A 57,671-nucleotide genomic window follows, 5' to 3' on the forward strand; every position below is an offset into this window, starting at 1 on the left:
GCGAGTATAACGGCTGGCTTTTTCGCTGATGGTATACGCTTCTGAAATCGCTGCAGCAAATTGATTTTGTAGGGCAGTTTCTAAGGCTTCATTGACGGCAGGAGCAACGAATTGGGTTTTTTGTACGCCAACTTCTTTGGCAAATTCATTGATGGCATCAATCACGACTTGTTGCTGGGCGTGACCGTATAGTACCGCGCCAAGCATTTGGTCTTCTGATAGTTCTTTGGCTTCAGATTCGACCATCAATACCGCAGATGACGTACCCGCGACCACCAAATCGAGCGAGCTTTGTTTTAGCGCTTCATGGTTTGGGTTTAGCACATATTCATCATTGATAAAACCGACACGTGCCGCACCAATCGGACCATTAAATGGCGCTGATGAAATTGCCAATGCCGCTGAAGTACCAATCATCGCTGCGATATCAGCATCTTGTTTTTTGTCTGACGAAATCACCGTGGCGGTCACTTGGATTTCGTTAAAGTAGCCTTCTGGGAACAATGGACGAATCGGGCGATCAATGAGGCGTGAAGTCAAGGTTTCCATCTCAGATGGGCGACCTTCGCGTTTGCCATAGCCACCTGGGATTTTACCAGCAGCGTACATTTTTTCTTGGTAGTTGACGGTCAATGGGAAAAAGTTTTGACCCGCTTGCGCCTCGTCTTTTACCACAACAGCCACTAGCACAGAGACGCCGCCCATGTGGACGACCACTGAATTAGCTTGGCGTGCGATACGACCTGTTTCTAACGTAACTTGTTGATTACCATATTGGAATTCTTTAGTAATGATATTAAACATAATGCGGTTTTATCCTTTGTGTGATGAATAGGGCGATTTAAGTTTTAGTAATAGCCCCTAACGTTTGTGTTCTTTTCAAAAAATACAAACGTTAGAAGCAATCTACCAATTCGCCTGATAGCAGCCTTAAATCAGCCTAAATTAAAAAATACTTTAAAAAAAGTAAGTGTAAACTGCGATTGTGCAGGCACAATGCGTTGTCTATTTTACCTAGTTTTGCGGTGAATCACCACCTTTTAACTGCGCTTTAACCACTAATAGCAAACGATAGGCAAGACTACGCTAACAGCGGAAGTAAAAGTGAAAACAAAATTGGCTAAAAATATTGAACCCATAAAAAAGCGGCTACCCAAAAGCAGCCGCTGATTGAATAAAGCTCATAACGTGCTGATAAATTAGCGACGTAAGCCTAATTCATTGATCAATGCAGTATAACGGTCTGCATCTTTACGTTTTAAGTAATCAAGTAAGGTACGGCGTGAGTTAACCATACGAATCAAACCACGACGGCTGTGATGGTCAGCTTTGTGTGCTTTAAAGTGTGGTTGTAAGTCATTGATACGCGCTGTTAATAATGCCACTTGAACTTCTGGAGAACCTGTGTCATTTTCAGCGCGTTGAAATTTTGCGATTACGTCTGCGCGGTCTTGGTTAGTCAACATAATATTTTCCTAGCTTTTTTAGCATAAAATGAGAAGCCTAATCGTCTATCAGTCGAGTCGATTAGTGTAAAAAAATCAGGATAACCACGCTTCTCAGTAGTTAACCTTCAAAAAGGAGCATTATTTTACCAAATATTGACCAATAAAAAAACCCTAATTTGCATTAGGGTGTTGAATTTATTAAGGCTTTTAATAGATTTAAGCTTTCAACTTACTGATTGCCCGTAGGCTGTTTGGGTGTTTCGCTATGCAGACGGTCAAGCTGCTCTTGTGGCGCGGTGGTGAGCTTATCAGAAGTCACTTCGTCCGCATCATTAGGCGTTGTGTCAGCAACAAACGTCGCTTCGGGCGCTTTCTTTTCCATTTTTTCAAAATCTGTCATGGTGGTTGGTTGCATGGCAATCTCCTTTTTTTCTTACGTTATTGTTATATCAAAATCAAAGCTTATTTAGTCAATGCTTGGTCAATCGCTTCAGCAAAATCTGGAATATCTTCAGGTTGACGACTGGTAATCAAATTACCATCTATCACCACCGATTTGTCTTCAAATTGCGCACCGGCATTTTTTAGGTCAGTGGCAATGGTTTTATAAGCAGTTAATTTTTTACCACGGGCAATTTCGGTATCTGCAAAAATCCACGGTGCATGACAAATCGCTGCGACAGGTTTACCCGCACTCATAAATGCTTTTACCATCGCTTGGGCATCGGTATTCGCCCGCAACACATCGGCATTGGCACCACCCCCTGGTAATACAATGGCATCATAATCGGCTGCGTTGGCTTCACTAATTAATAAATCAGCGGTAAAGGTGTCAGCAGGGTCAGTATGATTAAGCCCGCGTACTTGTTTTTGTGGTTGTGTGGTGATTAAAGTGGTTTGGTGACCTTTAGCTTTAAGGAGGTCATTGGTTTGGGTATATTCAACTTGTTCAAAGTCGGTATCAAGTAAAATAGCAATCTTAGCCATGGTAATTATCCTATTATTTCATTATTTGAGTTAAAGAAAAAAATTGTTGTTCTTATTGATTCATCTGTAAGGTTAGCGCTTTATTTTGAGATTATTATTCGATTTTTCTATTTGATTTTTATTTTATTAATAACATTTCAATTAATTGTATAAAGTTATCTCAATAAACCGCTGTTTGCTCTTTATTAGCAAAGCTTGCTAAGAAATAAGCAAGTGAATCAACACCACTAAGAATAAATCACTGGACGGGTGAAAACTGCTAGCAAAGCGTCACGTTTTGTATCAATGCATAAAAAACGTACTCGCTTTGTGACATCACACCGCTCTGTGAGCAAATTATGTGAAGATAGTAAAAATTTAGCAAGGTAATTAGATTGATTGAATTACTGTGGCTAGTTTAAATTGACCAGCTTCAGCGGTTGTAAACGACCATTGGGTTCAAGTAGTCCCGTGCCCAAAAATTGCTGCTGGTCGTCAAACAAGCGAAACGTTTGACTGGCAGTTAAGATGAGATGCTGAGTTAACATGGTCGCCTTGACGTTTAAGCGTTGACCTTGCCGGATGCGCTTTGATTGGCTATCGTCTAATACTAAGCTTGGTAGTGAGTGAACGCAGGCATCCACCGCTAATAGCTTATCAAACCGCGCTGCAACATCGAGCGCTGCAAAATCGGCTAATGGGATGGCATCGGCAATTTCAAAATCACCCGTGCGTATCCGTCTAAGTGCTGTTAGATGGCCTAGCGTGCCCAGCGCTTTGGCAATATCTTCAGCCAGCACGCGCACATAAGTGCCTTTGGAGCAAGTAACGGTTAATTGCAATTGTTGATCGGATAGGGGAGTGAGTGACAGCTCATAAATGATGAGAGGACGTGCTGCTCGCTCCACCTCAATACCTTCACGCGCCAGTTCATACAGTTTTTTGCCGTCTTTTTTGAGCGCGGAGTACATGGGCGGAACCTGCATTATCTCACCCAAAAATTGCTCAGTGACGCTTTGTAGCATCGCTTGTGTCACATTTGGCACAGGAATAGTGGCAATTATCTCACCCTCAGCATCCCCGGTATCGGTTTGCTCGCCAAGTTTGATAATGGCGTGGTAAGATTTGATGGCATCGAGTTGATAATGGCTAAATTTGGTCGCTTCTCCCAGACAAATCGGCAGCAACCCGGTTGCCATTGGGTCAAGGGTACCGGTATGACCCGCTTTTTTACTGTCGTGCACATCAGATTTGAGCAAGTATTTGACTTTTGATACCACTTGCTGGGAAGTCATCCCTTGCGGTTTATCAATCAGTAAGACACCAGAGACGATGGATTTGGCTGTTTTTGGTTGGGTCATCATGTTGTGGATTTATCAATTCATTAAAAGTCGGTTCGAATCAGCTGCGAGTAATCTGCTGCGCTAATAGGGTGGTTGACAGAATACGGCTTTGACTTAGGGTTAATATGTGCCCGTTGTTGCCACTGTTGCAAGCTATAGCGGTTATCAATCAATTGCTGGTCATACAGATAACTGGGAATATAGCCTGATAACAAGATACGATAATCAAATGGCAAAGGTTGGATATCATCAATCAGCTCATAAATTGCCGTGGTACAGTTATTTACCAATGAATTATACCATGCCGGCTGCGTTTTTAAGGACTTGGCTTTCACTAGATACGCAAGCAGTAGCGCTCGAATATGGTCTTTTGGCATGTTGATGGGATAAATATAAACATCTTCATGACGGATATTACTACGGGTATAAATAATATCTTTTTCATCTGCAGCGATAATCACCAATTCAAACTTGCGAAAAAATCCACCCAGCGTACTAAATTGTTCATTGACTTCTTTGCGAATCTCGATAGATAACGCAAGCTGCTTTCCATCACTAAACCCAAAACTCACTAGCGTATGGGCAATGGCATCGCCCATCCAATAAGAGGCAATAAAATCAACCGTTTGCAGTTTTGCCAAGTCGTATTGCCTAGTTTCCCAGCGCGGCTGAAAATGGGTTTTATCTTGCCAATCAAAATTTCTAACATTGCTAATGGTGAGTGTGTTGCCATCACTGTCAAGCCGATAGTCTAACATTTGGGCAACTTCGGGGTTCCAATCACGCTCATTGCTAGCTGACATCGAAAAAAAACTGACAATGGCAATCCCCACCACCGCAAAAAAAATCAGTAATAAAGACTGATGAGAAAGTAGGGATGAAAATAGGGTCGGTTTGATGATACTGACCAAAACAGCGAGGGTAAAAAACACCCATACGCTAATCAGTGCCAGACTGACATATCTGCCTAAGGGCTGATGCGTCCATACAAATACCCCGACCCACAGGCTTGAGAGAATAATGACGATAAACTTAATGATACCCCAAAGTAACTGCATTCAACATCCCTGTTAATGACTCAAAGTGACAAATAAGCTTATTATAGCCTGCAACGCATCAGTCGTCTGATGGCTGACCTTCGCTACTTTGTACCGCTTTAGAAATGAGGTTCATCATATAGTTAGCGTTAGCTGTCACTTCATCATAGTGAAAGCGCAGACGTGGGGTAGTGCGGGTTTTTAGCAAATGACTGAGCTCAGTACGCAAAAAACCTGATGCTTTGTTGAGCACTTCTAAGCTCTCGGTATGATAATCTTTTGCCATGGCATCATCCATCGACTTTTCCATGATGGTGACATAAATATCAGCATAACCCAAGTCCGGGCTGATTTTGACACTAGAAATGGTCACAAACCCAGTCAAGCGTGGGTCGTTAATCTCGTCACGAATCAAAACCGCTAGGTCGCGCTGAATTTGATCGGCAAGACGTTGTAAACGTTGATTCATTGGTAATCCTTTTTATAGTAAAAAAAGGTCTAATTAACCTAGATTAATTAGACCCCTGGAAAGGTTGCTAATAGCAAGCTGGCAGTATTAGGTTGTCAGCTTAACTTATAAGGTACGTTTGACTTCATGAATTTCGAAGACTTCAATCTTATCGCCTTCTTTTACTTCATAACCTTTCACCGCTAGACCACACTCCATACCAGCACGCACCTCATTAACATCCTCTTTAAAGCGACGTAATGATTGTAATTGACCGGTGAAAATAACTTGGTCATCACGCAATACCCGAATTGGCTTGTTACGGATGATATTACCTTCTGTCACCATACAACCGGCTGCATAACCAAAGCGACTAGAGTGGAAGACTTCACGTACTTCAGCGATACCCAAGATTTGCTCACGATGTTCTGGCGCAAGTAAACCGCTCATCGCCGCTTTCACATCATCAATCAACCCATAGATAACACTATAGTAGCGAATATCTAAGCCTGCTTCATCCGCTTTGCGTTTGGCAGCGGTATCGGCACGAACGTTGAAGCCTAATAACACCGCTTCACTTGATTCAGCGAGTACCACATCCGATTCGGTGATTGGACCGACACCCGATGAGATGACTTTGACTTTAACTTCATCCGTAGATAATTCATCAAGCGCGGTTAACAAGGCTTCTAGTGAACCTCGAACGTCAGTTTTAAGAATCAAATTAACGGAAGGCAGTTTGGCATCGCTCATTTGGTCAAACAAGTTTTCTAAGCGTGATTTGGCTTGACGTTCAAGCACTTTTTCACGCTCACGATCTGCGCGATATTCTGCAACCTCGCGCGCACGTTTCTCATCTGAGACCACCATAAACTCGCTACCAGCTGCTGGCGTATCAGGCAAACCTAGGATTTCAACAGGGATAGAAGGACCCGCTGAGGTAATTTTTTGACCGTTTTCATTGGTCATAGCACGGACACGACCATAATATTCACCAGCAAGTACCAAATCACCTTGGTTTAAAGTACCTTGTTTGACCAGCAAACTGACCACGGCACCGCGACCTTTTTCAAGACGTGATTCAATCACCACACCTTGCGCTGCACCGTCAGTAGCGACTTCAAGTTCCATCACTTCTGCTTGTAGGTTAATCACTTCAAGCAATTCATCGATACCTTGACCTGTTAACGCAGAGACTTTGACCACCGGTGTGTCACCGCCCCATTCTTCAGGAACGACTTCTTTAGTGGTCAGTTCGTTGAGCACGCGGTCTGGATCGGCGCTGTCTTTATCTATCTTGTTGATAGCGACGATAATCGGGGTACCTGCGGCACGCGCATGGTCAATCGCCTCAGCGGTCTGTGGCATCATACCATCATCGGCTGCGACCACTAACACCACGATATCCGTCGCTTTGGCACCACGAGAACGCATCGCGGTAAATGCGGCGTGACCTGGGGTGTCTAAGAAAGTAATAACACCTTGGTCAGTCTGCACATGATAAGCACCGATATGCTGAGTAATACCACCTGCTTCGCCTGATGCCACTTTACTTGAACGGATCTTATCGAGCAGGGACGTTTTACCGTGGTCAACGTGACCCATGATAGTAACCACAGGCGGACGCGCTTGGACGTTGCTGCTTTTCTCGCCAACCGCCTCACGTAATGAATCTTCAACTTGCGTTGAACTCACAAGCACTGGGTTATGACCCATTTCTTCAACAAGTAGGGCAGCGGTTTCTTGGTCGATAGATTCGTTTTCACGGACCAACTCGCCCATTTTCATCAACATTTTGACGACTTCGCGTACTTTGATTGCCATTTTTTGGGCAAGTTCAGATACCACGATGGTCTCACCGATTTCAACGTTATGCACGATTTTTTCAACCGGTTTCTCAAATTTGTGTCTATTGGCTTGCGATGATTTTAAGCCGCGACCACGGTTCTTAATCTCTTGCTCACCTTCATCGTCACGGCGACGACGACGGTTTTTGTTCGCAGTGCTTGCGGTTCCGCGTTTGATTTCACGGCGTTCTTGTTCAAATGAATCTTCAAGCGCTGCGCCCACCAAACCTTCTGCCAATGGTTCATCTTTTTTGACAACCATCGCAGTTTCAGTATCGGTTTCGCTGTATTTACTCGCCATTTGACGCATTTGCTCAAGGGTACGTTGCTGAGCTTCTTCAGCGGCTTTACGGCGGTTTTCTGATTCGATTTGACGTAAGCGTTCTTCTTCTGCTTCACGCGCTTTACGTTCACTATCCGATTCTTTTTTCGGTGCAGGTTTTTTGTCAGCTTTTTTGACTTCGATTGCAGCAGTTTTGTTGCCTTTTTTCACTACCACACTGGTGGTTGTGTGCTCTTTGGCAGCTTGACTACCACCACCTAAGTTAGCACGCATTGCTGCAAGGGTAGCTTGTTGACGCGCTTCAGCTGCTTGTTTGGCTTTGTCTTTTTCAGCTTGTTCTTGGGCGGCTTTTTCTTTTGCCAAACGCGCTTTTTCTTCAGCCTCTTTAGTCGCTGCTTCACGAGAGGCTAGTTCTTCAGCAATTTTATTGGGATTTGGTTTATCAAATACCATTTTTTTGCGCACTTCAACATTGACACTTTTGGCTTTACCAGAAGTGCCTGTCACCCGCGCAGTGGAAGTAGTTTTGCTTTTTAAGCTAATGCGAGGTTTGTCATTTTGACCATGACTTTGTTGTAAAAAGCTGACCAGTTTTTGTTGTTCGCTATCGGTGACGATGTCATTGTCACCGCGCGCAGACAGCCCTGCCTTGACCAGTTGATTATTAATTGCTTCAACGGTCTTTGTGGTCATTGCTGCAAGTTCTTTTACGGTTTTATCTGCCATTCATACACCTTTTTTAATTAAACCATGATTCACGGGCTTTCATAATAAGCTCACCTGCGGTCTTTTCATCAAGACCTTCGATATCTTGGATATCAAAGATGGCTTGTTCAGCAAGGTCGTCGACGGTGATGACATCACGTTCGGCAAGCTTGTAGGCCCATGCTTGAGTCATGCCTTCAAGGTTTAGAAGCTCTTGGCTTGGCTCTTTAATATTTTGTTGTTTGACCAATTCATCGGCAATCACCGCTTCTTTGGCACGTTCTTGGATTGCGTCGATGGCGTCATCATCTAGCCCATCGATGTCATAAAAAGTCTCAGCAGGGACATACGCCACTTCTTCAAGTGAGGTAAATCCAATATCCACCAAGGCTTGTGCCAAATCTTCATCGACTTCAAGGCGTGTGTAGAATAGGTCGCGATACACTTTGGTTTCTGATTCTTGTTGAGCATTGTACTCGTCTTCGAGCATCATGTTAAGACGATAACCTGTTAATTCTGATGCAAGGCGCACATTTTGACCTTGTGAGCCAATCGCACGGGCCAACTGATCGTTAGTGGCAAAGATGATATCTGCAGTTTTGGTATCTTCATCAAGAATAATACGATCAACATCCGCAGGTTCCAAAGCACTAATAATGTATTGCACTGGATCATCCGACCATACCACTACGTCGATACGCTCGCCTTCAAGCTCTTGTTGCACGGCTTGGATACGGGTGCCACGCATACCAATACAAGCACCCACAGGGTCGATACGATGGTCATTGGTTTTGACTGAAATCTTAGCACGTAAGCCAGGCTGACGCGCAACATCACGAATTTCAATGATTTGCTCAGCAATCTCTGGTACTTCTTTTTGCATGAGTGCCGTTAGCATTTGTGGTGAGGTACGAGATAATACGAGCTGAGCACCACGGTTATCACGATTGACTTGTTCTAAAATCGCATTGATACGACCTTTGATACGTAGCTGCTCACGCGGCAACATTTTATCGCGTGGTAGATAACCTTCGACATTATCGCCCAAATCAATGATATAACCATCACGCGCCGGTTTTTTGACTTCACCGGTAATCATCTCGCCGATACGATGTTCAAACGCATCTGCCACCAGTGAGCGCTCCGCTTCACGGATTTTTTGAATGATGACTTGTTTGGCTTGGGTAGCGGCAATACGACCAAATTCAATGGATTCGATTTGTTCTTCTTTGACGTCGCCGATTTTCCACTCGTTTTCATCCAAATCGCTAATCGCTAGCTGACAGGCAGGCATTTCATGATCTTCATCTGCCACTACTGTCCAATAACGGTAAGTGTCATAGTCACCTGTTTTGCGATTGATATGCACGCGCACGGCAACTTCAGGTTGCTCACTATAAACTTTCTTTTTGGTCGATACCACCAAGGCTTGCTCAATCGCTTCAAAAATATCTTCAGGATTTAAGCCTTTTTCATTACTGACGGTTTCAACGACCGTTAAAATTTCTCGATTCATGTAATCACCTATAATTTAAGTCATTCTAGACTTTATTCTTTAAAATCTTGCTTTTAGCTAGAAAAAAGTTAGCTAGAAGACATAGCGTAAAAAAGGCGTTAACCCCAAATTTAAAAGCTAAAATTGGTAGACCAAATTGGCTTTATCAATATTATCAAGCTCGATGGCTAAAAGTTGGTCATTGACTTGATCGTTTTCGGTTTTGACCGTCAACTGGCGCTCGTCAATATTGACCAATTCGCCTGTGACTTTACGGCGCTTATCACTACCTTGTCCAATTGCATGAATCAATCGTAAGCTGATGGTTTGCCCTACATAGTCATGCAGCTGCTCAGCAGAAAAAAACGCGCGGTCTAAACCGGGTGAGGACACCTCAAGTAGATACTCGCCTGCAATCGGGTCGTGCAAGTCCAACACACCACCGACTTGGTGGGTGACCGCAGCACAGTCTTCAATGGTGACTTGTTTGCCTTCGGCACGGTCTTCAGGTAGGGCTTCAATATAAATACGAAGAAGAGAGCGTCGACCTTGTGGTACAAATTCAATACCCCACAAGCTCACATCACAGGCAGTTACTGCTGGCTCAATGATTTGGGTCAGTTCAGCAACTTTCGTTGATAGTTTCATGATATCCTTTAGAGTTGATTATTAACATCTTTGTTGATTTTAAAAATTGGCAAGTTACTAAAACGCAACCGCTAATTTAGCAAAACTTAAGTTTTTTCGAAACCAATAGATACAAAAAAACCCACAAACTAATTGGTGGGCTTTTAAATCAATAAAAGTGTGTCTAAATTGATTTTTCTAGTAATGATACCAAAGCAATGCTACTAGAAAAGTGGTAGCGGGGGCTGGATTTGAACCAACGACCTTCGGGTTATGAGCCCGACGAGCTACCAGACTGCTCCACCCCGCAACAATTTAGAGAGCGTATTATAGAGTGAGATATTAACCTTGTCAACAGTTATTTAAAATTAATTTAGTTGGTGCGAATGGAGGGACTCGAACCCTCACACCTTGCGGCACTACCACCTCAAGGTAGCGTGTCTACCAATTCCACCACAATCGCAAAAAACCAAACTACTTTAACCAAGCTGTTTTTAAATAACAACACTCTAAAATAGACGCTGTATTCTAGGTCAAAACTACCAATAACGCAACATTTTTTTAAGGGTTTATTTGGCAGGTGCTTATTTGGCAGGTGTAGGCGTCGTTGGTGTAGGGCTTGCAGGCGCAGTATTAGTCGCTAGGCTGGTATCAAGGGTACGGCTAGATAGCGATTGCTGTTTAGCAAATACTGCCAGTGTCATACTGGTGATAAAGAAGATTGCCGTTAAAACCGCCGTCAAGCGCGTTAAAAAGTTGGCAGAGCCAGACGCACCAAATACGGTTGCCGAACCGCCTGCACCAAATGAAGCGCCCGCATCGGCACCTTTACCATGTTGAACCAAAATCAGACCAATCATTGAAATCGCGACAATGATATGAACCACTAAAATTGCATTATACATACTTATCTCTACAAAACTTGATAGCACTGATGCCCAATAAGAACGCTGTCAGTGGCAAAAGTAAAAAATTTTAAATGAGTGATATTTTACCTTAAATTTGGGCAAATGCTTGAATAATTTGTGTAAAACTCGTCGGGTCAAGTGATGCCCCGCCTACCAACACTCCATTTACATTTGGGCATTGGGCGATTTCTGCGGCATTATCTGCTTTCACGCTGCCGCCATACAATACCGGTGTGCTCGCTAAAGAGGCATCGATGTCCGTTAAGGTGGTGTTGATAAAGGCATGAATGTTTTGTACTTCTTGTATGGTTGGGATTTTACCTGTACCAATTGCCCAAACGGGTTCATAAGCAATAATCAATCGCGATGCTAAGCTACCCAAGTGGGCGTTATCCACTTGGTCGCCTTCAAATTTGGCATTAGCAAATTCAGCGGCTAGTTGTTTAACTACCATTAATTGTGCTGATAGCACATCTTGGGTCTGATTTTGCTCGTACTGGACTTGTGTTTCACCGATACAAAAAACAACGGTTAAATTATGGGCAAAGGCATTGCGAATTTTTTGGATTAAACAAGTGTCATCTTCATTAAAATATTGACGGCGTTCTGAATGTCCGACTAAAACATAATTTACCTGAGCGTCCTTGAGCTGAGCCCCCGAAACCTCCCCAGTAAATGCACCTTTATCGGCGTGTTGTGCGCATAAGTTTTGCGCAGCTAGCCCGATGTTCAATGACCCATGTTGGATGGCTTGTTGCGTGGTCGCTAAATGAATAAAACTCGGGGCGACAACCACGTTACAGCTTTGCAGTGCATCTGCAGGTATCTGCTGCTGTAAATCGGTCATGAGGGCTGTGACAGTCAGCTGTGTGCTAGGATTCATTTTCCAATTAGCAATCACCCAAGAATTCTGCCAATTTGCTACATAATCAGATGCTTTCATAATGTCCCTGTCAATTGAGGTAAGTGGTTATCTATGAATTTGCAAAGTATAAATGTCAAGATAACATTAAAATATAAGTAACGCTATTTAACATATCATGATGTAAAACATCACCATTTGAAAATATCAAGATATGAAAATAGGAGTATTTAAAATACTAGGCATAAAATGGTAGGTATTATATAAGCAATCGCAGCGATTTGCTGAATAAATTATTGGATTACACAAGTGAGGTGTTTAAAGAAAGGATAAAGTATAAAACAGTTTTATGAAGGTTGATGGATAGAGATAAAATGCGATAAAAAATTATTTATCGTTGAATTCACGGATTTGTCGAGAATGATTTGTTAATATATAAATGAATAGTTTACACTAACAAACATTAGCCCATTTGAATCAATATTGAGGGAACGAGAAAAACAATGGCAGCATCACTTCCTGGTTTTGGTGGCATTGCCTCGCGATTAGTGCATGAAGGACTAATTAGCGAAGCGGCAATGCAAAAAGTATTGGCAGAATCGCAGCAGCAAAAAATAAATTTAATCGCCTATGTGGTTGATAATAAGCTTGCGCAAGCTGACGCGGTAGCGTGGGTAATTTCGCGAGAATTTGGCGATCCACTCATTGATTTGGATGCCATCAATGTCAACTATATTCCAAAAGAAGCGGTTGATGAGAAAATTATTCGCGAATTTAATATTCTGCCGATTTTTCAACGAGGTAGCCGCTTATTTGTTGCTATGAGTGACCCAACAAGGGTAGATGCTTTAGATGCACTGCGGTTTGGTACAAGGTTTACCGTAGAAACAGTGGTTGCCGAACACCACAAAATCAAATCACTCATCGAAAAAATCTTTACTACCACTAATTTAGCTGATTTTGATGATATGGAAGCGGTGGAGTTTGATGAAACCCGTGCCGATGAAGACAATAGTGCCACCAGTCATTTAGATGTCAATGATGAAGCGCCTGTCGTTAAGTTCATTAATGGGATGCTCATCAAAGCCATTACCATGGGCGCCTCGGACTTACATTTTGAACCCTATGAAAAATCTTATCGCGTGCGTTTTCGTATTGATGGCGTGTTACAAAAAATGGCAAATCCACCGACGCAGCTAGCGGGTAAAATTGCTGCCCGCCTGAAAGTCATGTCACAAATGGACATCTCTGAACGCCGCGTGCCGCAAGATGGTCGTATCAAATTAAAAATTTCCAAGGATAAGGCAATTGATTTTCGTGTCAACTCACTGCCAACCTTATTTGGTGAAAAAATCGTATTGCGTATTTTAGACCCATCATCAGCGATGCTAGGCATTGATGCACTCGGCTATGAGCCGGACCAAAAGCAGCTATAGTTAAAGAAATATAGAAGTGCTACAATAACAAAATGGCATACTCAACCGACTACCGACAAATGATACTGGACAAGCACAAAGCAGGAAGAAGCATTCGTAGCCTTGCCCAAGAATTTAATATCAGCACACGCACTTTACAAAACTGGAAAAAACAACCAGAACGTAAAGTGGTTAAAACTCGTAAAGGCAAAATCGACATGGCTTTACTCAAGCAAGATGTCGAAAAATACCCTGATAGCTACCAACGAGAGCGAGCCGTACGTTTCAACTGCACTCAAAGAGCAATTGGGATAGCCTTAAAGCGGCTTAAAATCACTCAAAAAAAAGATACTTAAACACCCACAGGCAGATGAAATAAAACGTCAAGTGTTTATCGAGCAACTGGCAGACTATCAAAGCAGCAACCGACCTATTATCTACCTTGATGAATGTGGCTTTAAAACTAGTAGCTATCGCCCTTATGCTTATGCACCAAGGGGACAAAAATGCTTTGATAGCTACAACTGGCAGCTAAAAAGTACCACCAATGCGATTGGGGCTATTCATGGTAATCAGCTGTTTGCTGTAGGGCTATACGATTTTAATATTAACGCTGATGTCTTTTATCATTGGACAAAAAATCTGTTATTACCTGCATTGTCACCACATAGCTTGATTGTAATGGATAATGCTAGATTTCACATTCGAGAAGATATTAAAAATCTTATCGAGCAAGCAGGTCATACAATTCTTTGGTTGCCGCCTTACAGTCCTGACCTCAATCCCATTGAACATATTTGGGCTTGGGTTAAAAGGTTAAGACAAGATTGGCGACTTGATGATATCGATAAGCTATTCTTCTACTTTATGTGGATTTGTGGTAGTTTTTAATTTCTTTTACTATATTTATGGATGCGCTGGCAAAACCGCAAGGGATGTTATTGATTACCGGCCCTACTGGTTCGGGTAAAACCGTCTCCTTGTACACGGGTCTTAATATCTTAAACACAGTTGAGACCAATATATCCACCGCAGAAGATCCCGTTGAAATTAACCTTGAAGGCATCAATCAGGTCAACGTGAATAATAAAGTTGGCTTGACCTTTGCCAGTGCGCTCAAATCATTCTTGCGTCAAGACCCTGATATTGTGATGGTCGGTGAGATTCGTGACTTGGAAACGGCTGAAATTGCTGTCAAAGCTGCCCAAACAGGGCATATGGTACTGTCAACCTTGCATACCAACTCAGCGCCAGAAACCTTAACGCGTCTGCGTAATATGGGTGTGGCGTCCTTTAACATTGCCACCTCAGTCAATTTGGTAATTGCACAGCGCTTAGCCCGTCGCCTGTGTAAATCTTGCAAAAAACCGACAGATGTACCAAAACATAGCTTGCTTGAAATGGGCTTTACGGAAGAAGACTTGGCAAACCCCAGCAATGTCATTTATGAGCCTGTTGGCTGCTCTGAATGCCGCGATGGCTATAAAGGACGTGTTGGTATTTATGAAGTGATGAAAGTAACACCAGAGATTGCCCGAATTATTATGGAAGACGGCAACGCTATTGAGATTAAAGACGCTGCGTTAAAGCAAGGGTTTAGGGATTTAAGGCGCTCTGGCATTCTAAAGGTTCTAAAAGGCACGACAAGTATCCAAGAGATGTATCGTGTTACTAGCGAATAGTGCGTTTTTCATCCGTCTTTATTGAAGATTAGTTGAGATAGTAAGGGGTTAAGGGTATGGCAAAAGTCCAAACAGAAATGTTATTAGACTTTGTCTATGATGGGGTCAATCGCCGTGGCGAAAAAGTCAAAGGCGAAACCACCAGCCGCAATATTGAGCTGGCAAAAGCGCAGCTACGTAAGCAGGGCATCAAAGTCAAGACAATTAAGAAAAAACCTAAGCCTATTTTTCAAATGAAAAAAAGCATCAAGGCAATTGATATTGCTATCTTTGTGCGGCAGTTGGCTACGATGATGAAAGCAGGTGTACCGCTTACACAGTCGTTTGAAATTGTTGCAGATGCGCTCGATAACCCCTCAATGAAAGAGTTGGTGCTTAGTGTCAAGTCAGAAGTGGAATCAGGGAGCACCTTTGCTGCAGCGCTGCGCAAACATCCTAGATATTTTGATGACTTGTTTTGTTCATTAGTAGAGGCAGGTGAGCAATCAGGTGCGCTTGAAACTATGCTTGAGCGTGTCGCGACGTACAAAGAAAAAAGCGAGCTACTAAAAGCAAAAATTAAAAAAGCCTTGAAATACCCGATTGCGGTTATCGTGGTTGCGATTATCGTTACCATTATTTTGCTAGTTAAAGTAGTTCCGGTGTTTGCTGACTTATTCCATTCATTTGGCGCAGAGTTACCTGCGTTTACCCAAATGGTGGTCAATATGTCGGAGTGGATGCAAAAATGGTGGTGGTTATTGCTATTTAGCATTGCAGGCGCTGTTGTTGGCTTTTCTGAAGCTAAAAAACGTAGCAAACCCTTTAATGATTTTTTAGACCGACTTACCTTAAAATTACCAATCTTTGGCAATATTGCTTATCAAGCGGTGGTTGCCCGTTTTTCTCGTACTTTATCTACCACTTTTGCAGCAGGTGTGCCGCTGATTGATGCGTTGGATTCAACCGCTGGGGCAACCAATAATGTGGTATTTTATAATGCCACGCAAAAAATTAAAGGCGATGTTGCGACAGGGCAACAACTGCAGTTTTCGATGCGTTCTACCAATCTTTTTCCCAGTATGGCTATCCAAATGGTCGGTATTGGTGAAGAGTCAGGTAGTCTAGAGGAGATGCTTGATAAAGTGGCGACTTATTATGAAAACGAAGTGGATAACGCCGTAGATGGGTTAACAAGTCTGATGGAACCGATGATTATGGCTGTTTTGGGGGTGCTGGTAGGGGGTCTGGTGATTGCCATGTATCTACCAATTTTCCAAATGGGCTCGGTGGTGGGCTAGATACGATGGGGATTTTTTCAGATTTTATGTTGTTATTACAACAGTCGCAATGGCTGACGTTGATTATCGTAGCTTTATTGGGATTATGCGTGGGTAGTTTTTTAAATGTGGTGATTTATCGCACGCCTTTGATGATGGAACAGCAGTGGAAGAGCGAATGCCAGTTATTGCTCCATCCAGAAACCGTTATTGACAATCATGAATCCATTACCTTAAGCCGTCCCGCCTCTCGTTGCCCGCATTGTGGGTATTCGATACGTTGGTTTGAAAATATGCCTGTTATTAGTTGGCTGCTGCTAAAAGGGAAATGTAGTCAGTGTCATCACGCCATTGGTTATCGTTATCCGCTTGTAGAAATCATCACTGCTATTTTGTCTGTGCTGGTTGTTATGAAATTTGGCGTTACTTGGCAAACGCTGGCAGGATTGGCGCTCACATGGACATTAGTGGCTTTAACAGGTATTGATTTTGATACCCAATTGTTGCCTGACCGATTGACATTGCCGTTAGCGGGATTAGGATTATTCGTCAATGCCTTTGGCTTGTTTGTCAGTCCCACAGCGGCTATTTTTGGCTATGTGTTTGGGTTTTTATGCCTGTGGATTGTCTACCAATTGTTTTTGCTTATTACGGGCAAGCACGGGATGGGGCATGGCGATTTTAAATTATTAGCGGCTTTGGGGGCTTGGCTAGGGCCTTTGATGCTACCGTTAATTGTGCTTTTATCTGCGTTTGTCGGCTCGGTTGTGGGTGTGATGCTGATGAAGCGCTCAGGTGAAAGCAAACCTTTTGCTTTTGGACCTTATATCGCGATTGCTGGCATGATAGCACTTTTGTATGGGCAACCAATAATGTCGTGGTATCTAGGTAAAATGTCATAAAGTCATTTATGGGTCAATTATCCATGAATCAAGGAGGGGTTGCGATGTTGGTAGTGGGGCTTACAGGTGGCATCGGTAGTGGTAAATCACAAGTGAGCCGTTGGTTCGATGAGCATGGAATTGTCATTATTGATGCAGATGTATTGGCACGTGAAGTCGTCGCCAAAGATTCGCCAACGCTAAAAAAAATTGTCGCCAAATTTGGTGATTGGGTGATTGATGAGGCAGGCGAGCTTAATCGCCGTGTCATGCGAGAGCATGTATTTGGCAGTGCGCAAGCGTTAATGGATTTGGAACAAATTACCCATCCTGCCATTCGCAGCCGTGCCAAAGAATTACTAGCAACTGCCCAGTCGCCCTATGTAATTTTGGTAGCACCCTTACTGCTAGAAGCCTCTGAAGCAGGGCTGGCCAATCTGTGTGAGCGAGTATTGGTGGTCGATAGTCATGAAGCCTTGCAGATTGAGCGCGCCAGTCAACGTGATGGTCAAACGCCTGAACGTATTCAAAATATTATGGCAAATCAACTGTCGCGTCATGACAGGCTCAGACAAGCCGATGACATTGTCGACAACAACGGTAGCTTAGACGATTTGTATTTAAAACTTGAACAGTTGCACCAAAAATATTTGGCAATGGCAGGGGTTAATTAGCGCTAAAAGTAACAAGCCGTCTGATTAAGACGGCTGTTAAGATTGCGACGAGTTAAATTATGATTTTACGGATGAGCGTTGACGAATTGCGGTTAGCGTATCATCAACTAATAAATCACCGTTCAAAAATACATCCTGCAACAAATTATTTTGCTCAGCAAGCTCATCTTCACGCAGCGTCATATAACTACCCTGATGTTTGACCAAGGCTAAACGCCCGCGTTTGCTGCGTTTACTCACACTGGTAATTGGGTCTTTATACACGTCTCGCCAAAAACCGTCCACCCGTGCGCTGCTGGTCTTCATAGCAAAATTCAAGGTATCGCGGTTGACTTGTTGCAGTAGCCCGCCACCCATCCCAAAGGTAATATTGTCACTACTAAAGCCTGCTTTAATCACCGCATCAATTATTTTACCCATGCTAGTGGAATTAATACCATCCCCTTGGATGAGTCGCACATAGCTTGGCAGTAGCTTATAGCCTTTTGAGTTGGTGGTGGTGCCAAATTTTGCTGCAAGGCGCTGCAGGGCTTCACGCACCACTTTAATCGGATCGCCACTATCAGGGCGAATGACTAACGTGCCCCCTGTTTGCGCCACTTTTTCTTTTAGCTCACCACCCCAGATATTATCTATGGCATTCCATAAATCGTAGCTATCACTCACCACCGCAAAGGTTTTACCTTCACCGCCAAATTTGGCAATCATATTGGCATAGGCATCCGCTTCATGCTCACGTCCCCAAGTGGTCATGGTGCTATGCTCTGCTGCGGGAATGGAAAAAGCCGTCATGTCATTTTGCATACCATACCAACGATTGGCAGCCACAATCGCGCTTAAGGTATCCGTACCGGAAAAATTTACCAAGTGGGCAAGAGCGCCGAGTGCAGCCGATTCAAGACTAGACACCCCACGGGCGCCAAAATCATGCAATTTAAACGGTAGATTATTTAAGTTATCAGCCGATTTTTCCAAGCCTGCTTTGATGATTTGTTTACAATAATAAGAAAGGCTTGCCACAGTGCTAGGATACCAAATAGCACGCAATAGCGTGGTTTCGATATAGCTCGTCAACCAGTAAAACTCAGGGTCGGTATTCACCACCTGACACAATACTTGACCCGTTGGCACCACCATACCTTCTGGTATCGCTTGAATGCGGAGTGGTAATAGACCGCCATGTTTGGCGACTAATTGTCGCCAGCCTGCCTCATTAAACGGTACGCCATGAGCAGCAAGTAGCACTTTGGCTTCGTCTATATCAGCGTGAGTAATGGGTTTGGTAAGATACTGTTTTAAAAAAGCTTGTAGACCAAAAAATAGCACATTTTCAAAGTTGCTATTACCGCCACGCGCTTCAATATAGCTAGATACGTACTCGGTATTTGGTGGGTACTGCAGCCAATGCGACGTCTTATAGCTATCGGTATTTAAAATAAAATTGTCAAAATTTTGACTAAACATCACAGAACTCCTCTGGTGATTGCTTGCGCAGGTTAAAACCAAACCGTCTATCAGTTTGGCGGGAAAAAATCAGAGACCGACCATTTTACAAATAATGGCATAATGGTCTTCAAACAGTTTATCGGCTTTTAATTCAGCCAAGGGTAGCCAAAACGCTTTTTTGGCATCATCGCCACCTTTCACCGACGGTAAGCCTTTGGGGTCATTTTTGAGCATAAAGTAAAACGCTTGGGTGATGGTGCGACCACGAGCTGAGCGATACGGGTCATCAAAGGTGTGTTGACTATGGCGGGAGCCGCGCAGAACCGCTTCAGGTACTTTTAACCGAGTCTCTTCACGTAGCTCACGAATACAGGCATCAAATAGCGTCTCTTTAGGGTCAATAAAGCCACCAGGCAATGCCCATAGTCCTTGACCTGGCATACCACGACGCTCGACCAATAAGATGTGTCCTGATTGAATGACCACGGCATCAACGGTCATAAAGGTGGGCGGGTAGGGGCTTGATTCCCATTGTTTTTTGTATTTATCAATGAAGCCAGCCTCTTCGTGTAGGCGTTTATATGCTTCGGTCTTTTTAAATGCCTTCATGACATCGGTTGTCGATTGCGGTACCGTATCGGTTAACGGATCGGCACCAAGCAAAAAGCCTTCACGGATTGGCGTGGCAGACAACTCATGAAAATTAGGCACAGCCACTGACTGCCAATTTGGGAAAAGTGACAAGTAATACGATGAGCTGTCTTTTGAATGTCCAATCAGACCAATATTGGCGTTTAAATCGCCAGTAACCGACTTGACGCACTGCTGCACGTATTGAAGCCACTTGGTGTCATTGTATAAGGCATCATCCAAACCGACACAATGTATGCGTTTGGCCTCTTTTTTGTCAAAGGCGCCCAAAATCATTTGGCTACGCGCTTCGACACTAAAGCTATTGCGAATACTACTTGGCAAATTGGCAGAGCCAATTAGCATAATCACATTTTCAGCAAGCTTTAATGCTTCATCGACAACCGATTTATGACCTAAGTGAAACGGCTGAAAACGCCCGATAAACACCAAATAATCATATTGATAACCTTTTTTATTTTTGGGTGTGCTAAAACGCCCTTTATCTTCGGTGACGTCGTTTTTAGTAACCGTGATAGTGTCTGTCGTTTTATTTGGCATGACGCAAACTCCTTGCGAATGATAACGCCCTCGGTCTATCCAATAGCGTTTTGGTGATAAAGTTCGGTGATAAAGCATGTTTTTTTAACTATCTTGCCTAAACTTTCAACCAATGCCAAGTTATTTTTGGTTAAAGATTTTTGGTTAAAGATAGTGGCTAGATTGAAGTTTTGACTTAGCTAAAAAATATTGTGACGACCCTTGATAAGCCAAAAAATCACCCCCAATAAAATCCGAGTAAATTACTCAAGTTTATGCTAAAATATGGGTAAAAATTGATGACAAGCTAGGGTGACATATGAGCGATACAGAAAAAACCACAAATATCAAAATTACCGATTCAGCGCAAGGTTATCTGACTGAGTTGTTGGCAAAACAAAATACTGACGGCATTGGCGTACGTATTTTTGTTGAACATCCAGGCACGCCGCGAGCAGAATGCTGTATGTCATATAGCCAGCCAAATGAACACAATCCGGATGATTTAAAATTGGATTATGAGACATTTACCGCTTATATAGACACCCCATCTATTCCTTATCTTGAAGATGCGGTGATTGATTACAATAAAGATCGTTTTGGCGGTCAATTGACATTCCGTGCGCCTAACTCAAAAGTGCCAAAACTGGGTGAAAATGCGAGCCTAGAGGAACGTATCAATTACGTGTTGTCTTCAGAAATCAATCCAAATCTAGCGTCGCATGGGGGTAACGTGCAATTGGTGGATTTGGTACATGAAGAAGGGGTTGGTATCACCGCAGTGCTCAAATTTGGTGGTGGCTGTCAAGGCTGCTCTGCAGTTGATATGACGCTAAAACAAGGAGTTGAAGTCTCGCTGAAACAGCAAATACCAGAATTAACCCAAGTGATTGATGAGACTGACCATACCTATACCGCCAATGCGTTTTATAAGTAAGGTGAAGTGATTAGCAAGTTATAGTTAAATGAAAAGGGCGTTGCAAAACGTCCTTTTTTATTGATTAACATCTAATAATAAAAAACCCAGTGTAACACTGGGTTTTGGTTCGAAACATTTTTGAAGCATTGGCTTAGTCGCGGTCTTCAACAGCCACAAAATCACGTTGTGTGTAGCCAGTATATAACTGACGTGGACGACCGATTTTGTAAGGTGCAGAGTGCATTTCTAACCAGTGGCTGATCCAACCAGAAGTACGTGCTAAAGCAAAGATTACGGTAAACATAGAGGTTGGAATACCGATGGCTTTTAGGATGATACCTGAGTAGAAGTCAACATTTGGATATAGGTTACGCTCTTTAAAGTACGGGTCATTCAAGGCGATTTGTTCAAGTTTCATCGCAAGCTCCAGTTGTGGATCTTTGATGCCAAGCTCGCCCAATACTTCGTCACAAGTTTCCTTCATCACTTTAGCGCGTGGGTCAAAGTTTTTATAAACACGGTGACCAAAGCCCATTAATTTCACTTCTTTACGTTTGACTTTTTCCATGAATTCGTCAACGTTGTCTACGCTGCCGATTTCATCAAGCATTTTAAGTACAGCTTCGTTGGCGCCACCGTGTGCAGGTCCCCAAAGAGCCGCAATACCTGCCGCAATACAAGCGTATGGGTTAGCGCCCGTAGAGCCTGCTAGACGTACAGTTGAGGTAGAGGCATTTTGTTCGTGGTCAGCATGTAACGTAAAGATTTTATCCATCGCTTTTGCCAGGATTGGATTGACTTGATAGTTAACATCCGCTGGGGTTGCAAACATCATGTGTAAGAAGTTTTCAGCGTAGTTTAAATCATTACGGGGATACATGAATGGTTGACCATTGCTGTATTTGTAGCACATGGCGGCGATAGTAGGGACTTTAGCAATCAAGCGAATCGCAGTGATTTCACGATGGTCTTGTTTGCTCACATCAAGATTGTTGTGGTAGAACGCAGATAATGCACCCATCACACCGACCATAATCGCCATCGGATGAGCGTCACGGCGGAAACCTTCAAAGAAACGACGTAATTGGTCATTTACCATTGAATGTTTACGAACTTTTTCATAGAAGTCAGCTTTTTGCTCAGCATTCGGTAATTCACCGTGAATGAGTGCATACGCAACTTCTAAGTATTCGGCTTTATCAGCTAATTGGTCAATTGGGTAACCACGGTGTAATAAGATACCTTTATCACCATCAATGAAGGTGATTTTTGATTCAGTGGAAGCGGTTGACATGAAACCTGGATCGTATGTCCAAAAACCAGCTTGGGGTACGGCCTTAATATCGAGTACAGGATCGCCTAATGTTCCTTCAATGATAGGAAGCTCATAGTCCTGGCCATTGACGTGCAAGGTTGCAATATTGTCTTTCTCTGACATAAAATCCTCTCAGACGTGTAAAAAAAAGAAGACCTATACTTGCTCAAATGCATTGGCGCAATGACAAGGATAGGTGACTGCCCCGCCACACAGAGACGTGCAGGGCGACTTTATTAATAGCGAAAAATAGCGAAAACCCAAATCTAAAACATATCTATATTAACAGCATTTTTGCCAAAAATGAAAGTAAATTTACGCCTTACGCGTACAAACAGTTAGTTATAATTAACAGCAGTTAACTAAAACTATGCTCTCTGCTACTGACATTCTATTAACCCTTGATGTGGTTAAATATCTAGATAGGTGAGTCTCAAAACGCGCAATCTTATTAAATTATTTCTGAATTTTAATAGTGCGCTACAGGGGTTTGATAAAAGATGGTTTTTTTTCTGTTTTTGTTTGTATTTGTAATCAAAGACTCTTATAATTATAAAAATTTTACTGGTGGCTAGCTTTGTATTATTAATATTTGCTAAACATAATTTACTTTTTAGCTTTGTGATTTAACAAAATTAAAAAGTAAATTGTAGGTGGCTTTTTGTCGATTATTAGTTTGTAATTTATTAGTTTTTAATTGTGAGATGCGATTAGGTTTGCGGCTAATAACTATCTATTATGTGAATAATCCAAAGTACGCTAGCTATTCCTTATCTTCGATTTACCTGTTTTTTGACAGGCTATGTGATTCATCAAATCCTGCAAGTGATTTGAAGTTCGTGCTTGATATTTTGGATATTGGCATAGCGATAACACAGGTAAGTTATAACTGCGAATAAAGGATGCCCGCTGTGAAAAGCAACCGACCGATTGACCTTCCTTTAAGCCAAGTAATTAATGTTAATTCAAAAAACCCAATTGCTTTGGCTTCAATTACCCACCGTGTTTCTGGTGTGGTGCTATTTCTCCTAATTCCTGTGATGTTATGGATTTTTCAAACGTCGCTTGCCAGTGCTGAAGGCTTTGCAGATATTTTCACCAACCCATTGGTGAAGTTTTTGGCTTGGATCTTTGTGGCTGCATTAGGCTACCATTTTGTGATGGGTTTCAAACATTTATTTGCCGACATGGGCATGAATGAAGAATTAAACAGTGGTCGCACTGCGACATTCATTGGCTTTGTACTTGCAGCGCTTTGGGTTGTGGGTTCATTTGTATGGGTGATGTTCTAATGAAAAGTGCAACAGGTTTAACAGGCTCAGGCTCTCGCGATTGGGTGGTACAACGTATTAGTGCGGTTGTATTGGCAGTTTATTCATTGGTGATGTTGGGCTGGTTCTTAACCCACCAAGCAACGTTTGAATTATGGCAAGGCTTTATGCTAAGCCTACCGATGCGCTTATTTACGCTATTGATGATACTAGCATTAGTGGGTCATGCGTGGGTAGGGATGTGGACTGTATTAACAGACTACGTTAAGTCAAATGGTTTACGTTTTGTGCTGCAATCTGCCATGATTCTTGCAGTCCTGGTTTATTTATTTTGGGGCGTGATGATTTTCTTCTAAACATCCTGTTAGATAAATTTTGTTAACGTATTTATCGATTTCTACCTCAGGGCTTTTAAGCATTTATGGGGATAAAATCGAACCATCATTTAGGAAATTAAAGCAATGGCAACAAAACAAGACAACACCATTAGCAATATTCAAACCTTAACCTTCGATGCGGTTATCGTTGGCGGCGGTGGCTCTGGTATGCGTGCGTCACTACAATTGGCGCGTGGCGGTATGAATGTTGCGGTATTAACCAAAGTGTTCCCAACGCGTTCTCACACGGTTGCTGCGCAAGGTGGTATTGGCGCAAGTTTGGGTAACATGAGTGATGATAACTGGCACTTTCACTTTTATGACACCATCAAAGGTTCTGACTGGTTAGGTGACCAAGACGCCATCGAATACATGTGCCGTGAAGCACCAAAAGTAGTCTATGAACTTGAGCATATGGGTATGCCATTTGACCGTAACGCGGATGGTACGATTTATCAGCGTCCCTTTGGTGGTCATACTGCCAACTATGGTGAAAAAGCGGTACAACGTGCGTGTGCGGCAGCTGACCGTACAGGTCATGCGTTATTGCATACGCTATATCAAAAAAATCTTGAGCAAGGCACAGAGTTTTTTATCGAGTGGATTGCGCTAGATTTGGTCAAAGATAGCAAAGGCGACATTAACGGCGTTATCGCGCTGGAGCAAGAAACAGGTCGTGTCGCGGTATTTCAAGCAAAAACAACTGTCCTAGCAACGGGGGGTGCAGGTCGTATTTTCGCTGCATCTACTAATGCCTTTATTAACACCGGTGACGGTCTAGGTATGGCAGTGCGTGCCGGTATTCCACTACAAGATATGGAATTTTGGCAATTTCACCCAACAGGCGTCGCAGGTGCGGGCGTATTATTGACCGAAGGTTGTCGTGGTGAAGGTGCGTTACTTCGTAATAAAGATGGCGAAGCCTTTATGGAGCGTTATGCACCAACCCTAAAAGACTTAGCACCTCGTGACTTTGTATCACGCTCAATGGACCAAGAGATCAAAGAAGGTCGTGGTTGTGGTCCACAGGGTGATTATGTGGTACTTGATATGACGCACTTAGGTGTGGATACCATCATGAAGCGTTTACCATCGGTTTATGAAATTGGTAAAAACTTCGCGAACGTTGACATCACTAAAGAGCCAATCCCAGTTGTACCGACTATCCATTACCAAATGGGCGGCATCCCGACCAATATTCATGGTCAAGTTGTCATGCCAGATCTTGAGGCAGGTACGGATGCAGAAGGTTTATACGCCGAGCAAAAAATCGTGAAAGGCTTATATGCGATTGGTGAATGTTCATGTGTATCCGTTCACGGCGCCAACCGTCTAGGTACAAACTCACTACTCGACTTGGTAGTATTTGGTCGTGCAGCGGGTCAGCATATCATTGATGAGTTCCACGCCGCTGACCGTCATGACTATGAGCCTTTATCACCGCGTGTCCTTGACAAAACTTTGGCGCGTTTGAATGTGTTACAGCAATCTACTCAAGGGCTAAATGCGCAAGATGTGGCTGACGAAATCCGCCGTACCATGCAACAACATGCGGGTGTATTCCGTACCCAAGCGTCAATGAATGAAGGTGTACAAAAAATCTTGGCACTTGAAAGTAAGGTCAATAGTCTTCACCTAGCTGATAAATCACAAGTGTTTAATACCGCCCGTATTGAAGCGCTTGAAGTGGCTAACCTCTATGAAGTTGCCAAAGCGACAATGATTTCAGCTTCCCTGCGTCAAGAATGTCGTGGCGCGCACACCGTCGTTGACTACGAACGTGCGGCAGATGATGCGTATGCCCCGCTTGGTCGTAATGACCACGAATGGATGAAGCATACCCTTTGGTTCTCTGAAGGTAACCGTGTTATCTACAAACCTGTTCGTAAGAGCCCACTGACTGTAGACTATGTTGAGCCAAAAGTGCGTACATTCTAATTAATATTTTTTTGGTCTTTGCAAACTATTGTGAAGACCCTATAAACCAATACCATAAACGTGTGGAGTTTAGCATTATGAGCAGAGGTACTCGCACCATCGAGATTTTCCGCTACGATCCAGATAAAGACGCAGCACCCCGTATGCAGACATACCAAATTGAGCTTTTAGACTCTGACCGTATGTTATTAGACGTACTTGTCCGTTTGAAAAAAATGGACGAAACCATCAGTTTCCGCCGTTCGTGCCGTGAAGGTATTTGTGGCTCTGACGGTATGAACATCAATGGTAAAAACGGTCTATCATGTCTTATCAACATGAACACGCTGCCACAGAAAATTACTTTACGCCCGCTACCTGGTTTACCTGTCGTGCGTGACTTAGTGGTAGATATGAACCAATTCTATGAGCAATATGAAAAAGTTCATCCGTACTTGATTAATGACCAGCCAGCGCCACCGACTGAACGTCTACAATCACCTGAAGACCGCGAAAAGTTAAACGGTCTATATGAATGTATTTTATGTGCCTGTTGTTCAACCAGCTGTCCATCATTCTGGTGGAACCCAGATAAGTTCTTAGGTCCATCTGCGTTGTTGAATGGTTACCGCTTTGTGGCAGATAGTCGTGATACTAGCACACAGGAGCGTTTAGCGCGTTTAGACGACCCATTTAGCTTGTTCCGTTGCCGTGGCATCATGAACTGTGTATCAGTTTGTCCAAAAGGCTTGAATCCTACCAAAGCGATTGGTCACTTACGTAACATGCTTTTAGATCAAGCAGGTTAGTACCAAAATTTGGTGACAAAAAAGCTCTGTATCGACAGGGCTTTTTTTATTGGGATGTGATAAATTCATAGTAATTGGCTATCTATTAATGAAAGTAATAAATGATATCCAAATATCATAATATTTTTTATACCTTTTCAGCCTAATGAATGAGATAAATTATCATTAATTTTGTATAATATACGATAGGTATCTATAGGGAATATTCATTTAGGTTTTCTAAGGAAGGAGAAAACTAACTTTCACATTACTCTTCTTTTACTGCCATTTGATAGCCATTTATATACACGCCAAGCGGCGTGAGTCGCTATATTTAGTAAATGAATGGTAACTATTACCTTAACAAAATTTTTTGTTAATTATAAAAATGCTAGGCTATTCCCTAAAATTTTTATTTCCACCTTTAAATACTACAGTAGAAAGAATCATGGCTAACCAAAACCAAACTTCTGTCTCATCTGCTCAGTTTACCGAACTGTCAGCAGATAACGCAGTCTATCTTGAATCACTCTATGAACAGTATCTTCAAGATCCACAAAGCGTTGATGAAAAATACATTCCTTACTTTGCGCAGTTTGCCAAAGATGATGATAAAAACGCCCTTCACCATACTATCCAAGACCAATTTTTGCTATTAGCTCGCAATACCACTGCCCACAAAGTTACTGGTCAATCAGCTGCAGGCGCTGTCAGCCCTTCTGAAATTCGCGAATTTGCGGACAACCAAATGGGCGTGCAAAAACTGATTACCAGTTACCGCCGTCGTGGTCATCGTATTGCTAATCTAGATCCATTAGGACTGATGCCACGTCCAGAAGTTGAAGAATTGACTTTAGCGTACTATGGTCTTTCTGAAGCGGATTTAGACACTGTTTACCCTGTCAGTGACCTAAACATTGGTAAAGACAAAGCCACACTGCGTGAAATCATCCAAGTGTTGGAGCGAGTTTATTGTAGCAGCATTGGTGCAGAATATTTCCATGTGACCACTGCCAAAGAAAAACGCTGGATTGAAAAATACCTAGAGCAAAATCTTGGCTATGTCAAATTTGACAATGAAAAACGTAAATCTATCCTTGAGCGTTTGACAGCAGCGGAAGGATTAGAAAAATACTTAGCGCGTAAATATACCGGTGTGAAACGTTTTGGTCTTGAGGGTGGCGAGAGCTTTATCCCAATGGTCAATGAGATAATTCAGCGTGCGGGTGAAAACGGTACCAAAGAAATGGTTATCGGTATGGCACACCGTGGGCGTTTAAACTTATTAGTGAATATCTTAGGTAAAAACCCTAAAGATTTGTTTGATGAGTTTGATGGTAAAAAACAACCGACCGTGGGTTCAGGTGACGTAAAATACCACAATGGTTATTCATCTAACGTAATGACACCGGGCGGCGAAGCACACTTAGCCTTGGCATTTAACCCCTCGCATCTTGAGATTGTATCGCCTGTATTGATTGGATCAGTGCGTGCCCGCCAAGTACGCCGTCAAGATAAAACCGGTGATGCCGTTTTGCCAATCGTGGTACACGGTGACGCTGCGTTCGCCGGTCAAGGTGTCAACCAAGAAACTTTCCAAATGTCACAAACCCGTGCGTACTCAACAGGTGGTACGCTGCATATTATTATCAATAACCAAGTCGGTTTTACCACCAGCCGCTTAGAAGATGCGCGTTCAACTGAATACTGTACCGACATTGCTAAAATGGTACACGCACCGATTTTTCATGTAAACGGTGACGATCCAGAAGCGGTAGTATTTATGGCGCAGCTTGCCCACGACTATCGCCAAACTTTCCATAAAGATATCGTGATTGATATGTACTGTTACCGTCGTAACGGTCACAATGAAGCGGATGAGCCTTCCGCCACTCAGCCACTTATGTATTCGGTCATCAAAAAACTGCCAAGTACTCGTGAGCTATTTGCCAATAAATTGGTCGCTGAAGGCGTTATTAGCAAAGCAGAAGCTGTGGCTTTTGAAGATGACTACCGTGAGTCGCTCGATAAAGGCGAATATGTTGCTAGCGCCTTGGTGCGTGAGCCAAATAAAACGCTGTATGTAGATTGGACACCTTATATTGGTCATAAGCTTGAAGACAATTGGGATACGGGCGTTGATATCAATAAATTAAAAGCTTATGGTGAGAAAATGGCGCAAATGCCGGAAGGCTATGAGCTACAACGCCAAGTGCAAAAGGTGGTTGAACAGCGCAAAGCCATGCAAACCGGTCAAGAGCCCTTGAACTGGGGCGCGGCAGAAACCTTGGCTTATGCGTCACTGGTAGAAGAAGGCTACCCTGTCCGTATTACGGGTGAAGACGTGGGTCGTGGTACTTTCTCGCACCGCCATTCAGAACTGTTCAACATGAAAGACGGCAGTATGTATGTACCGCTTGCCAACATGAGCCCTAACCAAGCACGATTTGATACCTTTAACTCATTGTTGTCAGAAGAAGCAGTATTAGCGTTTGAATATGGTTACGCAACGACAGTACCCAATGCGCTAGTGATTTGGGAAGCGCAGTTTGGTGACTTTGCCAATGGCGCACAAGTAGTTATTGACCAATTTATTTCTTCAGGTGAAACCAAATGGCAACGTCTATGTGGTCTAACCATGCTGTTACCACACGGCTATGAGGGTCAAGGTCCTGAGCACTCATCAGCGCGTCTAGAGCGTTACTTACAGTTATGTGCTGAAGATAATATGCAAGTGGTAACCCCAACTACACCTGCACAGATTTTCCATGCCTTGCGTCGACAAGTGGTTCGCCCAGCGCGTAAACCGCTGATTGTGATGTCACCAAAATCACTGCTACGTCATAAATTGGCGGTGTCAAATCTTGATGAGCTTGCGCAAGGTCAGTTCCAAACCGTGATTTCAGAGATTGACCAACTTGATAACAACCAAGTGACGCGTTTAGTGTTGTGTGGCGGTAAGGTATATTATGACTTGCTTGAAAAACGTCGTGAATTGGGTCTCAACCATGTGGCGATTGTGCGTATCGAGCAGCTTTACCCATTACCTGAAGCACGTATTTTGGAAGAAGTGGCAAAATATCCAAACCTTGAAGGTATTGTCTGGACACAAGAAGAGCCACGTAACCAAGGCGCTTGGTACTATCTAGCACCGCACTTATTCCGTTTGATTGCACCGCCAAAACCAGCGACTCGTCCGACCAAAGCCTACTTGCTTGAGCCAGTGGCTCGCCCACCATCAGCAGCACCTGCCGCAGGTTCGATGCAAATGCACGTTGCCCAGCAACAAAAGGTTATCAACGAAGCATTGGGTTTGCCAAAAAATGAAGATTCGACCGAAGATAAGCTAGAAGCTAAAGCGGAAATCGCAGAAAAACAAGCGACTGACTAAGCGTTTTAAAGGATTAGTACCCAATAGCTGCGTACTAATCCTTCTTGGTTTTTGGTATAGGCAATTGCGCCGAGTGCTAAGACAACAATGAATTTAACCCATTAAAAATGAAAGAATGTGAAATTAACTAGGAGTTTTCCATGAGTGAGATTAAAGTCCCCGTATTCCCAGAATCCGTTGCTGACGGTACAATTGTTGCTTGGAATTTTAATGAAGGCGACCAAGTAAGCCGTGACGCTGTATTGTGTGAAATCGAAACCGATAAAGTTGTGATGGAAGTGGTGGCACAAGCTGACGGTGTGCTTAGCAAAATTCTCAAACAAGTTGATGACACAGTGCTTTCTGCTGAAGTCATCGGTGAGCTGACTGAAGGCGCAACCGCGGCTGCACCAGCAAGCCAACCTGCTGAAACCCAAGCACCGGCTGCCCAAGCTGAAGCCGCGCCTGCAGCTGCACAACAAGCGCCTACCGCTCAAGCGACTTCTGAAGCAGATTATAAAGACCAAAGCCCAGCGGTTCGTAAAGCCGCGAATACCACAGGCGTCAATCCTGCAGACGTTGAAGGTTCAGGCCGTGGCGGTCGTGTGACCAAAGAAGACATGGCAAACCCAACCTTAAAAGCCAACAATGCAATTAAAGCAGACAACGGTCAAGTGGTTGCCAATGCCGTCGGTCAACGGGCAGACAAACGTGTGCCAATGACACGTTTACGCGCCCGTGTTGCTGAGCGTCTGTTAGCCGCTACCCAAGAAACTGCAATGTTGACCACGTTTAACGAAGTGAACATGAAACCTATCATGGACTTACGTAGTGAGTTCAAAGAGCGTTTTGAAAAACGTCACGGTGTAAAACTAGGTTTTATGTCATTGTTTGTAAAAGCTGCTACTGAAGCGTTAAAACGTTTTCCAGCGGTAAATGCCTCTATTGATGGCAGCGATATCGTTTATCATGGTTATTATGATGTGGGTGTTGCGGTATCTAGCGACCGTGGTCTTGTGGTGCCGGTATTACGTGACACTGATCAAATGGGTATGGCAGATATCGAACGTGCGATTGGTAACTATGCATCAAAAGCGCGTGAAGGTAAATTAGGCATTGAAGACATGACGGGTGGTACATTCACCATTACCAATGGTGGGGTATTTGGCTCATTGATGTCAACCCCAATCATCAATCCACCACAAACAGCGATTTTGGGTATGCATGCGACAAAAGAACGCCCAATGGCTGTTAATGGTGAAGTAGTAATTCTACCTATGATGTACTTGGCATTGTCGTATGACCATCGTTTAATTGATGGTAAAGAAGCCGTACAATTCTTGGTCACTATCAAAGAATTGGTTGAAAACCCAGCGATGCTACTTCTCGATTTATAATAAAGAAAGCCTGTATTGGCAAAGGTTGATACAGGCTTTTTTGTTTAACAACTTTAACAATAACAATTCAAATTTTTGGTGAAGATTATGAAAGAAAGCTATGATTTGGTAATTATCGGTGGTGGCCCTGGTGGCTATGAAGCAGCTATCCGCGCAGGCCAATTGGGTATGAGTGTGGCTTGTATCGAAAAACGTATTAATAAAGGTGAGCCAGCGTTAGGCGGTACCTGTTTGAACGTCGGTTGTATTCCTTCAAAAGCATTGCTAGACAGCTCACATCGCTACGAAGCAACAAAACATGATTTAGCCGACCACGGTATCACCACAGGTGAAGTGGCGATTGACATCAGCAAAATGTTAAGTCGTAAAGACGCTATCGTTAAACAATTAACCGGTGGTGTGGCTGCATTGTTAAAGGGTAACGGTGCTGATTGGCTACAAGGTACAGGTAAATTACTTGATGGTAAAGGTGCGGATAAACAAGTTGAATTTACTCCATTAGATGGTTCTGCGCCTACCACTATTACCGCTAAAAATGTGATTTTGGCCTCTGGTTCTGTGCCTATTGATATCCCTGTTGCCCCGATTGATAACGAATATATCGTTGATTCAACCGGTGCGTTAGACTTTACCGAAGTGCCTGCGCGTCTAGGCGTCATTGGTGGTGGTGTGATTGGTCTTGAACTAGGTTCGGTATGGCGTCGTTTGGGTAGTGAAGTTGTGGTATTTGAAGCCATGCCAGAATTTTTAGCAGCGGCGGACAAAGCCGTGAGCAAAGAAGCGGCAAAACTACTAAAAGCCCAAGGTATGGATATCCGTATTGATACCAAAGTCACTCAGGCTCAAGTAGAAAACGGTCAGGTACTTGTATCGTTTGACGCTAAAGGTCAAGCAGGACAAGAAACCTTCGATAAACTCATCGTTTGTGTGGGTCGTCGTGCTTATAAAGAAAACCTACTTGGCGAAAATTCAGGGGTAGAGCTCACTGAACGTGGTCTGGTAGCGGTGAATGACTTCTGTCAAACCAACCTTGATGGCGTATATGCAATCGGTGACTTGGTGCGTGGTCCAATGCTGGCACACAAAGCGATGGAAGAAGGCATGATGGCAGTTGAACGTATTCATGGTGAAAAAGTTCAAGTCAATTATGACACCATTATTAGCGTGATTTACACACACCCAGAAATTGCATGGGTTGGCTTGACTGAAGAACAAGCCAAAGAGCAAGGTCATGAAGTCAAAACAGGTCAATTCAGCCTAGCCGCCAATGGCCGTGCGTTAGCTGCTGGTGAAGGCCAAGGCTTTATCAAAGTGGTTGCCGATGCCAAAACTGACCGTTTACTGGGTATGCATGTCGTGTCAGCGGGCGCAGGCGATATCGTTCATCAAGGCATGATTGCGATGGAATTCGTATCAAGTATTGAAGACTTGCAATTGATGACGTTTGCTCACCCAACCATTTCTGAAGCAGTACACGAGGCGGTGCTGTCAGCGGATGGTCGCGCGATTCATGCGATTCAACGTAAGCGCAAATAACCTAGTTCACAAGCAACTGGGCTAATTAGCTTATGCATTAATAGTTTGAATAAAGCAGGTGAGCTAACCTCATTATCAACGAGGTTAGCTCACTGTTGACCACAATATTCAAAAATAATTTTAAAACAATGTAAACCAAAACCGAGAGGATAAATTCATGAATTTACATGAGTATCAAGCCAAAGAATTATTAAAAAGCTATGGATTGCCAGTACAAGAAGGTATCATCGCTAAAAATGGCGACGAAGCCGCAGCAGCGTTTGACAAAATGGCAGGCAACGCAGGTGCTGTGGTTGTCAAAGCCCAAGTACATGCCGGTGGGCGTGGTAAAGCGGGCGGCGTAAAAATCGCTAAAACGCGTGAAGAAGCCAAACAAATTGCTGAAGAATTAATTGGTAAAAACTTGGTAACTTACCAAACTGACGCCAACGGTCAACCTGTTAACAGCGTACTTATCGCCGAAGACATGTACCCAATCGCAACTGAATTGTACTTAGGTGCAGTCGTAGACCGTTCAGCACGCCGCGTGGTATTTATGGCGTCAACTGAAGGCGGTGTTGAAATTGAAAAAGTTGCCGAAGAAACCCCAGAAAAAATCTTGAAAGTAGAAGTTGACCCACTGGTAGGCTTACAACCTAGCCAAGCTCGTGAAGTCGCTTTCAAACTGGGTCTAAAAGACAAACAAATCAACGAATTTGCCAAATTGATGACAGGGGCTTATAAAGCCTTTACGGAAAATGACTTCGCGTTGTTTGAAATCAATCCATTAGCGGTTCGTAAATCTGGTGAATTAGCCTGTGTTGACGCCAAAATCGGCATCGACTCAAATGCCCTTTATCGCCTACCAAAAGTCGCTGAACAACGCGATAAATCACAAGAAAATGAGCGTGAATTAAAAGCCTCAGAATTTGACCTAAACTATGTTGCGCTTGAAGGTAACATCGGTTGTATGGTGAATGGCGCCGGTCTTGCGATGGCAACCATGGACATCATCAAACTATACGGCGGTCAACCTGCTAACTTCCTAGACGTAGGCGGCGGTGCGACCAAAGAACGTGTGGTTGAAGCGTTTAAATTGATTCTTGAAGACAAATCAGTACAAGGCGTACTCATCAATATTTTCGGTGGTATCGTACGTTGTGACATGATTGCTGAAGCGATTATCGAAGCGGTAAAAGAAGTCAATGTCACCGTACCTGTGGTTGTGCGTCTTGAAGGTAATAACGCTGAAAAAGGTGCGCAAATCCTACGTGATTCAGGTCTTAAATTAATTCCTGCTGAAGGTCTTTCTGAAGCCGGTCAAAAAATTGTTGATGCGGTTAATAATGCCTAATTAAGAAATTATAGGTATGAGCGAGTAGGGCTATGTGCCCTACTGGTTAATCGTTTAAATCAAACATAAAAAGTAAAAGGAAAAACAATGAGCGTATTAGTTGGAAAAGACACTAAAGTATTAGTGCAAGGTTTCACAGGTAAAAACGGTACTCTACACTCAGAGCAATCAATTGCTTATGGTACCAACATCGTTGGTGGTGTTACCCCAGGTAAAGGCGGTACAACCCACCTTGATCGTCCAGTATTCGATACCATGGATGAAGCAGTAACAGCAACGGGTGCCAATGCCTCTGTTATCTTTGTACCAGCACCATTTGTATTGGACTCAATCGTTGAAGCGATTAACTCTGGCGTAAAATTGATTGTGGTCATCACCGAAGGTGTACCTACCCTAGATATGCTAAAAGCCAAACGTTACTTAGAAAACGTCAACGCTGACCTACAAGCCAAGGGCGAAGAAATCATCCGTATGGTAGGTCCAAACTGTCCAGGCGTGATCAGCCCAGGTAAATGCAAAATCGGTATCATGCCAGGTCACATTCACCAAGAAGGTAAAGTCGGTATCATCTCACGTTCTGGTACATTGACTTATGAAGCGGTGGCTCAAACCACTAAACTTGGCTTTGGTCAATCAACCTGTATCGGTATCGGTGGTGACCCAATCCCAGGTATGAACCAAATCGACGCATTGAAATTGCTTCAAGACGACCCACAAACCGAAGCGATTGTATTGATCGGTGAAATCGGTGGTACGGCTGAAGAAGAAGCGGCTGCATACGTTAAAGACCACGTGACTAAACCTGTTATTGGTTATATCGCAGGTGTCACCGCACCAAAAGGTAAACGTATGGGCCATGCCGGTGCGATTATCTCTGGTGGTAAAGGTACAGCGGAAGAAAAATTCAAAGCCTTTGAAGAGGCTGGTATTGCTTATACCCGTGACCCTTCAAAAATCGGTGAAAAAGTAAAAGAAGTTACTGGTTGGTAATCATCAGCTATTTTGACTAATCAAAAGCAGATAATCATTGGGTTATCTGCTTTTTTATTATCCGCTAGTGTTAGCAAACGCTGGTGTTAGCAAAATACCTTCAATCAATTTTAATAATGTATTTAAAATACTTGGGCAGATAAAATATTTGCCATAAAAATATGTTAAGCTTGATATAAACTATTTGAACAACTTGTCTTATTAAGAGTCACTATGTCGAAAAAAATCACTCACGCTGTTATTCCTGTGGCAGGGTTTGGCACGCGTATGTTACCACTATCAAAAGCCGTGCCAAAAGAATTACTACCACTTGGCAATAAACCAGCCATTCAATATGTCGTTGAAGAAGCGATTGCCGCAGGTTTAACCAATATTGTCTTGGTCAATCATGCGCAAAAAACCGCCATTGAAAACTATTTTGACATCAATAGCGAGCTTGATACCCAGTTACGGGGTAAAGGTAAAGTGGCGCTAGCAGATAGTTTAAACTGGCTACCTGCAGGGGTCACGGTTACCAGTGTGCGCCAAGGCAAACCGTTAGGATTAGGGCATGCGGTCTTGCAAGCCCGTGCCATTGTAGGTGATGAGCCATTTGCTGTACTATTACCCGATGTGATTTTGAACCCCTATAACACTGACTATACTCAGCAGAATTTAGCCTACATGCTACAGCAGTTTGCCAAGCAGCAGCATTCACAGATATTGGTTGATCCAGTGAAAGAAAGTGATATTCATAAATATGGCATTGCCAAGCTAGCCAGCACACAAATGGTAGCGAAGTCTGAACAAAACCAATCGTTTGCTGTGACGGGGTTTGTGGAAAAACCCAAAGCTGAGGACGCGCCCTCTAACTTGGCTGTCGTTGGGCGCTATGTGTTTAATAATGCTATTTTTGATTATCTAGCCAACACGCAGCCAAGTGTGGGTGGGGAAATTCAGCTGACCGATGCCATTGATGCGCTTATTAGCACGCAAGGGGTGGACGTGGTTAGCATGGTGGGTAACAGCTTTGATGCAGGTGACATGAATAGCTATTTACAAGCCGTGGGTTATTTTGCCACCCAATTGGGTATTGAAGCGTTTCAACATACAGCAAATTAATATAGGGTCATAGGCGAATGTCAACCGATACAAGTACGAATGGTACATGGCAAACACTGTCTACTCAAGCAGATAGTATGGCCACGCTTAATCAACTGTTTAGCCAGCAATCCAATCGCGGCTTACAGTACCGCGTTGCTGCGTGCGACATGATCATGGATTTTAGTAAACAAAAAATTGATGCGGCTGTGCTTAGTAATTTAATCACACTGGCAAATGAGCGTGAGTTAGCGCAAGAAATCCATCGGCTGATGACAGGTGAAATCGTGAATGATACTGAGCATCGCCCTGCACTGCATACTGCGCTAAGACAGCCGCAAGGCGAGCAAGTTTGGGTCGAAGGTGTCAATGTCATTGAGCAGGTGCATACCAGCTTGCAAAAAGCGGAAAAGTTGGTGGAGCGGATTCGTAATGGGGTCTGGCGTGGGTATTCTGGTCAGGCAATCACCGATGTCGTGAATATCGGGGTGGGCGGCTCAGATCTAGGGCCAGTGATGGCAACAACGGCACTAAAAGAATGGACAGATACCCCTATCAGTGTGCATTTTGTCTCCAATATGGATGGCACCCAGCTCGATAGTTTGCTCAAGGTATTAAATCCGCAAACCACGCTGTTTATTATCTCGTCGAAATCATTTTCTACCATTGATACGCTGTCCAATGCTAAGACAGCGATGTCGTGGTTGTTAGCCAGTCATGATAACAAAGCCACTATTTTGCGTCGTCATTTTATTGGGATTTCTACCAAAGCGGATAAGATGACAGAATGGGGTATCCATGTCGATAACCAACTAATGCTCTGGGATTGGGTTGGGGGTCGATTTTCCATGTGGTCGGTGATTGGACTGGCGATTGCCATAAAAATTGGCATGCACAATTTTTATGAGCTGCTAGCAGGAGCCTACGAGATGGATCGGCATTTTGCCACCGCCGATTTTGCTCAAAACATGCCGGTGTTGTTAGGGCTACTCGGTGTTTGGAACAGTACTTTTTTACACATTAACGCCCATACGGTGTTACCTTATGATGGTCGGTTATCTTTTTTTCCTAACTACTTAACCCAGCTTGAGATGGAGAGTAACGGTAAATCCGTCAATCGCCAAGGTGAGGCAGTGACTTACAGTACTTGTCCGATTTTGTGGGGTGATATTGGCTCCAATGCCCAGCATGCGTTTTATCAGTTGCTGCATCAAGGCACACAGGCAGTCAGTTGTGATTTTATTGCCCCAATCAAACGCTACGCAGATGCCCAAACAATCAATAAAAACTTGCTTGAGCAGCATGGACTTTCGCTTGCCAACTGCTTAGCGCAAAGCCAAGTGCTGGCGTTTGGCAATGCCGCCATCAAAGACAGCAATAGTGGTATGGATAAATTCAAACATTATCGCGGCAATCAGCCGTCAACGACCATTCTACTTAAACAGCTGACCCCAAGAACGTTAGGGTCATTGATTGCGCTGTATGAGCACAAAGTATTTGTTATGTCAGTCATTTGGCAGATTAACCCATTTGACCAGTGGGGGGTCGAAGTGGGTAAAGTGATGGCTAATGCCGTCTTTGATGCCTTGGTATCAACGCAAGAATTATCGCCGCAACAAGCGCAGCCATTTGATAGCTCAACCAATCAGTTGCTAAATACCATTAAAACAACCTTTGCAAGCTGATGATAGATAGGGATAAAAGAAGAAAACAATGACAAAAACTGTATATGTAATTGGCAGTACCAATGAATCAATCAATGCTTGTATTTTGCTTGCCACCCTTGAATACCAAGTGAGGCTATTGACCGATGACGATAGCCTTCAGCAGGTCATGAATGATTACCAGTTTGATCGGCAGATGGTGCTACTGTGGCAATTGTACCAATCTCAAGGCAACATCATTACCCAGCCTTTGCCAACCCATGATTTTTCAGCTTATGTCAGCGCAGATGATATTTGGTTGTTTGTCGATGGTGTGTCAGCGCAGGCGCTTGACCAATTTGGCTCATTTCATTTTAACCCAACCACCCAGATTATCATCAGCGGTGTCAAAGCCATGGGTGAGATTGAACAATTCGCCCGCAAATTGACGACTACTTGGGTGTATTATCTTCCGTTTATTTTTATGAAAGATGGGGCGAATTTTAGTTCTTTTTTCCAAGCCGATTTGGCACTGATTGGTGAAAAAACGCAAGGCAGTAGCGCGCACAACAACATTTTGCTGTTTTTCATTGAAAAAAGTGACAAGCACTTTATTACTGATATCAAAACGGCAGAATTTGCGCGCAGTAGTATCATGGGAATGTTGGCAACACGCTTATCTTTCATGAATGAAATGGCGCGTCTTGCCGCCAGTGAACAGGTCAATATCAAACAAGTTGAGCAAATCCTTGGGCTTGATAAACGCATTGGTAAAGATTATCTCAAAGCAGGTTGGGGATTTGGTGGCAAGTCATTACCGCTAGAATTGGATTTTTTGATTGATGGTTTTAAGCGCAATCAAGTGGAGACGTCATTGCTAGAGGCGGTAAAATCGATTAATGAAGACCAAAAAGAGCTGATTTTCCGTGAATTTTGGCAATATTTTGATGGTTTTATCGAAAATAAAACGGTGATGATTTGGGGCTCAGGCTATCGTAATGGTACAGGACGCACCATCCATTCAGCGTTTCACCCACTCATTAAATTATTGTGGTCATACAATATCAAGACGATTGTGTATGCCAACAATACCAAAGAAGAATTGTTAGAGTTGTACGGTAATCATCCGCTGTTTTCATTGACTGACGATGCCTATGCGCTGCTTACGCAAGTGCAAGCGTTGTTTATTGTCAATTGGTCGCTACCAATCAAGCCGGATATCAATCGTTTAAATAACATTGCATTACCCATTTTTGATGCAAAAAATACGTTAACCGAACCACAAATTCAGCAGCTCGTTGGTTTTTATGCGGGTATAGGCTGTAAAAAATAGGCAAAACAATGACCAATCAAAGCAAAAAAATCTTAGTCACTGGCGGGGCAGGCTATATCGGCTCACATACGTTAATTGAGCTAATTGCCGCAGGCTTCACCCCTGTGGTGTATGATAATTTATCCAATAGTAGCCAGACTTCGCTGGCTCGTGTAGAGCAAATTGTGGGGCAGTCTATTGAATTTATCGAAGGCGATATTTTGGACACACCGCTGCTTGCCAAAACCTTTGCCGCGCATGACTTCACTGCGGTGATTCATTTTGCAGGACTAAAGGCGGTCGGTGAATCGGTTGCCAAGCCACTTTGGTATTATCAAAACAATGTCGCAGGCACGCTCAATCTACTCGATGCGATGGCCAAAGCCCAAGTAAAAAACTTGATTTTCTCGTCATCCGCAACCGTGTATGGTGACCCAGAAGCCTTGCCGATTGTCGAATCCTCACCGCGTTCTGCGACCAATCCGTATGGGCAAAGCAAGCTGATGATTGAATATATGCTTGAAGACTTGGCAAAATCAGATAACCACTGGCAATTAATTTCACTGCGCTATTTTAATCCCATTGGTGCCCACCATACCGGAACCATAGGGGAAAATCCCAATGGTATTCCAAACAATTTGATGCCGTATGTCAGCCAAGTGGCAGTGGGCAAGCTGCCGCAGTTAAGCGTGTTTGGCAATGATTACGATACCGTGGATGGGACAGGCGTGCGAGATTACATCCATGTGGTTGATTTGGCAAAAGGGCATGTCGCCGCTTTACAGTATTTGGAAAACCAAACCCAGCTCGGATTTGAGCCGATTAACTTGGGGACAGGTAAAGGGACATCTGTATTACAATTGGTCAATGCCTTTATCAAAACCACTGGTCAATCCGTGCCTTATAGCATAGCGCCAAGACGACCTGGCGACATTGCCAGTTGTTATGCCAGTAGTGATAAAGCCAAGCATCTGTTGGGCTGGCAAGCTGAGTTTGATATCGAGCGTATGTGTACCGACACTTGGCGTTGGCAAAGCCAAAACCCTAAAGGTTATGACGATTAAGCACCCCTTTAGTATTATTGAATATTAACGACGGTTTTATGACCGTCTTTTTTATGGCTAGGTTTTATCAAAGATGAGCATTTTTATCATAAAACTTAGCCAAGGTTATGATTTTACTTGACCCTAGGCTTGCTTCAGCGATAATAGGGGAATAGATAAATTATGATTTTTATTTGTTTTACCCTAGCGATTGTTTAGCGAATTTCTTTTTTCTTATTGTCCCATTGAGCCTGTTATGACTGTTAGCGCACCTGAATTTATCCATGAAACTGTTTTGCTAAAAGAAACGGTGGCAAGTGTGCTCAATGTAACTGTAGCGGCGCTAGAAACAGGAACCATCAAAAAAACGGGCACCTTTGTCGATGCCACATTTGGGCGCGGTGGGCACAGCCGATTGCTGTTAACTTATTTGGATAAAGACAGTCGTCTGCTCGTGTTTGATAAAGACCCCCAAGCCATACAAACGGCGCAAGCATTGGCAGCCAGTGATGCGCGCGTGATAGTGATTCATGATAGTTTTGCCAAACTGCAAGACAATCTGCAGCGATTAGGGATTGAACAGGTCGATGGGATTATGGCAGATTTGGGCGTGTCCTCGCCGCAGCTGGATGACGGTAGCCGCGGCTTTAGCTTTATGCGCGATGGGGCAGTTGATATGCGCATGGATACCACTCGTGGCGAATCGGTCGCCCAATGGTTAAAACGCGTGGATGAAACCGTGCTTGCCGATGTGCTGTATAACTACGGCGAAGAACGACACAGCCGCCGTATTGCAAGGGCAATCAAACAAATGGAGCACTATGATTCTACCCTAGCGCTGGCAGAAACCATCAAGCAGGCGCATCCCAATTGGCAAAAAGGCAAGCACCCTGCCACCCAAAGTTTTCAAGCCATGCGTATTTTTATCAATAATGAACTCGGCGATATCGATAGCTTTTTGGCTCAATCGCTCATCGCGCTTAAGGTCGGGGGACGCTTGGCGGTGATTAGTTTTCATTCGCTAGAAGACCGCATCATCAAGCAGTTTTTGCAAAAACACAGTAAAGGTCAATATCCTGAAGATGCCAATTTGCCGATGCCACCCAAACGCCCCAAACTCCTATCTAAGCCTGAGCGTGTCGCCCCGTTGGCTACTGAAATAAAAACCAACCCGCGTGCCAGAAGTGCTTTGCTTCGGTCAGCCACCCGATTGTAAAAGCAGCCGTTTTTGTAACATGATATTTATAACAAACAATAAAAAGCGATTGCATTAACCAAACTTAGATGGGTTGCGTTATAATGACTTGTTTTATCTTGATACCCTGCTATTTGATATAAAAAGCTCTTTGATATAAAAATGCCAAAATCTCAGCCCCTGCCTCCCATGACGAGTAAACCCATGTCAAATGGCCGCGATAACCAAAATTCGCTCAAAAAAACGCGTCTTTTCTCCGCCAAAAATAACGACGCAACGGTAAAAAATAACACGACGATGAAAAAAAGCAGTGAAGGCTTGGGTGCCAGTATTAGCGAGATGCTCGATACCGAGTATCGCGGCGTTAGTCTATATACGGTTGCGATGATGCTATTAGTGATTGCGATTTTGTGGACAGGGGTGAGCGTCGTCGAGCAAATCCAAACTTATCACCAACAATATGGCGAGCTGCAAAAACTCAAAAAACAATTTCGCCATCTGCAAATGGAACACCAACGTATGCTGATTGAGCAGCAAACTTTTAGCGCTACCCCGCAAGTGACCAACCGCGCGGTGACCGAACTCAATATGTTTTACCCTAACTTGTCCGATCGTATGATTATTCACGACAACAAAGTCACGGTATTTACTAGTGACGCCAGCAGCAACGAGTCTAACACTCCAGCTATCAATCCAGAAACGCAGCATTGATGAGGCAACCGCGTGACTATTCGTAATAAAAAATCGATACCCACCAAAGTTGCCAATGCCATGTCAGGGCGACCCACCAAAGTGCCTGTGCTCAAAGTCACTGCCCCTAAAATTAATGCGTCAAAGCGTCGTAGTGGTGCATCACGCCAAGGCAGCATTGAAGAAGATGCCATTCGCTTTAAGTCCATTTGGATAGCGATGGGGCTGGTATTTGTAGCGATTTTTGGGCGATTGGCATACATCCAAGTCATTAATAAGTCCTACTATCAAGGTAAAGGTAATTCGCTCATTACCACCGTCAAAAAAGAGCCGTCTTACCGGGGTATGATCACCGACCGCAATAACATGCCGCTTGCGATTTCAGCGCCATTAACCTCTGCGTATTTTAGTCCGCATGATTATGCGGTGGAATACTATGAGCTCAAAGCGCGCCAACAAGAATTGCAAAAGTCTAAACCGAGTAAATCGGTCAGCCGTGAGCTTGAGCGCGTTGCAAAACGCTTGCAGAACATGGATTTAGCAAAACTTTCGGCATTGACAGGCATTAGCGTCAGCGAATTTAAAAATGCGGTACGTATCAATGACAACATCAATCTTGCCGATAAAGAGGCAATCAAAGCCGTATTGCCCACGGGCGCAGGGTCGCATTATTTTCCATTGATGAAAAATGTGCAACCTGAAGCAGCACAGCCGCTCATTGATGCCAATTTTGCTGGGGTCAGTACCGACACGTTTTATCAGCGCTACTACCCACAGCCACAGCCGAATGCCCAATTATTGGGCTTTATGGCGCGTACCAACATGACAGATGGCACGCATTACCAAGGGCAAGCTGGGGTAGAGCGCGTATTTAATGACATGCTATCGGGCAAAGATGGCGAAGTCATGGTCATGCGTGATGCCAAAAACAACAGCATTAAAGAAATCGAACAAGTCAAACCTGAGGTCGCTGGCAAGGACTTACAACTAACCGTTGATTCACGGCTACAATATATCTTGTACCAAGAACTTGAAAAAGTCGGACGTGTGCAGCAAGCGCGCTGGGCAGCGGGTATGATTGTTGATGTTAACTCCGGTGAAGTGATGGCGATGTCCAACTGGCCGTCGTTTAACGCCAATGACTTAAATAGCTTATCCAATGAAAACCAGCGTAACCATGCCTTGATGGATGTATTTGAACCCGGTTCGGTGATGAAACCCATCACCGTTGCCACGGGCTTAAAGTCAGGACAGTACAATGCCAACTCACTGGTTAATACCAGTCCAGGGAGCATGGTGGTGCAAGGGCATACTATTCGTGACCATGGCAATTTAGGTACCATTAGCCTGCGTACCCTACTGCAAAAATCGAGTAATATCGGCTCAGCAAAAATTGCCCTTTCTTTGCCTGCCACTGCGATGAGTGATACGCAAAAAGCCTTTGGGTTCGGCGCAAAAACCAACCTAAAATTACCCGGTGAATCTGCAGGTCTAGTGCCAACGCCTGAGCAAAATGAAATCGCACGCCGCGCAACTGTGTCGTACGGTTACGGTCTACAAGTTACGCTCGCCCAGCTTGCGCAGGCTTACAGTGTGCTAGGTGCAGGGGGCGTAATGCATCCATTGACGCTCCTTAAAAGTACCCGTGATAACGCGCTCAATAGCAGTAGTACCAATAATGTCTCCGTTCCTTTTGCCAAACCTGCCGCCAAGCAAGTCATCAAAACCAGCGATGCCCTTACCATTGTCGATATGATGACGTCAGTCACTGAGCCTGGTGGTACGGCAACCTTAGCCGCCATCGATGGCTATCGTGTGGCGGGTAAAACCGGTACGGCAAGACGCACCAATCCCAAAGGCGGTTATTATAACGACCAATACCGCACCGCGTTTGTCGGTATTGCCCCTGCTTCCAACCCACGTTTTGTGGTGGCTATCATGGTTGAAGACCCGCGTGTTTACAAATTTGGTGGTTTGGTTGCAGCACCCGTGTTCCGCAGTGTGATGAAAGAAGCCTTGCGTTTGTACAATGTGCCGTTTGACAAGCCGCTATCGGGTAAAGAAACCACTGCCGCCAGCATCGAAAGTGTCAATGACTTATAACAACCCTATGGAAAAAGCTATGATTACGTTGCAACCGATGATGTCTGCGCTATCGCTACCAGAAAGCGTGCGACAACTGTTAAACCCTGTCATGAATCAACCATTTGGGCAGTTTGTGGTCGATAGCCGTCAAGTGGGTCAGGGCGATGTATTTGTATTGCTAAAAAGTCAAAACGCGACCGACAGCCTCGATTTGGAAAAAGTTGCAGGTTATCTTGCTCAAGTCTCAGACAAAGCGGCGTTTGTGTTGTCAGAAATTGATGTATCCGCGATCCAGTCGCAGTTTATGTTGCCGATTATTTATTTGCCCACCATTCGTGATTTTTTAGGTTCTCTGATTCAAACCAGTTTGCAACAGCAACATCCCACCCAGTTGCCGGCGGTCATCGCGGTGACAGGCACCAATGGCAAGACCACGGTAAGCCAACTGGTCGCCCAACTCATCAGTCAATCGGGCATCAAAACTGCGGTCATGGGCACGGCAGGTAATGGCGTGCTTGGTGAAAAAGGGGCGCCCAATCTTACCCCAAGTACCCACACCACCCTAGAAGTCTTTAATCTGCAACATGCGATTGATGATTTTGCCAAGCAAGGCGTACAAGCCTTAGCCATTGAAGCCAGCTCTCATGGCTTACACCAGCAGCGGCTGCAAGGCGTACCTGTCAACGTGGCGATATTTACCAATTTAAGTCGTGATCATCTCGACTATCATACTGACATGGACGATTATGCGCAGGCGAAAGCGCGACTGTTTGATAAAGCGCATTTTCCCACCCTCACTCACGCGATTATTAATTTAGATGATGAATTTAGTGAATTGATGATTGAGGCAGCTAACGCATCCCATTTAACCGTGTGGACGTATAGTTTGACCAATGACAAAGCCGATTTTTTTGCCAAGGCTATCCTGCCTAGCTTGCAAGGGGGTGATTTGACCATTGCTCTTTCAAAGGCTGTCACGCCACAAGGTGAATTAACGGTGAACAGTCCATTGTTAGGGCGATTTAATGTGGCTAATTTGTTGGCGAGTATCGCAGGCGCCTTAGCGTTATCACAAAGTGCCGCGATGGGATTGAGTGTGGCGCAAATCCAAGCGGCAGTGCCAAAGCTTCGCGGCGCCACAGGTCGTATGGATCGGGTGCCATCGACCAGCAGCTGTTTTATCGTGGATTATGCGCATACGCCAGACGCGCTAGAGCAGGTGTTGACCAGTTTAAAATCGCACTGTACAGGTGAGCTGTGGGCGGTATTTGGCTGTGGTGGCGACCGTGATAAGGGTAAACGTCCACTGATGGCGCAAGCAGGACTGCGCCTGGCTGACAAAGTGATTTTGACTGCCGATAACCCACGCAGTGAAGACCCTAACGCGATTTTGAACGATATGCAAGCGGGCATGACTTGCCAGCAGCACTATCAAGCCATTATCGAGCCAGACCGTCAAAAGGCCATTGAATATGCGGTGCAGCATGCCAAGCCTAACGATATCGTGGTGATTGCAGGCAAAGGGCATGAAACCTATCAAGAAATCAAAGGGGTACGCCACGATTTTGATGATAAAGTGATGGTGAAAAATGCCATTGACAAATTTGGCAAATAACTTAGCCTAGCATCATGAAAAAAATCTACCTAATCCGTCATGCCCAAAGCGAGTCCAATGCAGGGCAAGCAGTGCGCCCCAATCATGCCATCAATCTTACTGACGTTGGCAAGACGCAAGCGCAAGCATTGGCGGAGTGGCTCACTGACCATATCAGCGAGCCAGTCACCGAGATTTTTGTCTCTCAGTATCTTCGCACCCAGCAAACGGCTCAGCCTTATCTACAACGCACTAAGCGCACAGCCACTGTCATCGATGAATTGCACGAATTTAACTTTTTGGATTTTGACACCATCAAGGATTTGTCATTTGATGACATTCGTGTGATTGCCGATGATTTTTGGCAACAGCATTCTGCGCACCGAGCCAGTGAGCTGACGGACAGTTTTGAGCATTTTGTAGCGCGGGTACAAAAGGTGCGCGCGTATTTTGATGCCTTGCCCGATGGCACCTATCTAGTATTTACCCATGGCATGTGGATTGGCATGCTTATCTGGCAACTGCTAATTGGCGATAGCCCGCGTCTATATAATATGAAAAAATTCCGTGAGTTTGAACTGGCAACGCGCCCCAAAAATTGCGAAGTGTTGTTGCTCGCTGCTGCAGGAATCAAGAAAGTATGGGTGCGCAATGATGGGCAAGATGACGAGATTCGCTAGTAATAAACTATAACAAGACCCCAATAAAGAGACCCGAATAAAGAGACGACAATGACTGCATATATTTGGCAATCTGCCAACTTAACCGAAGCTGTGAAAGACCTAAACCCAACCTTTCACAGTGATTTTACCCAGACATCCACAAAAATTATCACCGATACCCGCAAAATTGAACAAGGCGATATCTTTTTAGCCATTAAAGGTGACAACTTTGACGGGCATGATTATGTAAAAACTGCCAAGGATAAAGGCGCAGTCTTAGCGATTGTCAGTCGTGCAGTCGAAAGTGATTTGCCGCAACTCGTAGTGACTGATACAAAATTGGCACTCGGCAAATTAGGTGCTTACCGCCGTGACCAACATCCCAATCTAAAAGTCGTCGCGATTACAGGCTCGAGCGGTAAAACCACTGCCAAAGAAATGCTTGGCAGTATTTTAAACCGTATTGCGCCGACACTTATCACCCGCGGCAATCTCAACAATGATTTGGGCGTGCCGATGATGCTGCTAGAACTGACCGATGCGCATCGTTACGCCGTCATGGAGCTTGGTGCCAATCATGTCGGAGAGATTGCTTATACCACCCAGCTTGTCAAGCCTGATGTCGCTTGTGTGCTCAATATCGGCACGGCCCATTTGGGGGAGTTTGGCGGGCGTGATAATATCGCCAAAACCAAATCTGAGATTTATCAAGGATTAAGTGACACAGGTACAGCGATTGTGCCATTTGGTGATGATTATTTTGATACGCTACTCAATAATGCCCAACAATTTACCCAAAATATTCTGACCTTTGGCGAGCGTGACGTGTCCTTGGCGGATGCTGGCGTGGATATGCAACAAGCCAAAGAAATTGGCTTAACAGATGAAGATACGGTGCTACTGATGGGCGATGTGTTTGCTGATGATGTGGAAGTCGGTAATACCAGTACATTTAGCCTAAATTTCAATTTTGAAATTGATGAAATCGAGAGTCAAAACGTCAGCTTAAACTTTGCAGGTGAACACAACATCAGCAATGCCTTAGCCGCCGCGGCCTGTGCGCAAGCTTTGGGGCTGTCGATTGATGATATCGCCAAAGGACTCGATGCCGCCAAACCTGCCAAAGGTCGGCTCAATTTTATTGAGTTTGGTAAACATACTTTAATTGATGATACTTATAATGCCAATCCCAGTGCCGTCCTTGCTGCCACGCAAGTGTTGGTGAGTCAAGGTGCGCCCACCATGTTGGTATTGGGCGATATTGGTGAGTTGGGTGATGCCGCGCAAGAGGAGCATCGCAAGCTCGGTGAGGCTATTGCCGCCTCGGGCGTGACTGTGCTGTATACGGTGGGGGAGTTAACGCCTGTTACCGTCGCGCAAGCGCAGGCATCCGGCATGCAAGCACAGGCATATCCAGATAAAGCCACCCTACTTGCAGCGATCAAAGATAAGCTGACGAGTAGTGATGACGCTTGGCATATCTTGTTTAAAGGCTCGCGCTATATGATGATGGAGCAGGTAATTGACGAGTTAACCCGTCAGCCATCCTAGCTAAAAACAGAGCTTTCATCAGCCATTTGATAAAAATTGGCTGATTTTTTGTGAATTTTTACTTAAAATAGTCAACTTTTCATGATGGTTTTTTGCTGATGAGTCAACGTGAGACGGTTCTTATAGACGGTTTTCACAGATAGTTTTCATAGCGAGTTTTCATTTATTTCATCATGATCATGATAGGGACATTGCATCCCTGTTTTACCCGACATTCCCTAAGGAGTCCACTCGTGCTATTGTGGTTATTTGAATGGCTAAGCCAATTTTATTCCCCATTTTCGGCTGTGTCATCGCTGACCTTACGCGTTTTATTAGCGGTGCTGACTGCGCTGGGTATCAGTATGGTGTTTGGTGGACGCGTCATTGAACGGCTGCGGGCGCTCAAATATGGACAAGCCATTCGTAACGATGGTCCACAGAGTCACCTTGCCAAAACAGGCACACCCACCATGGGCGGGATTTTGATTTTGGGCAGTATTTTGGTGACCACGCTATTATGGGCGAATCTAACCAACCCTTACGTATGGATTTTGATGGTGGTCTTGGTGATTTTTGGCGCCGTGGGCTGGGCAGATGACTGGCTAAAAATCAAATATAAAGACCCAAAAGGCTTGATTGCACGCAAAAAATATTTTTGGTTGTCGGTTGGCGCTTTATTTGTTGGTGTGTCCTTGTACTGGATTGCCAGTCAGCAGCCGCATGTGGCGACAGCTCACGCCATGCAAGATTTACTTATTCCGTTATTTAAAAACGTGTCAATTCCTTTCTCCGCTGTACCATTGGGTTTGGCGTTTATTATCTTTACTTATTTTGTGATTAATGGTACCTCAAATGCGGTCAACTTAACCGATGGTTTGGATGGTCTCGCCATTTTTCCTGTGGTGTTGGTGGCCGCAGGCTTAGGGGTGTTTGCTTATGTGTCAGGGGATTTTCGCTTTGCTGAATATCTCCACGTGCCCTATATTGCTTATAATAGCGATGTGACAGTGGTGTGTGGTGCCATGGTTGGGGCGGGCTTAGGGTTTTTATGGTTTAATGCCCATCCCGCCCAAGTGTTTATGGGTGATGTCGGTGCATTAGCCTTAGGCGCGATGCTCGGCACCATTGCTGTGATGACGCGCCAAGAGATTGTGCTGTTCATCATGGGTGGTTTATTTGTGGCAGAAGCGGTATCGGTCATGCTACAAGTAGGCTCTTACAAACTGCGTAAAAAACGCATCTTTCGCATGGCGCCCCTGCATCACCATTTTGAAGAAGGCGGCTGGAAAGAAACCCAAGTGGTCACCCGTTTTTGGATTATTACCATTGTCTTGGTTATTTTAGGGCTGATGACGTTAAAACTTCGCTAACTTTGCTACGTTCGCTAACGGCGCTTTGCATCAATTGGGTTTTTAACAGCTTTTTTGAGATATTTTCATGGTGGCATTCCCTTCGACATTTTCTGCAAATTTTCACTGCCCGATTTGCCAAAGTCCGCTAAAGGTGGGTGAAAAAGTTTGGCAATGCACCGGTGAAAATCCGCAGCAGCGGCAACATGGCTTTGATGTCGCCAAACAAGGGTATGTGAATCTACTACCGGTGCAAAATAAGCATAGCAAAAACCCTGGCGATAGTGATGAGTCGATTATGGCGCGGCGTCGTTTTCTGCAAGCGGGGTTTTATCAGTCGCTGCAAGATGGGCTGTATGACTTTTGCAAAGGGCTATTATCCTCCCAACCATCGGTAAATTGGCTAGACATTGGCTGTGGCGAAGGATATTACACTGAGCGATTTTTACAGCTTAACCCAAGTAAGTTAGTCGCGCTTGATATCAGCAAACCTGCCGTAATTGCCACGGCCAAACGACTTAAACCAATTAGCACGACCACACAAAAATATTGTTTAGTGGCATCTGCTTCGCAAGTACCATTGGCCAGTCAGTCGGTGAGTATATTGACCAGTATTTTTAGCCCGATTTTGGCGGATGAATTTCATCGGTTGGTCAGCGATCAGGGCTTTGTAGTGATTGCCAAGCCTGCCGTCAATCACTTGATTGAGATGCGTGATGGGCTATTTGAACAAATCGTGGCGCACGACTCAGACAAATTTATCGATGAATTAGCACCGTATTTTGAGTTGGTCAAGCAAACGCGGGTGGAAACCACGATTTCGCTTACCGCTACGCAGCTACAAGATTTATTGACGATGACGCCCTATGCATTTCGGGCGCAGCCAGCCAGACGTGAGGCACTAATCGACCGCTGCGAGCAAGCAGGGTCAATGCGCTTTACAACCGATTTTATGATTTATGGGTTTCAAAAAATTTGTCTGTAAAAAAAGCGCCCGTCAGTGGGCTATTTTTTTACCTTACAACCAAGCTTAAGCGCGAGGATGATGCAGCTGATGCAGCTGTTGCAGTCTTGCCGTAGCCACATGGGTATAGATTTGGGTGGTTGATAAATCACTGTGACCCAATAACATCTGTACACTGCGCAAGTCAGCGCCGTGATTGAGCAAATGGGTGGCAAAGGCATGACGTAAGGTATGTGGAGAAATTTCGCTTTCGATGCCGGCTTGCTTGGCGTAACGTTTAATGACATACCAAAAGTTTTGGCGGGTCATGTAGCCGCCTTGTTGGGTCAAAAATACCGCTTGGCAGCGACTTTCTTGGCCATTTTTCATGATACATAATTGCGGTCGCGCTACGGTCAAATAATCGGTCAATACATCAATCGCCACTTCGCCAAGGGGTACCAGCCGAGTCTTATCGCCTTTGCCGGTAACCTGTAACCAGCCTGCATTGAGATTGACTTCACTTAACGATAAATGAATAAGCTCAGAGACACGCAGCCCGCAGGCATAGAGCACTTCAAACATGGCTTGGTCACGCATGCCCAATGGGGTCGATGTATCTGGGCTGGCGAGTAGGGCGTCGACATCACTTTCGGATAAATCTTTGGGCAGCGCGCGCCCAAGTTTTGGGGTCTTGATATGCTCACACGGGTTGTCATCACGCTGATTGGCGTTGATTTGCCATAAGAAAAACTGTTTGAGCGATGATAAGGCACGCGCTTGGCTGCGTGCTGTTTTGCCTTGTTTATAGAGCGCCGCTAGGCAAGCCAACACGTCACTGGCGTCCCAACGGGTGATGGCTTTGCTACAGGTGGTTTCGCACAGCATCAAGTCACGAATATAAGCATTGCGCGTATTGGTGGCAAGTCCCCGGGTTAGCAATTCTTGGCGAAACTGCTGAATATAACTGGGCTCATCATGAAGGTGTAAGGCTTTGACTTGGCGCGGTTGGCGCGCGGCGACTTGGGACATAAATGACTTGAAATCTCAGGATAAGGGGAGTTTTTTTTAACCAGCTTTTTTCTTAATCCAGTAATGATACACATTGGCATACGGATCAGGGTTTTGGTGTTGTTGCGGGTTTATGATGTCTTGCTGCTCGATAAGTTCATGCCCCAGATGGCGACAAAAATTGGGGATATCGCGCGTGGTCGCAGGGTCAGTGGCGATGACGTGAATCACTTCCCCTGACTGCGCTTTACGAACGGTTTTATGCAGCAGCATAATCGGCTCTGGACAAATCAGCCCTTGGGTATCGAGTTGGTAATTGGCATCAGGCATGTTGACTCTCTGCTTGTCGACTTTCTTGGATAAAATTAAAAAAACGGGTTAAATTGGCTTTAAACATAAACGCCACCCCAATCCAGGCGGCTAGGGCGACATAGCTACTGATAACAAACAAGCCAAATCCCATACCGATACACAGCGCAAGCATGCTCGGCTGGCTTAAACGGTAACGGTATAAAATAAACGCCACATAGCAGGATAGCGGTATGGTCAGTCCAACGAGTCCGTAAGGCACCCAATGAAATAAAGTATAAATCGTTTGACTGTCCTTAAACTGTGACAAGCTCTTTAGGGTACCGAATAATAAAAATAGCGCAATTGCCAAATAAACCAGATAAATTGACCATTTGTTGAGTCGCTGTGCGTGCTCAATCAAACCAATAACAGGCGCAGAAAAGCCTTTGGTCGTTGGCATGGCAGGCGCATTTAATTGAGTCATGATAACAGCGCTCCTTCGCGACTTCTAAGCCAACTGCCAAGCATAATTGCCGAGGCGATACTATCAATCGGCTCTTTGTCACTTTTGATTAACCCATATTCCCAAGCCAAATTTTTGGCTTCACGGCTAGTTAAGCGCTCATCCGCCAAAATAATCGGGCGTGGTCGATGCGCTTCTTCGAGCTGGTGCTTGAGCCTACGAGCAAATTTTTTGGCACGATTGCCAAGCTCAGATGCAGTGCCATCCATATTCAGTGGCAAACCGATGATGATGGTGCTCACTTGCCATGACTCGATAATTTTTAGCAATTCATCCCAATTGGGTTTGCCATTATCCATTTTAAACTGCATCAACGGGCTTGCGGTCTGGGTTAAGGTATTGCCCAATGCGACACCCATTTTTGCGATGCCAAAATCAAGCCCCATCACCGTTTCGATAGTGTGGGTGTGATGGGTATCTTGCGCCATAGTCAGGTTAAGCATGCCCGATATCCGTACTCAGTTTGTTAAAATCAACGCCCAACTGCTGAGCGGCGACTTGCCAGCGAGTCTGATGGTCGATATCAAACAATAGCCCCATTGATGCCGGCAAAACAAACCAATCGCCTTGGTTGATTTCTTCTTCTAGCTGCCCTTTTCCCCAGCTGGCATGACCCAGACAAAGCTCAAAATGCTCAACACCTTGACCATTGGCGATACTTTGTAAAATATCCTTGCTAGTGGTGATACAGACGTTCTCGGTGATGGCAAACGAAGATACCCAATCAGGCTGTCCCGTATGGATCACAAACCCAACTTCCGGGTTCATGGGACCTCCATCTAAGGGTAATTTTCGGTGCAAGTCAGTGATTGTCACATCAATATTTAATTCTTCAAACAATTTGGCGACGTTGCTGGTTTCGATGGGTTTGTTAATTACCAGCCCTAACGTGCCTTGTTGGTCTTGACGGCAAATATAGACCAAAGATTGATAGAAAATCCCGCCGTCAATATTGGGCGAGGCTATCAAAAAATGGTTGGTAAGATTTTGGTTTTTTGACATTCAGTGGCATACCTAATTAAAAGCGACTTAAAAGCGGCAAAGATTAAAAACGATAAACATTAAAAGCGACAGGCGATATTAAATTAACTTACCCGGCGACTTGCTAGCAAACTGCGCGCGTGTTTGAGCGTGTCTTCGGTGATATTGACCCCGCCCGACATGCGCGCTAATTCCTGCACTTGGTCATCGCCCGACAGGATTTTTAAGTGAGACTGGGCTTTCTCTTGCTGGGTCTTGTACACCAAAATATGCTGATGGGCTTGTGCCGCGACTTGCGATTGGTGAGTGATAGCAATGATTTGTTGTTCTTCACCCAGTTCACGCAGTAACTCGCCCACCACTTGCGCCGTGCCACCACTGATACCCACATCCACTTCATCAAATACCAATAACTGACGGGTGGTGGTTGCCATATCGGTGGTCGTATTACGGCAAACTCCTTGTGCATCAATGACTTGCATAATAAGGGCTAGTCGTGATAATTCACCGCCTGAGGCAATTTTGTGAATCGGTTGCATTGGCATACCGACATTGGCACTAAATAGCAGTTCAATTTGCGATAACCCGATACTTTGCGGTTTATCAAGTGGGGTAAATTCAAATGCTGCTTGCACATTGGGCAGTGCCAATGCTTTTAACCGTGCGACTAGGGCTTCAGCTAATGTTGTGGCATTGGCTTGGCGACTGTCATCCAACGCTTTGGCTTTTTGCAGGTAGGCTTGATAAGCTTCTTCAATTTGCTCTGCCATCGCTTCAGGCGACATCACTGATTGCAAATCATCTAATTGCTGTTGCCAGGCTTGGCTGTCTTCAACAAGGTTTTCCGGCGTGGTATGATATTTACGCGCCAGTCGGTGGAACGTCGATAACTGCTCATCAAGTAGTGCTAACCGCTTGGGGTCAAGGCTTTGTCCCTCAGCATAATTGCTGAGGGTGCTAGCCACTTCAGCGATTTGGGTATGTGCTGAGTACAACTGTTCAACACAATCGGCATAGGTTTGGCTAAGCTCAGTCTGTGCTTCACACAGTCTAATCGCCCGATTAAGCAGGCTTACCACATCGGGCTCATCACTGTCATTATCGAGTAGTTGCACCGACAAGGCGGCTTGCTGCATGAGGTTTTCAAGGTTAGATAATTCATCGTACTCAGCTTCAAGTTCACTGTATAAGATACTGGCAATTGGCTCAATATCGGCTAATTGATTCCTCAATAGCTCAATTTGCTGCTGGCGCAATTGCTCGTCTTTGGCGTGCTGGGCGGCTTGTGATTTAAGGCGTTCGTACTGCAAAAAAGCTTGTTTCACGTCGCTTGCTTGGCTATTTAAGCCCGTGGCGCTATCAAGCCATTCCATCACAAACTGCGGACGTAGCAAACTTTGCTGGGCATGTTGGCTGTGAATATTGACCAGTAACCCACCCAAAATTTTAAGCTCATTCATACTAATGGGCATGCCATTGAGCCAAGCTTTACTACGAAGCGTACCGTTTTGGTTGGCAAGTTGCCGGCGAATCAGCAGCGTATCGTCTTCAAATGGGTAATTTTGCTCGCTCAGCCATGCCATGACTTCGGGTAATTGACCGATATTAAATTCTGCAAAAGCGTCTGCCGTGGTCTGTCCATGCCGAATCAAACCTGCGTCACTACGACCACCCACGCACAAGGTCAAGGCATCAAGCAATAGTGATTTACCAGCACCTGTCTCGCCAGTGATAATGTTAAATCCAGCATTCATCTCAATTTCAGCATTGGTGACGAGGGCTAAATTTTGTAAGGTTAACTGTGTCAGCATATCAATCCTATCATTGACGTTAAGAGTGGCACATTGGCGGTCAAATTTGCAAAAACTTTATTGTAACCTTGTCATGAAAAGCTCACAATAATCCTAGACAAGTCTTCAAAAATCAGTAAAAATTCCATTTAGCTGTTTCACACTAAACAATAGCATAATTGGGACAATTACAAAATAAGCAACGCAAAAATCCAAATTTCCGTCAGCTGGCTATCTTTGATGGGTATCTGTGTCTAGCAATCTTCGCCTAGGTAAGTTGAGGGCGGTTTCATCGATTGTTATAAAACATAGATTGTTATAATAGATTGTCATAAAAGTTGACTAAATTTGATGCTATCCTATTGCTCTAAACAACGTCTGCATAAGGATAACGGAACATAATTTTTTATCAACCGTTAATAATCTATCGGCAATACCATTGGCTGATTGCGACAAGTCACGGACTGCGTTTGATTATAAAACCCATTTGTCGACTAAAAAAAGCGGGTTGCCGCAAAACGACTTGCCCATCTTTATAATTCTTTATAATTTTTTATAACAAGGCAGCGTTATCAAGTCAACTGACTGTGTATTTTAAGGAGAATCTCATGACGTCACCTAATCGTTTCGACCATGTATCGGTAGAAAAAATAGCGAATGTTTACTATGAAGGTCGTACTTTTAGTCGGACCGTTTGGTTTGAAGATGGACGCAAAAAAATGCTAGGAATCGTGCTACCTTGTGATGCCGATGTGCCAGCCTATGAATTTAAAACCGACTCATCTGAACGTATCGAAATCTTGGCAGGCGAGTGTGAAGTCAAACTGGCAGGCGAGGAAGAATTTACTTATTACCGTGCCGGTCAGGCGTTCTTGGTCGAAGGGCATAGCAGTTATGAGCTACGTAATGAAGCAGTCGTGCAGTACATTTGCCACCTAGAAGGCTAGCGAATAATATACAAAGCTAGCGGCAAGGCAAATATAAAATCGAAAAAAAGGGTCATCAATCATGGCAAAACCGAGTTATTTTTATGGCATTCATGCCGTGCAATCCATCTTGCAACACCGCGGTATCGATGGGTTAACACTCTTTATTCAAGACGGTAAAAAACAAGATGATGCCACGGTAGCTAACATCACCGAGCTTGCCCAAACCTACGGGATTGCGATACAAATCAGCGCCAAAGACAAACTCACCAAGCTTGCAGAAAGTCCGCAGCATCAAGGCGTGGTATTGCAAGCCCGCCCTGCTGAACTCCAAGATGAGGCAGATCTCAAATACTTAGTTGACAAACATCAAGCCGAGCGAAAACCGCTATTACTACTGGTACTTGATCAAATCACCGACCCGAACAACCTTGGCGCGTGTTTGCGTACCGCCGTGGCAATGGGTGTCTCAGCCGTCATTATTCCCAAAAATCATAGCTCAAGCATTACCCCAGCCGTGGCAAAAGTCGCCGTCGGTGCGGTGGAATTAATGCCTTTTATCCAAGTCACTAATCTTGCGCGTACGCTCACTGACATCAAAAAACAAGGGGTGTTTGTGTTTGGTACGGCACTTGATGATACGGCAAAGCCCGTGCAAGACTGTGATTTGACAGGTGATGTGGCGATTGTGATGGGCTCAGAAGGTGACGGTATTCGCCGTTTGACCGCAGATACCTGCGACCAGCTGGTTTATATCCCGATGCCCGGCAATGAACATGGGCAAATCCAAAGTTTAAATGTCAGTGTCGCCACTGGCATGGTGCTGTACGAAGCCAGTCGCCAGCGCGCTAAAAAATAATGAGAAAATATGTTATCTGTATTGATGATTTAAAAAAAATTGCTCAGGAAGTGGGCTAAGAAAGGAAAAATCAAAATGCAATTTGCCATTATCGGACTGGGTGTTTTTGGTATTACCTGCGCTAAAGAGCTTGAAAAATTGGGCAACCAAGTCCTAGCGATTGATATTGATGAAAAACTGGTCGATGACATCAGTGAACATGTCACCCGTGCCGTGATTGCTGATGCCACCGACAAAGACACCATAGAAGAGCTTGACCTTGCAAGTTTCGACGGCGTGCTCGTGAGCATTGGTGATAACCTTGAAGCCAGCTTGCTATGTACACTCAACCTACTAAGCCTAAACGTACAAAACCTATGGGTGAAAGCCAAAACCGACTCCCATCACCAAATCCTAAAAAGCTTAGGCGTGAATAATATTATTCACCCCGAACAAGACATGGGGATTCGTAT

51 protein-coding genes, 2 tRNA genes and 2 pseudogenes (2 of these 55 only partly in view) are annotated in these 57,671 nt (G+C 44.3%); 32 read left to right on the forward strand and 23 right to left on the reverse strand.

What is annotated here, in order from left to right:
• The 14 genes from pnp to tpiA all read right to left on the reverse strand — a co-directional run.
• On the reverse strand, positions 1–804 hold the 5' portion of the coding sequence (gene pnp, locus RNZ41_RS01050) for a polyribonucleotide nucleotidyltransferase (RefSeq protein WP_312540213.1). It extends 1,338 nt beyond the left edge of the window; only the first 804 of its 2,142 coding nucleotides appear in the window; its start codon is at positions 802–804; the stop codon falls past the left edge of the window.
• A gap of 395 nt (positions 805–1,199) precedes the next feature.
• Positions 1,200–1,469, reverse strand: a complete 270-nt coding sequence (gene rpsO, locus RNZ41_RS01055; protein ID WP_135890029.1) for a 30S ribosomal protein S15 — start codon at positions 1,467–1,469, stop codon at positions 1,200–1,202.
• Positions 1,470–1,677: 208 nt separating this feature from the next.
• Complete coding sequence (locus tag RNZ41_RS01060; RefSeq protein ID WP_076775876.1) at positions 1,678–1,863, reverse strand: hypothetical protein; 186 nt, start codon at positions 1,861–1,863, stop codon at positions 1,678–1,680.
• Positions 1,864–1,910: 47 nt separating this feature from the next.
• Complete coding sequence (locus RNZ41_RS01065) at positions 1,911–2,435, reverse strand: type 1 glutamine amidotransferase domain-containing protein (protein WP_138018400.1); 525 nt, start codon at positions 2,433–2,435, stop codon at positions 1,911–1,913.
• A gap of 392 nt (positions 2,436–2,827) precedes the next feature.
• Positions 2,828–3,778, reverse strand: coding sequence for a tRNA pseudouridine(55) synthase TruB (gene truB / locus RNZ41_RS01070; RefSeq protein WP_065253807.1), 951 nt, complete (start codon positions 3,776–3,778; stop codon positions 2,828–2,830).
• A gap of 20 nt (positions 3,779–3,798) precedes the next feature.
• A complete protein-coding gene (locus tag RNZ41_RS01075) occupies positions 3,799–4,815 on the reverse strand; it encodes an Lnb N-terminal periplasmic domain-containing protein (RefSeq protein WP_314027364.1) in 1,017 nt (338 codons plus the stop codon).
• Between the two features lie 58 nt (positions 4,816–4,873).
• The gene (locus RNZ41_RS01080) at positions 4,874–5,263 is read right to left on the reverse strand and encodes a ribosome-binding factor A (RefSeq protein WP_007115084.1); all 390 of its coding nucleotides are present in this window, start codon (positions 5,261–5,263) and stop codon (positions 4,874–4,876) included.
• Positions 5,264–5,368: 105 nt separating this feature from the next.
• Positions 5,369–8,098, reverse strand: coding sequence for a translation initiation factor IF-2 (gene infB / locus RNZ41_RS01085; RefSeq protein WP_314027365.1), 2,730 nt, complete (start codon positions 8,096–8,098; stop codon positions 5,369–5,371).
• A 13-nt stretch (positions 8,099–8,111) separates the two neighbouring features.
• Positions 8,112–9,593: a transcription termination factor NusA gene (nusA, locus tag RNZ41_RS01090; protein WP_065264333.1), complete on the reverse strand. Its 1,482-nt coding sequence runs from the start codon at positions 9,591–9,593 to the stop codon at positions 8,112–8,114.
• Between the two features lie 117 nt (positions 9,594–9,710).
• The gene (gene rimP / locus RNZ41_RS01095) at positions 9,711–10,220 is read right to left on the reverse strand and encodes a ribosome maturation factor RimP (protein WP_007115081.1); all 510 of its coding nucleotides are present in this window, start codon (positions 10,218–10,220) and stop codon (positions 9,711–9,713) included.
• A 212-nt stretch (positions 10,221–10,432) separates the two neighbouring features.
• A tRNA-Met gene (locus RNZ41_RS01100) sits at positions 10,433–10,509 on the reverse strand.
• Between the two features lie 68 nt (positions 10,510–10,577).
• Positions 10,578–10,662: transfer RNA gene (locus tag RNZ41_RS01105), tRNA-Leu, on the reverse strand.
• Positions 10,663–10,783: 121 nt separating this feature from the next.
• Entirely contained in the window at positions 10,784–11,104 is a 321-nt protein-coding gene (secG, locus tag RNZ41_RS01110) for a preprotein translocase subunit SecG (RefSeq protein WP_036594931.1), read from the reverse strand.
• A 91-nt stretch (positions 11,105–11,195) separates the two neighbouring features.
• Positions 11,196–12,050 carry a triose-phosphate isomerase gene (gene tpiA, locus RNZ41_RS01115; protein WP_314027368.1) on the reverse strand — a complete coding sequence of 285 codons (855 nt, stop codon included), beginning with the start codon at positions 12,048–12,050 and terminating at the stop codon, positions 11,196–11,198.
• 422 nt (positions 12,051–12,472) lie between these two features.
• Between tpiA and RNZ41_RS01120 the strand changes: the two are divergent.
• From RNZ41_RS01120 to coaE, 7 genes and pseudogenes are all read left to right on the forward strand, one after another.
• Positions 12,473–13,402, forward strand: a pseudogene (locus RNZ41_RS01120) (ATPase, T2SS/T4P/T4SS family); the annotation flags it as partial.
• Positions 13,403–13,437: 35 nt separating this feature from the next.
• Positions 13,438–13,740, forward strand: a complete 303-nt coding sequence (locus RNZ41_RS01125) for an IS630 transposase-related protein (protein ID WP_007115011.1) — start codon at positions 13,438–13,440, stop codon at positions 13,738–13,740.
• 31 nt (positions 13,741–13,771) lie between these two features.
• The gene (locus RNZ41_RS01130) at positions 13,772–14,275 is read left to right on the forward strand and encodes an IS630 family transposase (protein ID WP_007115010.1); all 504 of its coding nucleotides are present in this window, start codon (positions 13,772–13,774) and stop codon (positions 14,273–14,275) included.
• Between the two features lie 11 nt (positions 14,276–14,286).
• A pseudogene (locus RNZ41_RS01135) lies at positions 14,287–15,066 on the forward strand (ATPase, T2SS/T4P/T4SS family); the annotation flags it as partial.
• Positions 15,067–15,122: 56 nt separating this feature from the next.
• A complete protein-coding gene (locus RNZ41_RS01140; RefSeq protein WP_100285197.1) occupies positions 15,123–16,346 on the forward strand; it encodes a type II secretion system F family protein in 1,224 nt (407 codons plus the stop codon).
• A gap of 26 nt (positions 16,347–16,372) precedes the next feature.
• A complete protein-coding gene (locus RNZ41_RS01145) occupies positions 16,373–17,227 on the forward strand; it encodes a prepilin peptidase (RefSeq protein WP_314027369.1) in 855 nt (284 codons plus the stop codon).
• 23 nt (positions 17,228–17,250) lie between these two features.
• Positions 17,251–17,880 carry a dephospho-CoA kinase gene (gene coaE, locus RNZ41_RS01150; RefSeq protein ID WP_314027370.1) on the forward strand — a complete coding sequence of 210 codons (630 nt, stop codon included), beginning with the start codon at positions 17,251–17,253 and terminating at the stop codon, positions 17,878–17,880.
• A gap of 57 nt (positions 17,881–17,937) precedes the next feature.
• On the opposite strand, the gene RNZ41_RS01155 is transcribed toward coaE, so the two are convergent.
• Both RNZ41_RS01155 and RNZ41_RS01160 read right to left on the reverse strand, forming a co-directional pair.
• Positions 17,938–19,344, reverse strand: coding sequence for a nicotinate phosphoribosyltransferase (locus RNZ41_RS01155; protein ID WP_314027371.1), 1,407 nt, complete (start codon positions 19,342–19,344; stop codon positions 17,938–17,940).
• 69 nt (positions 19,345–19,413) lie between these two features.
• Positions 19,414–20,517: a bifunctional nicotinamide-nucleotide adenylyltransferase/Nudix hydroxylase gene (locus RNZ41_RS01160; protein ID WP_314027372.1), complete on the reverse strand. Its 1,104-nt coding sequence runs from the start codon at positions 20,515–20,517 to the stop codon at positions 19,414–19,416.
• 298 nt (positions 20,518–20,815) lie between these two features.
• On the opposite strand from RNZ41_RS01160, the gene nfuA reads away from it, so the two are divergent.
• Positions 20,816–21,433 carry a Fe-S biogenesis protein NfuA gene (gene nfuA, locus RNZ41_RS01165; protein ID WP_007115071.1) on the forward strand — a complete coding sequence of 206 codons (618 nt, stop codon included), beginning with the start codon at positions 20,816–20,818 and terminating at the stop codon, positions 21,431–21,433.
• 133 nt (positions 21,434–21,566) lie between these two features.
• Here nfuA and gltA read toward each other — a convergent pair whose 3' ends face one another.
• Entirely contained in the window at positions 21,567–22,853 is a 1,287-nt protein-coding gene (gene gltA, locus RNZ41_RS01170) for a citrate synthase (RefSeq protein WP_050324880.1), read from the reverse strand.
• A gap of 779 nt (positions 22,854–23,632) precedes the next feature.
• On the opposite strand from gltA, the gene sdhC reads away from it, so the two are divergent.
• The 21 genes from sdhC (at position 23,633) to RNZ41_RS01275 (ending at position 50,880) form a co-directional block, all read left to right on the forward strand.
• A complete protein-coding gene (sdhC, locus tag RNZ41_RS01175) occupies positions 23,633–24,022 on the forward strand; it encodes a succinate dehydrogenase, cytochrome b556 subunit (RefSeq protein ID WP_071586266.1) in 390 nt (129 codons plus the stop codon).
• Positions 24,022–24,357, forward strand: coding sequence for a succinate dehydrogenase, hydrophobic membrane anchor protein (gene sdhD, locus RNZ41_RS01180; protein WP_065264324.1), 336 nt, complete (start codon positions 24,022–24,024; stop codon positions 24,355–24,357). The genes sdhC and sdhD overlap by 1 nt, the downstream gene beginning before the upstream one ends.
• 96 nt (positions 24,358–24,453) lie before the next feature.
• Positions 24,454–26,316 (forward strand): succinate dehydrogenase flavoprotein subunit, encoded by a 1,863-nt coding sequence (gene sdhA / locus RNZ41_RS01185; RefSeq protein ID WP_178086238.1) that lies wholly within the window; start codon positions 24,454–24,456, stop codon positions 26,314–26,316.
• A 77-nt stretch (positions 26,317–26,393) separates the two neighbouring features.
• Positions 26,394–27,104 (forward strand): succinate dehydrogenase iron-sulfur subunit, encoded by a 711-nt coding sequence (locus RNZ41_RS01190; protein ID WP_007115066.1) that lies wholly within the window; start codon positions 26,394–26,396, stop codon positions 27,102–27,104.
• Positions 27,105–27,531: 427 nt separating this feature from the next.
• Positions 27,532–30,474 carry a 2-oxoglutarate dehydrogenase E1 component gene (locus RNZ41_RS01195; RefSeq protein WP_314027373.1) on the forward strand — a complete coding sequence of 981 codons (2,943 nt, stop codon included), beginning with the start codon at positions 27,532–27,534 and terminating at the stop codon, positions 30,472–30,474.
• 140 nt (positions 30,475–30,614) lie between these two features.
• A complete protein-coding gene (odhB, locus tag RNZ41_RS01200; RefSeq protein ID WP_219333293.1) occupies positions 30,615–31,850 on the forward strand; it encodes a 2-oxoglutarate dehydrogenase complex dihydrolipoyllysine-residue succinyltransferase in 1,236 nt (411 codons plus the stop codon).
• An 87-nt stretch (positions 31,851–31,937) separates the two neighbouring features.
• Positions 31,938–33,386, forward strand: a complete 1,449-nt coding sequence (gene lpdA / locus RNZ41_RS01205; protein WP_007115063.1) for a dihydrolipoyl dehydrogenase — start codon at positions 31,938–31,940, stop codon at positions 33,384–33,386.
• 157 nt (positions 33,387–33,543) lie between these two features.
• Entirely contained in the window at positions 33,544–34,719 is a 1,176-nt protein-coding gene (gene sucC / locus RNZ41_RS01210; RefSeq protein ID WP_007115062.1) for an ADP-forming succinate--CoA ligase subunit beta, read from the forward strand.
• A gap of 87 nt (positions 34,720–34,806) precedes the next feature.
• Entirely contained in the window at positions 34,807–35,709 is a 903-nt protein-coding gene (gene sucD / locus RNZ41_RS01215; RefSeq protein WP_007115061.1) for a succinate--CoA ligase subunit alpha, read from the forward strand.
• A 213-nt stretch (positions 35,710–35,922) separates the two neighbouring features.
• Positions 35,923–36,810 carry a UTP--glucose-1-phosphate uridylyltransferase gene (locus RNZ41_RS01220; RefSeq protein WP_314027374.1) on the forward strand — a complete coding sequence of 296 codons (888 nt, stop codon included), beginning with the start codon at positions 35,923–35,925 and terminating at the stop codon, positions 36,808–36,810.
• A 17-nt stretch (positions 36,811–36,827) separates the two neighbouring features.
• On the forward strand, positions 36,828–38,474 hold the full coding sequence (pgi, locus tag RNZ41_RS01225) for a glucose-6-phosphate isomerase (RefSeq protein WP_314027375.1): 1,647 nt from the start codon (positions 36,828–36,830) through the stop codon (positions 38,472–38,474).
• Positions 38,475–38,502: 28 nt separating this feature from the next.
• Positions 38,503–39,765 (forward strand): UDP-glucose 6-dehydrogenase, encoded by a 1,263-nt coding sequence (locus RNZ41_RS01230; RefSeq protein ID WP_282850095.1) that lies wholly within the window; start codon positions 38,503–38,505, stop codon positions 39,763–39,765.
• A gap of 8 nt (positions 39,766–39,773) precedes the next feature.
• Positions 39,774–40,808: a UDP-glucose 4-epimerase GalE gene (gene galE / locus RNZ41_RS01235; protein ID WP_314027376.1), complete on the forward strand. Its 1,035-nt coding sequence runs from the start codon at positions 39,774–39,776 to the stop codon at positions 40,806–40,808.
• Positions 40,809–41,043: 235 nt separating this feature from the next.
• Entirely contained in the window at positions 41,044–42,003 is a 960-nt protein-coding gene (rsmH, locus tag RNZ41_RS01240) for a 16S rRNA (cytosine(1402)-N(4))-methyltransferase RsmH (protein WP_314027377.1), read from the forward strand.
• A 183-nt stretch (positions 42,004–42,186) separates the two neighbouring features.
• The gene (gene ftsL, locus RNZ41_RS01245) at positions 42,187–42,693 is read left to right on the forward strand and encodes a cell division protein FtsL (protein ID WP_256999104.1); all 507 of its coding nucleotides are present in this window, start codon (positions 42,187–42,189) and stop codon (positions 42,691–42,693) included.
• Between the two features lie 12 nt (positions 42,694–42,705).
• The gene (locus tag RNZ41_RS01250) at positions 42,706–44,775 is read left to right on the forward strand and encodes a peptidoglycan D,D-transpeptidase FtsI family protein (RefSeq protein ID WP_314027378.1); all 2,070 of its coding nucleotides are present in this window, start codon (positions 42,706–42,708) and stop codon (positions 44,773–44,775) included.
• A 19-nt stretch (positions 44,776–44,794) separates the two neighbouring features.
• The gene (locus RNZ41_RS01255) at positions 44,795–46,372 is read left to right on the forward strand and encodes a UDP-N-acetylmuramoyl-L-alanyl-D-glutamate--2,6-diaminopimelate ligase (RefSeq protein ID WP_282841733.1); all 1,578 of its coding nucleotides are present in this window, start codon (positions 44,795–44,797) and stop codon (positions 46,370–46,372) included.
• Between the two features lie 14 nt (positions 46,373–46,386).
• On the forward strand, positions 46,387–47,031 hold the full coding sequence (locus tag RNZ41_RS01260; protein WP_309592810.1) for a histidine phosphatase family protein: 645 nt from the start codon (positions 46,387–46,389) through the stop codon (positions 47,029–47,031).
• A 51-nt stretch (positions 47,032–47,082) separates the two neighbouring features.
• Entirely contained in the window at positions 47,083–48,564 is a 1,482-nt protein-coding gene (locus RNZ41_RS01265; protein WP_312176243.1) for a UDP-N-acetylmuramoyl-tripeptide--D-alanyl-D-alanine ligase, read from the forward strand.
• Positions 48,565–48,797: 233 nt separating this feature from the next.
• The gene (gene mraY / locus RNZ41_RS01270) at positions 48,798–49,916 is read left to right on the forward strand and encodes a phospho-N-acetylmuramoyl-pentapeptide-transferase (protein WP_050324892.1); all 1,119 of its coding nucleotides are present in this window, start codon (positions 48,798–48,800) and stop codon (positions 49,914–49,916) included.
• A gap of 67 nt (positions 49,917–49,983) precedes the next feature.
• Positions 49,984–50,880, forward strand: coding sequence for a putative RNA methyltransferase (locus tag RNZ41_RS01275; RefSeq protein WP_309596564.1), 897 nt, complete (start codon positions 49,984–49,986; stop codon positions 50,878–50,880).
• Positions 50,881–50,925: 45 nt separating this feature from the next.
• Here the strand turns inward: RNZ41_RS01275 and xerD are convergent, their stop codons facing one another.
• From xerD to recN, 6 genes are all read right to left on the reverse strand, one after another.
• Positions 50,926–51,870, reverse strand: coding sequence for a site-specific tyrosine recombinase XerD (gene xerD, locus RNZ41_RS01280; RefSeq protein WP_314027379.1), 945 nt, complete (start codon positions 51,868–51,870; stop codon positions 50,926–50,928).
• Positions 51,871–51,906: 36 nt separating this feature from the next.
• Positions 51,907–52,179 carry a sulfurtransferase TusA gene (gene tusA, locus RNZ41_RS01285; RefSeq protein ID WP_050324895.1) on the reverse strand — a complete coding sequence of 91 codons (273 nt, stop codon included), beginning with the start codon at positions 52,177–52,179 and terminating at the stop codon, positions 51,907–51,909.
• Positions 52,172–52,624, reverse strand: coding sequence for a hypothetical protein (locus RNZ41_RS01290; protein WP_314027380.1), 453 nt, complete (start codon positions 52,622–52,624; stop codon positions 52,172–52,174). Before RNZ41_RS01290 ends, tusA begins: the two co-directional genes overlap by 8 nt.
• The gene (gene ruvX, locus RNZ41_RS01295; RefSeq protein ID WP_314027381.1) at positions 52,621–53,106 is read right to left on the reverse strand and encodes a Holliday junction resolvase RuvX; all 486 of its coding nucleotides are present in this window, start codon (positions 53,104–53,106) and stop codon (positions 52,621–52,623) included. The genes RNZ41_RS01290 and ruvX overlap by 4 nt, the downstream gene beginning before the upstream one ends.
• A complete protein-coding gene (locus tag RNZ41_RS01300) occupies positions 53,099–53,665 on the reverse strand; it encodes a YqgE/AlgH family protein (RefSeq protein ID WP_096489416.1) in 567 nt (188 codons plus the stop codon). Before RNZ41_RS01300 ends, ruvX begins: the two co-directional genes overlap by 8 nt.
• A gap of 83 nt (positions 53,666–53,748) precedes the next feature.
• Complete coding sequence (gene recN, locus RNZ41_RS01305) at positions 53,749–55,455, reverse strand: DNA repair protein RecN (RefSeq protein WP_314027382.1); 1,707 nt, start codon at positions 55,453–55,455, stop codon at positions 53,749–53,751.
• 587 nt (positions 55,456–56,042) lie between these two features.
• On the opposite strand from recN, the gene ppnP reads away from it, so the two are divergent.
• From ppnP to RNZ41_RS01320, 3 genes are all read left to right on the forward strand, one after another.
• Positions 56,043–56,381, forward strand: a complete 339-nt coding sequence (gene ppnP, locus RNZ41_RS01310) for a pyrimidine/purine nucleoside phosphorylase (protein WP_007115041.1) — start codon at positions 56,043–56,045, stop codon at positions 56,379–56,381.
• Positions 56,382–56,442: 61 nt separating this feature from the next.
• Positions 56,443–57,219, forward strand: a complete 777-nt coding sequence (gene rlmB, locus RNZ41_RS01315; protein ID WP_248108473.1) for a 23S rRNA (guanosine(2251)-2'-O)-methyltransferase RlmB — start codon at positions 56,443–56,445, stop codon at positions 57,217–57,219.
• Between the two features lie 75 nt (positions 57,220–57,294).
• On the forward strand, positions 57,295–57,671 hold the 5' portion of the coding sequence (locus RNZ41_RS01320) for a potassium channel family protein (RefSeq protein WP_312384782.1). Its footprint extends 283 nt past the window's final position; the window shows 377 of its 660 coding nt (coding positions 1–377); the start codon lies at positions 57,295–57,297; the stop codon falls past the right edge of the window.

The organism is Moraxella sp. DOX410 (assembly GCF_032248735.1).
Taxonomy (GTDB): Bacteria; Pseudomonadota; Gammaproteobacteria; order Pseudomonadales; family Moraxellaceae; genus Faucicola; species Faucicola tetraodonis.

What these genes read in the sequence shown, in the direction of transcription:
- RNZ41_RS01060 (WP_076775876.1), bottom strand. Translation starts at nt 1,863, where the DNA reads ATGCAACCAACCACCATGACAGATTTTGAAAAAATGGAAAAGAAAGCG.
- infB (WP_314027365.1), bottom strand. Translation starts at nt 8,098, where the DNA reads ATGGCAGATAAAACCGTAAAAGAACTTGCAGCAATGACCACAAAGACC.
- tusA (WP_050324895.1), bottom strand. Translation starts at nt 52,179, where the DNA reads ATGCCTGATGCCAATTACCAACTCGATACCCAAGGGCTGATTTGTCCA.
- sdhD (WP_065264324.1), top strand. Translation starts at nt 24,022, where the DNA reads ATGAAAAGTGCAACAGGTTTAACAGGCTCAGGCTCTCGCGATTGGGTG.
- tpiA (WP_314027368.1), bottom strand. Translation starts at nt 12,050, where the DNA reads ATGAAAGCATCTGATTATGTAGCAAATTGGCAGAATTCTTGGGTGATT.
- RNZ41_RS01275 (WP_309596564.1), top strand. Translation starts at nt 49,984, where the DNA reads ATGGTGGCATTCCCTTCGACATTTTCTGCAAATTTTCACTGCCCGATT.
- coaE (WP_314027370.1), top strand. Translation starts at nt 17,251, where the DNA reads ATGAATCAAGGAGGGGTTGCGATGTTGGTAGTGGGGCTTACAGGTGGC.
- truB (WP_065253807.1), bottom strand. Translation starts at nt 3,778, where the DNA reads ATGATGACCCAACCAAAAACAGCCAAATCCATCGTCTCTGGTGTCTTA.
- rimP (WP_007115081.1), bottom strand. Translation starts at nt 10,220, where the DNA reads ATGAAACTATCAACGAAAGTTGCTGAACTGACCCAAATCATTGAGCCA.
- RNZ41_RS01265 (WP_312176243.1), top strand. Translation starts at nt 47,083, where the DNA reads ATGACTGCATATATTTGGCAATCTGCCAACTTAACCGAAGCTGTGAAA.
- gltA (WP_050324880.1), bottom strand. Translation starts at nt 22,853, where the DNA reads ATGTCAGAGAAAGACAATATTGCAACCTTGCACGTCAATGGCCAGGAC.
- rlmB (WP_248108473.1), top strand. Translation starts at nt 56,443, where the DNA reads ATGGCAAAACCGAGTTATTTTTATGGCATTCATGCCGTGCAATCCATC.
- nusA (WP_065264333.1), bottom strand. Translation starts at nt 9,593, where the DNA reads ATGAATCGAGAAATTTTAACGGTCGTTGAAACCGTCAGTAATGAAAAA.
- sdhC (WP_071586266.1), top strand. Translation starts at nt 23,633, where the DNA reads ATGCCCGCTGTGAAAAGCAACCGACCGATTGACCTTCCTTTAAGCCAA.
- RNZ41_RS01145 (WP_314027369.1), top strand. Translation starts at nt 16,373, where the DNA reads ATGTTGTTATTACAACAGTCGCAATGGCTGACGTTGATTATCGTAGCT.
- RNZ41_RS01125 (WP_007115011.1), top strand. Translation starts at nt 13,438, where the DNA reads ATGGCATACTCAACCGACTACCGACAAATGATACTGGACAAGCACAAA.
- RNZ41_RS01220 (WP_314027374.1), top strand. Translation starts at nt 35,923, where the DNA reads ATGTCGAAAAAAATCACTCACGCTGTTATTCCTGTGGCAGGGTTTGGC.
- galE (WP_314027376.1), top strand. Translation starts at nt 39,774, where the DNA reads ATGACCAATCAAAGCAAAAAAATCTTAGTCACTGGCGGGGCAGGCTAT.
- RNZ41_RS01155 (WP_314027371.1), bottom strand. Translation starts at nt 19,344, where the DNA reads ATGTTTAGTCAAAATTTTGACAATTTTATTTTAAATACCGATAGCTAT.
- RNZ41_RS01075 (WP_314027364.1), bottom strand. Translation starts at nt 4,815, where the DNA reads ATGCAGTTACTTTGGGGTATCATTAAGTTTATCGTCATTATTCTCTCA.
- RNZ41_RS01230 (WP_282850095.1), top strand. Translation starts at nt 38,503, where the DNA reads ATGACAAAAACTGTATATGTAATTGGCAGTACCAATGAATCAATCAAT.
- rsmH (WP_314027377.1), top strand. Translation starts at nt 41,044, where the DNA reads ATGACTGTTAGCGCACCTGAATTTATCCATGAAACTGTTTTGCTAAAA.
- RNZ41_RS01065 (WP_138018400.1), bottom strand. Translation starts at nt 2,435, where the DNA reads ATGGCTAAGATTGCTATTTTACTTGATACCGACTTTGAACAAGTTGAA.
- lpdA (WP_007115063.1), top strand. Translation starts at nt 31,938, where the DNA reads ATGAAAGAAAGCTATGATTTGGTAATTATCGGTGGTGGCCCTGGTGGC.
- recN (WP_314027382.1), bottom strand. Translation starts at nt 55,455, where the DNA reads ATGCTGACACAGTTAACCTTACAAAATTTAGCCCTCGTCACCAATGCT.
- nfuA (WP_007115071.1), top strand. Translation starts at nt 20,816, where the DNA reads ATGAGCGATACAGAAAAAACCACAAATATCAAAATTACCGATTCAGCG.
- sucC (WP_007115062.1), top strand. Translation starts at nt 33,544, where the DNA reads ATGAATTTACATGAGTATCAAGCCAAAGAATTATTAAAAAGCTATGGA.
- odhB (WP_219333293.1), top strand. Translation starts at nt 30,615, where the DNA reads ATGAGTGAGATTAAAGTCCCCGTATTCCCAGAATCCGTTGCTGACGGT.
- sucD (WP_007115061.1), top strand. Translation starts at nt 34,807, where the DNA reads ATGAGCGTATTAGTTGGAAAAGACACTAAAGTATTAGTGCAAGGTTTC.
- RNZ41_RS01140 (WP_100285197.1), top strand. Translation starts at nt 15,123, where the DNA reads ATGGCAAAAGTCCAAACAGAAATGTTATTAGACTTTGTCTATGATGGG.
- RNZ41_RS01160 (WP_314027372.1), bottom strand. Translation starts at nt 20,517, where the DNA reads ATGCCAAATAAAACGACAGACACTATCACGGTTACTAAAAACGACGTC.
- RNZ41_RS01300 (WP_096489416.1), bottom strand. Translation starts at nt 53,665, where the DNA reads ATGTCAAAAAACCAAAATCTTACCAACCATTTTTTGATAGCCTCGCCC.
- RNZ41_RS01190 (WP_007115066.1), top strand. Translation starts at nt 26,394, where the DNA reads ATGAGCAGAGGTACTCGCACCATCGAGATTTTCCGCTACGATCCAGAT.
- RNZ41_RS01290 (WP_314027380.1), bottom strand. Translation starts at nt 52,624, where the DNA reads ATGACTCAATTAAATGCGCCTGCCATGCCAACGACCAAAGGCTTTTCT.
- ruvX (WP_314027381.1), bottom strand. Translation starts at nt 53,106, where the DNA reads ATGCTTAACCTGACTATGGCGCAAGATACCCATCACACCCACACTATC.
- RNZ41_RS01080 (WP_007115084.1), bottom strand. Translation starts at nt 5,263, where the DNA reads ATGAATCAACGTTTACAACGTCTTGCCGATCAAATTCAGCGCGACCTA.
- ftsL (WP_256999104.1), top strand. Translation starts at nt 42,187, where the DNA reads ATGTCAAATGGCCGCGATAACCAAAATTCGCTCAAAAAAACGCGTCTT.
- secG (WP_036594931.1), bottom strand. Translation starts at nt 11,104, where the DNA reads ATGTATAATGCAATTTTAGTGGTTCATATCATTGTCGCGATTTCAATG.
- ppnP (WP_007115041.1), top strand. Translation starts at nt 56,043, where the DNA reads ATGACGTCACCTAATCGTTTCGACCATGTATCGGTAGAAAAAATAGCG.
- RNZ41_RS01255 (WP_282841733.1), top strand. Translation starts at nt 44,795, where the DNA reads ATGATTACGTTGCAACCGATGATGTCTGCGCTATCGCTACCAGAAAGC.
- xerD (WP_314027379.1), bottom strand. Translation starts at nt 51,870, where the DNA reads ATGTCCCAAGTCGCCGCGCGCCAACCGCGCCAAGTCAAAGCCTTACAC.
- RNZ41_RS01195 (WP_314027373.1), top strand. Translation starts at nt 27,532, where the DNA reads ATGGCTAACCAAAACCAAACTTCTGTCTCATCTGCTCAGTTTACCGAA.
- pgi (WP_314027375.1), top strand. Translation starts at nt 36,828, where the DNA reads ATGTCAACCGATACAAGTACGAATGGTACATGGCAAACACTGTCTACT.
- RNZ41_RS01260 (WP_309592810.1), top strand. Translation starts at nt 46,387, where the DNA reads ATGAAAAAAATCTACCTAATCCGTCATGCCCAAAGCGAGTCCAATGCA.